This is a genomic window from Knoellia flava TL1 (assembly GCF_000768675.1).
GTDB lineage: Bacteria > Actinomycetota > Actinomycetes > Actinomycetales > Dermatophilaceae > Knoellia > Knoellia flava.
Genome location: NZ_AVPI01000005.1, coordinates 1 through 55,314, shown reverse-complemented (window position 1 = coordinate 55,314; position 55,314 = coordinate 1). Strand labels below are relative to the sequence as shown.

Annotated in this window: 56 protein-coding genes and 1 pseudogene (1 of these 57 only partly in view); 27 read left to right on the top strand and 30 right to left on the bottom strand. The window is 72.7% G+C overall.

Going from position 1 to position 55,314, the window contains the following annotated elements; all coding sequences use genetic code 11:
* Nucleotides 1-302 carry the final stretch of a MerR family transcriptional regulator gene (locus tag N798_RS03295; RefSeq protein ID WP_035946256.1) on the top strand. It extends 631 nt beyond the left edge of the window, so only the last 302 of its 933 coding nucleotides appear in the window; its start codon lies beyond the left edge, outside the window; its stop codon occupies nucleotides 300-302.
* A 153-nt stretch (nucleotides 303-455) separates the two neighbouring features.
* Here N798_RS03295 and N798_RS03290 read toward each other — a convergent pair whose 3' ends face one another.
* The 5 genes from N798_RS03290 to N798_RS18855 form a co-directional block, all read right to left on the bottom strand.
* Nucleotides 456-764, bottom strand: a complete 309-nt coding sequence (locus N798_RS03290; RefSeq protein ID WP_035946254.1) for a hypothetical protein — start codon at nucleotides 762-764, stop codon at nucleotides 456-458.
* A 119-nt stretch (nucleotides 765-883) separates the two neighbouring features.
* Complete coding sequence (locus N798_RS03285; protein ID WP_035946252.1) at nucleotides 884-1,252, bottom strand: tetratricopeptide repeat protein; 369 nt, start codon at nucleotides 1,250-1,252, stop codon at nucleotides 884-886.
* 93 nt (nucleotides 1,253-1,345) lie between these two features.
* Nucleotides 1,346-2,530: an acyl-CoA dehydrogenase family protein gene (locus tag N798_RS03280; RefSeq protein WP_035946251.1), complete on the bottom strand. Its 1,185-nt coding sequence runs from the start codon at nucleotides 2,528-2,530 to the stop codon at nucleotides 1,346-1,348.
* A 68-nt stretch (nucleotides 2,531-2,598) separates the two neighbouring features.
* Nucleotides 2,599-2,733: a hypothetical protein gene (locus tag N798_RS18860; RefSeq protein ID WP_268234560.1), complete on the bottom strand. Its 135-nt coding sequence runs from the start codon at nucleotides 2,731-2,733 to the stop codon at nucleotides 2,599-2,601.
* Between the two features lie 176 nt (nucleotides 2,734-2,909).
* Nucleotides 2,910-3,854: a cold-shock protein gene (locus N798_RS18855; protein ID WP_035946247.1), complete on the bottom strand. Its 945-nt coding sequence runs from the start codon at nucleotides 3,852-3,854 to the stop codon at nucleotides 2,910-2,912.
* A 120-nt stretch (nucleotides 3,855-3,974) separates the two neighbouring features.
* Here N798_RS18855 and N798_RS03265 point away from each other — a divergent pair, with 120 nt between their 5' ends.
* Nucleotides 3,975-5,687 carry an ABC-F family ATP-binding cassette domain-containing protein gene (locus tag N798_RS03265; protein WP_035946245.1) on the top strand — a complete coding sequence of 571 codons (1,713 nt, stop codon included), beginning with the start codon at nucleotides 3,975-3,977 and terminating at the stop codon, nucleotides 5,685-5,687.
* Here N798_RS03265 and N798_RS03260 read toward each other — a convergent pair.
* Complete coding sequence (locus N798_RS03260; RefSeq protein WP_035946243.1) at nucleotides 5,671-6,471, bottom strand: VOC family protein; 801 nt, start codon at nucleotides 6,469-6,471, stop codon at nucleotides 5,671-5,673. The two genes, N798_RS03265 and N798_RS03260, sit on opposite strands and share 17 nt — an antisense overlap.
* Before the next feature lie 110 nt (nucleotides 6,472-6,581).
* Nucleotides 6,582-7,790, bottom strand: a complete 1,209-nt coding sequence (locus N798_RS03255) for a S1 family peptidase (protein WP_035946241.1) — start codon at nucleotides 7,788-7,790, stop codon at nucleotides 6,582-6,584.
* Nucleotides 7,791-7,978: 188 nt separating this feature from the next.
* On the opposite strand from N798_RS03255, the gene N798_RS03250 reads away from it, so the two are divergent.
* Nucleotides 7,979-8,512, top strand: a complete 534-nt coding sequence (locus tag N798_RS03250) for a GNAT family N-acetyltransferase (protein WP_229708405.1) — start codon at nucleotides 7,979-7,981, stop codon at nucleotides 8,510-8,512.
* Between the two features lie 47 nt (nucleotides 8,513-8,559).
* Here the strand turns inward: N798_RS03250 and N798_RS03245 are convergent, their stop codons facing one another.
* Nucleotides 8,560-8,874 carry a GNAT family N-acetyltransferase gene (locus N798_RS03245; protein ID WP_035946292.1) on the bottom strand — a complete coding sequence of 105 codons (315 nt, stop codon included), beginning with the start codon at nucleotides 8,872-8,874 and terminating at the stop codon, nucleotides 8,560-8,562.
* A 111-nt stretch (nucleotides 8,875-8,985) separates the two neighbouring features.
* Between N798_RS03245 and N798_RS03240 the strand changes: the two genes are divergently transcribed.
* The 5 genes from N798_RS03240 to N798_RS03220 all read left to right on the top strand — a co-directional run bounded on the left by N798_RS03240 (nucleotide 8,986) and on the right by N798_RS03220 (nucleotide 13,720).
* Nucleotides 8,986-9,849, top strand: coding sequence for a pirin family protein (locus N798_RS03240; protein ID WP_084100052.1), 864 nt, complete (start codon nucleotides 8,986-8,988; stop codon nucleotides 9,847-9,849).
* Nucleotides 9,850-9,950: 101 nt separating this feature from the next.
* Nucleotides 9,951-10,262, top strand: coding sequence for a metal-sensitive transcriptional regulator (locus N798_RS03235; protein ID WP_035946238.1), 312 nt, complete (start codon nucleotides 9,951-9,953; stop codon nucleotides 10,260-10,262).
* A 64-nt stretch (nucleotides 10,263-10,326) separates the two neighbouring features.
* Nucleotides 10,327-10,530: a heavy-metal-associated domain-containing protein gene (locus N798_RS03230; RefSeq protein WP_035946237.1), complete on the top strand. Its 204-nt coding sequence runs from the start codon at nucleotides 10,327-10,329 to the stop codon at nucleotides 10,528-10,530.
* Nucleotides 10,527-11,471, top strand: coding sequence for a hypothetical protein (locus tag N798_RS03225; protein WP_035946236.1), 945 nt, complete (start codon nucleotides 10,527-10,529; stop codon nucleotides 11,469-11,471). Before N798_RS03230 ends, N798_RS03225 begins: the two co-directional genes overlap by 4 nt.
* Before the next feature lie 29 nt (nucleotides 11,472-11,500).
* A complete protein-coding gene (locus tag N798_RS03220; protein ID WP_052116868.1) occupies nucleotides 11,501-13,720 on the top strand; it encodes a heavy metal translocating P-type ATPase in 2,220 nt (739 codons plus the stop codon).
* A 117-nt stretch (nucleotides 13,721-13,837) separates the two neighbouring features.
* Here the strand turns inward: N798_RS03220 and N798_RS03215 are convergent, their stop codons facing one another.
* The gene (locus tag N798_RS03215; RefSeq protein ID WP_035946234.1) at nucleotides 13,838-14,290 is read right to left on the bottom strand and encodes an SRPBCC family protein; all 453 of its coding nucleotides are present in this window, start codon (nucleotides 14,288-14,290) and stop codon (nucleotides 13,838-13,840) included.
* A gap of 89 nt (nucleotides 14,291-14,379) precedes the next feature.
* Here N798_RS03215 and N798_RS03210 point away from each other — a divergent pair, with 89 nt between their 5' ends.
* From N798_RS03210 to N798_RS03200, 3 genes are all read left to right on the top strand, one after another.
* Complete coding sequence (locus N798_RS03210; protein WP_188450388.1) at nucleotides 14,380-14,754, top strand: GatB/YqeY domain-containing protein; 375 nt, start codon at nucleotides 14,380-14,382, stop codon at nucleotides 14,752-14,754.
* Nucleotides 14,755-14,874: 120 nt separating this feature from the next.
* Nucleotides 14,875-15,297, top strand: a complete 423-nt coding sequence (locus N798_RS03205) for a hypothetical protein (RefSeq protein ID WP_156971589.1) — start codon at nucleotides 14,875-14,877, stop codon at nucleotides 15,295-15,297.
* A 17-nt stretch (nucleotides 15,298-15,314) separates the two neighbouring features.
* Nucleotides 15,315-16,679, top strand: a complete 1,365-nt coding sequence (locus N798_RS03200) for a cryptochrome/photolyase family protein (RefSeq protein WP_035946231.1) — start codon at nucleotides 15,315-15,317, stop codon at nucleotides 16,677-16,679.
* A gap of 29 nt (nucleotides 16,680-16,708) precedes the next feature.
* Here N798_RS03200 and N798_RS03195 read toward each other — a convergent pair whose 3' ends face one another.
* The 5 genes from N798_RS03195 to N798_RS03175 all read right to left on the bottom strand — a co-directional run bounded on the left by N798_RS03195 (nucleotide 16,709) and on the right by N798_RS03175 (nucleotide 21,990).
* On the bottom strand, nucleotides 16,709-18,211 hold the full coding sequence (locus N798_RS03195; protein WP_229708407.1) for an MFS transporter: 1,503 nt from the start codon (nucleotides 18,209-18,211) through the stop codon (nucleotides 16,709-16,711).
* 123 nt (nucleotides 18,212-18,334) lie between these two features.
* On the bottom strand, nucleotides 18,335-20,308 hold the full coding sequence (locus N798_RS03190; RefSeq protein WP_052116859.1) for a penicillin-binding transpeptidase domain-containing protein: 1,974 nt from the start codon (nucleotides 20,306-20,308) through the stop codon (nucleotides 18,335-18,337).
* Between the two features lie 231 nt (nucleotides 20,309-20,539).
* Nucleotides 20,540-20,863, bottom strand: a complete 324-nt coding sequence (locus N798_RS03185; protein WP_035946230.1) for a TraR/DksA family transcriptional regulator — start codon at nucleotides 20,861-20,863, stop codon at nucleotides 20,540-20,542.
* Between the two features lie 47 nt (nucleotides 20,864-20,910).
* A complete protein-coding gene (locus N798_RS03180) occupies nucleotides 20,911-21,504 on the bottom strand; it encodes a DedA family protein (protein ID WP_084100046.1) in 594 nt (197 codons plus the stop codon).
* Nucleotides 21,505-21,561: 57 nt separating this feature from the next.
* Nucleotides 21,562-21,990 carry a VOC family protein gene (locus N798_RS03175; RefSeq protein ID WP_035946228.1) on the bottom strand — a complete coding sequence of 143 codons (429 nt, stop codon included), beginning with the start codon at nucleotides 21,988-21,990 and terminating at the stop codon, nucleotides 21,562-21,564.
* Between the two features lie 92 nt (nucleotides 21,991-22,082).
* On the opposite strand from N798_RS03175, the gene N798_RS03170 reads away from it, so the two are divergent.
* Together N798_RS03170 and N798_RS03165 are read left to right on the top strand one after the other, a co-directional pair.
* Nucleotides 22,083-23,000: a helix-turn-helix domain-containing protein gene (locus N798_RS03170; protein WP_052116857.1), complete on the top strand. Its 918-nt coding sequence runs from the start codon at nucleotides 22,083-22,085 to the stop codon at nucleotides 22,998-23,000.
* An 84-nt stretch (nucleotides 23,001-23,084) separates the two neighbouring features.
* Nucleotides 23,085-24,665 (top strand): S8 family peptidase, encoded by a 1,581-nt coding sequence (locus N798_RS03165; RefSeq protein ID WP_084100044.1) that lies wholly within the window; start codon nucleotides 23,085-23,087, stop codon nucleotides 24,663-24,665.
* An 89-nt stretch (nucleotides 24,666-24,754) separates the two neighbouring features.
* Here N798_RS03165 and N798_RS03160 read toward each other — a convergent pair whose 3' ends face one another.
* A complete protein-coding gene (locus N798_RS03160; protein WP_035946226.1) occupies nucleotides 24,755-25,732 on the bottom strand; it encodes a helix-turn-helix transcriptional regulator in 978 nt (325 codons plus the stop codon).
* A gap of 70 nt (nucleotides 25,733-25,802) precedes the next feature.
* Here N798_RS03160 and N798_RS03155 point away from each other — a divergent pair, with 70 nt between their 5' ends.
* The 3 genes from N798_RS03155 (at nucleotide 25,803) to N798_RS18845 (ending at nucleotide 27,932) form a co-directional block, all read left to right on the top strand.
* Nucleotides 25,803-26,375, top strand: coding sequence for a dienelactone hydrolase family protein (locus tag N798_RS03155; protein ID WP_035946225.1), 573 nt, complete (start codon nucleotides 25,803-25,805; stop codon nucleotides 26,373-26,375).
* Between the two features lie 80 nt (nucleotides 26,376-26,455).
* A complete protein-coding gene (locus tag N798_RS03150; protein WP_052116866.1) occupies nucleotides 26,456-27,352 on the top strand; it encodes a DinB family protein in 897 nt (298 codons plus the stop codon).
* Between the two features lie 241 nt (nucleotides 27,353-27,593).
* Nucleotides 27,594-27,932, top strand: coding sequence for a mycothiol transferase (locus N798_RS18845; RefSeq protein ID WP_268234561.1), 339 nt, complete (start codon nucleotides 27,594-27,596; stop codon nucleotides 27,930-27,932).
* A 155-nt stretch (nucleotides 27,933-28,087) separates the two neighbouring features.
* On the opposite strand, the gene N798_RS03140 is transcribed toward N798_RS18845, so the two are convergent.
* Entirely contained in the window at nucleotides 28,088-29,698 is a 1,611-nt protein-coding gene (locus N798_RS03140) for an HNH endonuclease signature motif containing protein (protein WP_229708408.1), read from the bottom strand.
* A 121-nt stretch (nucleotides 29,699-29,819) separates the two neighbouring features.
* Here N798_RS03140 and N798_RS03135 point away from each other — a divergent pair, with 121 nt between their 5' ends.
* Nucleotides 29,820-31,022 (top strand): DUF2207 family protein, encoded by a 1,203-nt coding sequence (locus N798_RS03135; RefSeq protein ID WP_035946222.1) that lies wholly within the window; start codon nucleotides 29,820-29,822, stop codon nucleotides 31,020-31,022.
* A gap of 25 nt (nucleotides 31,023-31,047) precedes the next feature.
* On the opposite strand, the gene N798_RS03130 is transcribed toward N798_RS03135, so the two are convergent.
* On the bottom strand, nucleotides 31,048-31,536 hold the full coding sequence (locus tag N798_RS03130; protein ID WP_035946221.1) for a VOC family protein: 489 nt from the start codon (nucleotides 31,534-31,536) through the stop codon (nucleotides 31,048-31,050).
* 585 nt (nucleotides 31,537-32,121) lie between these two features.
* On the opposite strand from N798_RS03130, the pseudogene N798_RS18955 reads away from it, so the two are divergent.
* The 4 genes and pseudogenes from N798_RS18955 to N798_RS03120 all read left to right on the top strand — a co-directional run.
* Nucleotides 32,122-32,505: pseudogene (locus N798_RS18955) on the top strand (putative immunity protein); the annotation flags it as partial.
* 117 nt (nucleotides 32,506-32,622) lie between these two features.
* A complete protein-coding gene (gene arr, locus N798_RS18950; RefSeq protein WP_229708463.1) occupies nucleotides 32,623-33,075 on the top strand; it encodes an NAD(+)--rifampin ADP-ribosyltransferase in 453 nt (150 codons plus the stop codon).
* A gap of 149 nt (nucleotides 33,076-33,224) precedes the next feature.
* On the top strand, nucleotides 33,225-33,368 hold the full coding sequence (locus N798_RS18005) for a hypothetical protein (protein WP_229708410.1): 144 nt from the start codon (nucleotides 33,225-33,227) through the stop codon (nucleotides 33,366-33,368).
* Between the two features lie 13 nt (nucleotides 33,369-33,381).
* On the top strand, nucleotides 33,382-33,828 hold the full coding sequence (locus N798_RS03120) for a nucleoside deaminase (RefSeq protein ID WP_308738188.1): 447 nt from the start codon (nucleotides 33,382-33,384) through the stop codon (nucleotides 33,826-33,828).
* 107 nt (nucleotides 33,829-33,935) lie between these two features.
* Here the strand turns inward: N798_RS03120 and N798_RS03115 are convergent, their stop codons facing one another.
* Nucleotides 33,936-35,153 carry an ATP-binding protein gene (locus tag N798_RS03115; RefSeq protein WP_035946219.1) on the bottom strand — a complete coding sequence of 406 codons (1,218 nt, stop codon included), beginning with the start codon at nucleotides 35,151-35,153 and terminating at the stop codon, nucleotides 33,936-33,938.
* Between the two features lie 82 nt (nucleotides 35,154-35,235).
* Complete coding sequence (locus tag N798_RS03110) at nucleotides 35,236-36,708, bottom strand: hypothetical protein (RefSeq protein ID WP_035946218.1); 1,473 nt, start codon at nucleotides 36,706-36,708, stop codon at nucleotides 35,236-35,238.
* 406 nt (nucleotides 36,709-37,114) lie between these two features.
* Between N798_RS03110 and N798_RS17185 the strand changes: the two genes are divergently transcribed.
* Entirely contained in the window at nucleotides 37,115-37,915 is an 801-nt protein-coding gene (locus tag N798_RS17185; RefSeq protein ID WP_156971587.1) for a hypothetical protein, read from the top strand.
* 24 nt (nucleotides 37,916-37,939) lie between these two features.
* Here N798_RS17185 and N798_RS03100 read toward each other — a convergent pair whose 3' ends face one another.
* The 6 genes from N798_RS03100 to N798_RS03075 all read right to left on the bottom strand — a co-directional run bounded on the left by N798_RS03100 (nucleotide 37,940) and on the right by N798_RS03075 (nucleotide 44,179).
* Complete coding sequence (locus tag N798_RS03100; protein WP_035946217.1) at nucleotides 37,940-38,278, bottom strand: rhodanese-like domain-containing protein; 339 nt, start codon at nucleotides 38,276-38,278, stop codon at nucleotides 37,940-37,942.
* A 152-nt stretch (nucleotides 38,279-38,430) separates the two neighbouring features.
* The gene (locus N798_RS03095; protein ID WP_035946216.1) at nucleotides 38,431-40,104 is read right to left on the bottom strand and encodes an alkaline phosphatase D family protein; all 1,674 of its coding nucleotides are present in this window, start codon (nucleotides 40,102-40,104) and stop codon (nucleotides 38,431-38,433) included.
* Nucleotides 40,105-40,213: 109 nt separating this feature from the next.
* Nucleotides 40,214-41,179: a DUF2510 domain-containing protein gene (locus N798_RS17675; protein ID WP_035946215.1), complete on the bottom strand. Its 966-nt coding sequence runs from the start codon at nucleotides 41,177-41,179 to the stop codon at nucleotides 40,214-40,216.
* Between the two features lie 168 nt (nucleotides 41,180-41,347).
* Nucleotides 41,348-42,208, bottom strand: a complete 861-nt coding sequence (locus tag N798_RS03085; RefSeq protein ID WP_035946214.1) for an Fpg/Nei family DNA glycosylase — start codon at nucleotides 42,206-42,208, stop codon at nucleotides 41,348-41,350.
* A gap of 4 nt (nucleotides 42,209-42,212) precedes the next feature.
* Nucleotides 42,213-43,331: an App1 family protein gene (locus tag N798_RS03080; protein ID WP_035946213.1), complete on the bottom strand. Its 1,119-nt coding sequence runs from the start codon at nucleotides 43,329-43,331 to the stop codon at nucleotides 42,213-42,215.
* 95 nt (nucleotides 43,332-43,426) lie between these two features.
* A complete protein-coding gene (locus N798_RS03075; protein ID WP_052116854.1) occupies nucleotides 43,427-44,179 on the bottom strand; it encodes a GAF and ANTAR domain-containing protein in 753 nt (250 codons plus the stop codon).
* 117 nt (nucleotides 44,180-44,296) lie between these two features.
* Between N798_RS03075 and N798_RS17175 the strand changes: the two genes are divergently transcribed.
* The gene (locus tag N798_RS17175) at nucleotides 44,297-45,460 is read left to right on the top strand and encodes a hypothetical protein (RefSeq protein WP_052116853.1); all 1,164 of its coding nucleotides are present in this window, start codon (nucleotides 44,297-44,299) and stop codon (nucleotides 45,458-45,460) included.
* Here N798_RS17175 and N798_RS03065 read toward each other — a convergent pair.
* Together N798_RS03065 and N798_RS03060 are read right to left on the bottom strand one after the other, a co-directional pair.
* A complete protein-coding gene (locus tag N798_RS03065) occupies nucleotides 45,434-46,237 on the bottom strand; it encodes a VOC family protein (protein WP_188450389.1) in 804 nt (267 codons plus the stop codon). The genes N798_RS17175 and N798_RS03065 overlap by 27 nt on opposite strands.
* 37 nt (nucleotides 46,238-46,274) lie before the next feature.
* Nucleotides 46,275-46,643 (bottom strand): DUF5655 domain-containing protein, encoded by a 369-nt coding sequence (locus tag N798_RS03060; RefSeq protein WP_035946212.1) that lies wholly within the window; start codon nucleotides 46,641-46,643, stop codon nucleotides 46,275-46,277.
* A 135-nt stretch (nucleotides 46,644-46,778) separates the two neighbouring features.
* Between N798_RS03060 and N798_RS03055 the strand changes: the two genes are divergently transcribed.
* From N798_RS03055 to N798_RS03040, 4 genes are all read left to right on the top strand, one after another.
* Nucleotides 46,779-48,812, top strand: coding sequence for a PhoX family protein (locus tag N798_RS03055; protein WP_035946210.1), 2,034 nt, complete (start codon nucleotides 46,779-46,781; stop codon nucleotides 48,810-48,812).
* 132 nt (nucleotides 48,813-48,944) lie between these two features.
* A complete protein-coding gene (locus N798_RS03050) occupies nucleotides 48,945-49,364 on the top strand; it encodes a VOC family protein (protein WP_035946208.1) in 420 nt (139 codons plus the stop codon).
* A 23-nt stretch (nucleotides 49,365-49,387) separates the two neighbouring features.
* Entirely contained in the window at nucleotides 49,388-50,935 is a 1,548-nt protein-coding gene (locus tag N798_RS03045; RefSeq protein ID WP_035946206.1) for an ATP-dependent DNA ligase, read from the top strand.
* 110 nt (nucleotides 50,936-51,045) lie between these two features.
* The gene (locus N798_RS03040; protein WP_229708412.1) at nucleotides 51,046-51,663 is read left to right on the top strand and encodes an alpha/beta hydrolase; all 618 of its coding nucleotides are present in this window, start codon (nucleotides 51,046-51,048) and stop codon (nucleotides 51,661-51,663) included.
* A 109-nt stretch (nucleotides 51,664-51,772) separates the two neighbouring features.
* Here the strand turns inward: N798_RS03040 and N798_RS03035 are convergent, their stop codons facing one another.
* The 3 genes from N798_RS03035 to N798_RS03025 form a co-directional block, all read right to left on the bottom strand.
* Nucleotides 51,773-52,717 (bottom strand): N-acetylglucosamine-6-phosphate deacetylase, encoded by a 945-nt coding sequence (locus N798_RS03035; protein WP_035946202.1) that lies wholly within the window; start codon nucleotides 52,715-52,717, stop codon nucleotides 51,773-51,775.
* Nucleotides 52,718-52,793: 76 nt separating this feature from the next.
* Nucleotides 52,794-53,054: a hypothetical protein gene (locus N798_RS03030; RefSeq protein ID WP_035946199.1), complete on the bottom strand. Its 261-nt coding sequence runs from the start codon at nucleotides 53,052-53,054 to the stop codon at nucleotides 52,794-52,796.
* 121 nt (nucleotides 53,055-53,175) lie between these two features.
* Nucleotides 53,176-55,314 (bottom strand): outer membrane protein assembly factor BamB family protein (locus N798_RS03025; protein WP_035946197.1); only part of this gene is annotated, 2,139 nt, incomplete at its 5' end.

The following is a 55,314-nucleotide window of genomic DNA, read 5'->3' as shown; positions in this document are numbered from 1 at the left end:
GAGCCCGGCGGGCCGGTCTGCGGACCGCCTACCTCGGCGCCGACCTGCCCGCCCAGGACTGGGTGACGGCGGTCGCCGGGCGCCATGCGGGTGCGGCGGTGCTGTCGGTCCCGCGCCAGGCCGACGTCGCCGGTGCGCAGGCGGTCATCGACCGGCTCCGGGTCGAGGCCCCCCAGGCCGTCGTCGCCGTCGGCGGACGCCACCAGGACGAGACCCGCGGGGCACTTCTCCTCGGCCACGACCTCGCGGACGGGGTCGAGGCGCTGCGCTCCTCGCTCGAGGGAATGCCCGTCTCGAGCTAGCGCGCCGCCGGGTAACGCAAGCCCTGGCCACGTCCCAGGCACGACAGCACCGCTCGTGAACCGAGGCGTGACGGCAGGACGCCGCCCCTCACCCGGCTGCTTGAGTGAGGGGCGGCGTCGGCAGCCCTGCGCGTGCGGGAAGGGGCGACCCGCTCAGCACCAGGGGTAGTCGAAGAGGCTGTTCGCTCCGGCGCGGTGGTCGGCGAGCACCACGCTGAGCGGCAGCGGGTCCGGCAGCGAGGCGACGTCGGTGCCCTTGCGCGGAGCGACGCCAACGCTCACCGCGGTCGCGATGGGCAGGCCACCTTCGGCGACGGCCGAGAAGAGGCCATTGTCCTTGAGGAAGTTCATGCCGGCGCGCTGGCAGTCGGTGTCCGGCTTGGCGCTGGCGGCGGGGGCGGTGGCGACGGTGACCGCGAGGGCGGCGGCTCCGGCGGCGGCAGTGGCGACGAGCTTCTTCATGACGTCCTCCTGTAGGGGATGTGGGCCCTGAGGGGGAGGGCCTCGGTGACCAGACAACTCCCCTGTGGAAGGTTTGTCAAGGGTTTGTACAAGGTTTACGACGAGCGGTCGCGGGGGCCTCAGTCCTCCGGGAGGTCGGGCCCGTCGATGTCGTAGCCGCCGAGCAGCTTGGCCATGGCGAGGTGGGGCCTGGCCTCCTCGTGGCGGCTCTGGCGCTGGAGCGTGCGGCCGAGGAGGAGCAGCGCGTAGTGGTCGTCGCGGTGGTCGACGAGCATGGCGCGCAGGATCTCCTCGGCCCGGGCGAGCTGGGCCGAGTGGTAGTAGGAACGCGCGAGGTAGAGCCGCAGCTCGGTCGTCCCGTGCAGCGGCGGCTCCAGGGCCGAGCGGTCGACGAGCTCGGCGAAGATGACCGCCGCCTCCTTGTACTCCCCCAGCTCGAACTTCTCGCGGGCGCGCTCGTAGTCGGTGGCGAAGGTGTTGTCGGTCATCGTTCCCTCCTCGATGCCTGCCGCTAGTGTCTTCTAGCAGCAGACCTAGACACTCCTATCCGGCCCGATCGAACTCTCGGTGGGCCGGCAGCCTCACCGGAACGCCGGGTGCCCCGTCAGGGCCTGGCCGATCACGAGCTGGTGGACCTCGGACGTGCCCTCGTAGGTGAGGACGGACTCGAGGTTGTTGGCGTGGCGCATCGGCGAGTACTCGAGCGCGATCCCGTTGGCGCCGAGGATCGTCCGGCACTCGCGGGCGATGGCGATCGCCTCGCGGCAGGAGTTGAGCTTGCCGAGGCTGACCTGCTCGGGGCGCAGGTTGCCCGCATCCTTGAGCGCCCCGAGGTGGAGCGCGAGCAGCATCCCCTTGCCGAGCTCGAGGGTCATGTCGGCGAGCTTGGTCTGGGTGATCTGGTAGCCCGCGAGCGGCTTGTCGAAGATCTCGCGCTCCTGCGCGTAGGCGATCGCCACCTCGAGGCAGTCGCGGGCGGCGCCCAGCGCGCCGAAGACGATGCCGAACCGCGCCTCCGAGAGGCACGACAGCGGCCCGGACAGACCACGCGCCTCGGGCAGCATCGCCGAGGCCGGAAGCCGAAGGCCCTCGAGGACGAGCTCGGAGGTGATCGACGCGCGCAGCGAGAGCTTGCCCTTGATCTCTGGTGCCGAGAAGCCCGGGGTGTCCGTCGGCACGACGAAGCCGCGAACGGTCGAGCCGTCGCTGTCGTCGGTGCGCGCCCAGACGACGGCGACGTCGGCGACCGACCCGTTGGTGATCCACATCTTGCTGCCATCGAGGACCCAGTCGTCACCGTCGCGCCTGGCCCGGGTCCGCATCCCGGCGGGGTTGGAACCGAAGTCGGGCTCGGTGAGGCCGAAGCACCCGATGGCCTGTCCCGCCGCCATCCGCGGGAGCCACTCGTGCTTCTGCTCCTCGCTCCCGAAGCGGTGGATCGCGAACATCGCGAGCGACCCCTGGACGCTCACGAGACTCCGGATGCCCGAGTCGACCGCCTCCAGCTCGGCACAGGCCAGCCCGTATGCCGTCGCGCTCGTCCCAGCGCAGCCGTAGCCCTCGAGGTGCATGCCGAGCAGGCCGAGCTCGCCGAACGTCGGAGCGATCTCCTTGACGGGCACGGAGCCGGCCTCGAACCAGCCGCCCACGTGCGGTCGGACCTCGGCGTCGAGGAAGGCGCGGACGGTGTCACGCATGTCGCGGTCGTCGGCCGAGATCAGCCCGTCGATCCCGAAGAGGTCCAGTGGGTGCTGAGCAGCGGCCATGACCGCCAACCTACCCGCGCGCGTCCACGGCGGTCGGGGTCGTCACCCACGGCGTTCGCCGCCGGTCGTCAGCCCCCGTCGCCCCCGAACCCGCCTCCCCCGGTGTAGTTCATCCCCCAGCTGGCGGGCGGCACCTTGTCACCGCCGGGCAGCGGCCCGTTGAAGCGGCGCCGACCGCAGTCGTCGCAGACTCGCACCTCCATGTGCTCCTCTGTCACGACGTGCCAGCGATGCCACCCGACCCTGCACCTGAGCCCCCTGCTCGTGTCCATGCCCCAGTGTCTCCCCACCAAGGCGTGTGGCGACAGACTTGGCGCCTGACTGGTCGCTCTTTTCCGGGACGCGCACCTTCAGGACGGCTCATGGCCGCACCGCCGGCTCAGACCCGTTCGACGCGGTCTGCCTGGGGTCCTCGATCACTCTGTCGGATCTGGTACCGGACCCGATCGCCGAACTGCAGCGCCTCACCGTTCCTGAGAACCGACGCGTGCACGAACAGGTCAGCGCCCCCCGCGTCCGGAGTGATGAAGCCGAAGCCTCGCTCCGCGTCGTACCGCGCGACTACTCCCTCGCCGCCGCGCACCGGGACGTCAGGGGTCCCCGCCCGTCCTGGCCGAACCCGGGCCGACGACGTCGAGGGTGCGCCCCGCGTTGCCGAGCCGCGCGCGAGGCGCACGTCGCGAGCCTGCGGGCCCTTCTCGCTCATGACGACGTCGTAGGACACGCGGTCACCCTCTCCCAGGTCGGGAACCCCGTCGGCCAGCTCCCGGACGTGGACGAAGACGTCGGCGCCGCCCGAGTCGGGCGCGATGAAGCCGAAGCCCTTGTCCGTGTCGTACCAGGACACCGTCCCGTCCGCCCCGTCGGATGTCGCACGCTGCTGAGCGGCCTCGGGTCCCAGGGGCAGAAGATGGTCCGCCTGCGGCCCCTTCTCCCCGTCGACGACGAGGAACGCCACCCGCTGCCCGTCCGAGAGGACACCGCCACCCACGATGGCCGAGCTGTGCACGAAGATCTCGGCTCCACCACCGTCGGGCGTGATGAAGCCGTACCCCTTGGCGGGTTCGTACCAGGAGACGGTGCCGAGCACGCCCAGCGGCGCATCGGCGGCCCGGTCGGCCGTGACCCGGACCCGGCGTGCCTGCGGGCCGCGGTCCCCCTCGCCGATCTCGAACTCGACCACCTGACCCTCGCGGAGCTGCTTCATCGCGTCGTCGCTGACGATCTCGGACGCATGGACGTAGAGGTCCTCTGCGTCCTGACCCAGGGCGATGAAGCCGAACCCCCGGTCGGTGTCGAACCATCGGACGGTTCCCTCGGGCACGGCTACTCCTTGTCGAGGCTGCGGTCGGTGTTCGTCTCATTGTCCCCGACGGTCAAGGCGGCCGGCGCCCTCGGAATCTCAGGTGACGGGACGGCATACGGGCTTGGACAATCGGGTCCCGTGGCACATCTCGAGGTCAACCAGGTCGGGTTCACGCTCCCCGACGGACGTCCGCTGCTCGACGCCGTCCAGTTCCGCGTCGGCGACGGGCAGCGCGTGGCGCTCATCGGGCCCAACGGCACCGGCAAGACGACGCTGACCCGGATCATCTCCGGCGACCTCGCGGCGCACGAGGGCGCCGTCACGCTCTCCGGCACGCTCGCCGTGATGAACCAGTTCGTCGGCAAGGTCCGCGACGAGTCCACCGTGCGCGACCTGCTCATCTCCGTTGCGCCAGAACGCATCCGCAAGGCTGCCCTCGCCGTCGACGCCGCCGAGCTGCGGATCATGGAGGTCGACGACGAGGCGGCGCAGATGGCCTACGCCCAGGCCCTCGCCGACTGGGGCGACGCCGGCGGCTACGAGTTCGAGACGACCGTGTGGGACACGGTGACGACACAGGCCCTGGGTATGCCGTTCGAGCGGGCGCAGTGGCGCGCCGTCACCTCCCTCTCGGGAGGCGAGCAGAAGCGGGTCGTCCTCGAGGCGCTGCTCAGCGGCCCGGCGGACCTCCTGCTGCTCGACGAGCCGGACAACTACCTCGACGTGCCGGCGAAGCGGTGGCTCGAGGAGCGGCTGCTCGCGAGCGACAAGACGGTGCTCTTCATCAGCCACGACCGCGAGCTGCTCTCGCGCGTCGCGACGGCCGTCGTCACGCTCGAGCCCGGCGCCAACGGTGCCACGGCGTGGACGCACCCGGGCTCGTTCGCGACGTGGCACCAGGCGCGGGTCGACCGCAACGACCGGCTCGAGGAGATGCGCCGCCGCTGGGACGAGGAGCACGCCAAGCTCAAGGCGCTCGTCGTCATGTACCGCCAGAAGGCTGCCTACAACTCCGACATGGCCTCGCGCCTCCAGGCAGCCGTGACGAAGCTCGACCGGTTCGAGAAGGCCGGGCCGCCCGAGAAGGTCGCGATCCCGCAGAACGTGCGGATGCGCCTCACCGGAGGTCGCACCGCCAAGCGTGCGGTGGTGTGCACGGGACTCGAGCTCCTCGCCCCGGACCCCGACTCCGGAGCCGACGACCTCATGCGGCCGTTCGACCTCGAGGTCTGGTTCGGCGAGCGCGTCGCCGTCCTCGGCTCCAACGGGTCGGGCAAGTCGCACTTCCTCCGGCTCCTCGCCGCGGGTGGCAGCGACCCTGACGTCGAGCACCAGCCGGTGGGCGACATCGCGCCGGAACCGGTGCGGCACAGCGGTTCTGCGCGTCTCGGGTCGCGGGTTCGTCCCGGATGGTTCGCCCAGACCCACGACTCGCCGGCGCTGCGTGGACGCACGCTCCTCGAGATCCTGCACCGCGGCGACGCGCACCGTGCGGGCCGCGGGCGCGAGGAGGCCAGCCGGGTCCTCGACCGCTACGAGCTGGCGCGGCAGGGCGAGCAGACCTTCGACTCGCTCTCGGGCGGGCAGCAGGCGCGCTTCCAGATCCTGCTGCTCGAGCTGTCGGGTGCGACGCTGCTGCTCCTCGACGAGCCGACCGACAACCTCGACCTGCACTCGGCCGAGGCCCTCGAGCAGGCGCTCACGGCCTTCGAGGGGACGGTGCTCGCGGTGACGCACGACCGCTGGTTTGCCCGTGGCTTCGACCGGTTCCTCGTCTTCGGCAGCGACGGACGCGTCGTCGAGACGCCGGAGCCGGTGTGGGACGAGGCCCGCGTCAGCCGGGTTCGCTGAGGTCGGCGCCGCCACTCGGCGTCATGAGGGAGAACTCCTCGCCGTCGGGCCCGGCGACCGTGGCGATCCGGCCGGACTCGGTGTCGACGGGATCGTTCGGCGCGGACCCGCCTGCGTCCAGCACCCGCTGCACGGCAGCGTCGACGTCGTCGACGGCGAAGGTCACGCACCACCGCGGACCGGCGACGTCACCGTCGACCTGGTCGCCAACCCCTCCCGCGGGCCACGCAGCACCCGCTGGTGTGAACGTCGCGTAGCCGATCCCCGGCACCGACAGGTCCTCGAACGACAGCCCGAACACGCTTCGGTAGAACGTCTTCGCCGCACGCAGGTCGGGAGTGACGAGGTCGACCCACGACACGGCCCCGTGCTCGTCGTGGATGCCGAAACCGTTGTGCTCCAACGCCTCCCAACCGCCGAACGCCGCGCCGCCCGGGTCGACCCAGAGCCCCACCCGACCGAACGCGGCGATGTCCATCGGCTCCATGACGACCTGCGCCCCCGCTGCCGAGGCACGCTCCGCGGTCACCTCGACGTCGTCGGTGGCGAGGTAGGTCGTCCACACCTTCGGCCAGTCCTCGACGCCCTCGAGCGGGGGCGACATGCCAGCGACGCGGCGTCCCGCGACGAGCGCGTTCCGGTAGTGCCCGTAGTCGGGGCCGCTGTCCTCGAACGCCCACCCCAGCACCGCCGCATAGAAGGCCTGGCTGCGCTCCAGGTCGCCCACCGTGATCTCCACCCAGCAGGGTGAGCCGGCCGGCCACCGTCCGTCGTGCGTCGCCATGGCCCGACCGTATCTGCCCCCGAGCACGCGTGCCGTGCGGTCCGGAAGGGGTCGGACCACACGGCATACGCGGGCTTGCGTCTCGCGCGCCCCGCGAAGGGCGCGCGGGGTCAGGCGGTCTTGAGGGTGAGGCCGTAGACGGAGAGGATCTCGCCGATCGGCTGGAAGTAGGCGATGTTGGGCTGGCCGACCTTCTGGCCGCAGACGCCGTTGGAGCCGTAGCCGGCGCCGCCGCTCGTCACGCCCTGGGCGAGGTTGCCCGCCATCCACGAGCCGCCGGAGTCGCCACCCTCGGTGCAGGTGTTGGACTTCGTCAGGCCGCTCACGGTCGAGTAGGTGCCGTCGCCGTTGTTGTAGTTGACGGTGACGTTCTTGGTCTGGACCGAGCCACAGGTCCAGCCGGTCGTGCGGCCCGACTTGCAGATCGCGGTGCCGACGGCGGCGTTGCTCGAGCCCGTGACGGAGCGCGCGCTCGTGCCGTTCCACAGGTCGACGGCGCCGATGCCGGTCCAGCTCGAGGTGAGGCTCGAGTAGGCGTAGTCGTTGCCCGGGAAGGACCAGCCGCGGGTCGTGCCGAGGGTCGTGCCGTTGCGCGTGAAGGTCTGGTTCCCCTCGGCGCAGTGGCCGGCGGTGATGAAGACCGGGGTGCCGGACTTCGTCGCGTTGAAGCCCAGCGAGCAGACGTAGCCGCTGAACTCGATCTGCTGCCCGCCATAGACGTTGGCCTGCGTCGACACCGTCGCGTCGGTGCCCTGGATCGTCACCGACGGGTCGCTCGTGCGCGCCCGCGCGGCGGCGACGTCGGCGGTGGGCACGGTGACGACGACCTTGTTGGTCACCGGGTCGACGGAGCTGTCGATGACCGTGGCGCCGAGCGCCTTGACCGCCCTCGCCTGCGACGCGCCGAGCTCCGCCTTGTCCTCGGTGACGACGCGGGCGGTCGCGCCCGCCTTCTGCACGCGGGCAGCGGCGTCGGCGTCGGTGACGTTGACGACGAGCACGCCGCCGGTCTGGTCGATGAACGAGCCCACGGCTCGCGCGCCGAGCGACCGTTCGAGAGCCTCGGCCTTGCGACTCTTGTCCTCCTGGGACGCGATCCGCTCACGAGCGGTCTCGATGCTCAGGTCGTGCTCCTTGGCGAGCCACCGGGCCGACATCTCGGCGACGGACGCGCCCGAGTCGGTGGCGAGAGGGCCGGTGCTCGGCTCCGGACCGCCCGCCGCGGAGGTGGCGGCGGACGCGGGCGCGACGCAGAGGGCGGTGGCTGCCGCCGCGGCCGAGAGGCCCCCGGCGAGGACGGTGAGACGTCTGCGAGACATGCGTGGATCTCCTGTCGTGGGACGCCGGACGGTGTTTCCGCCGACCCTTTCGACGCTAGGAAGCCGCGCCCACGCGCCCGGTCAGATCCCGCCCCGCATTGCCCCAGCGCTTGGTCAAGACGACGCAAAGACGGTCAAGACCTCGTGCCCGGCGTGCCGGATCGGCCATCACGCGGACAATGGCGGGCGTGACCGACGTGACCATCCGGGACGCGACCCCGGCCGATGCCGCGCCCTGCGCCGCGATCTATGCCCACTACGTCGAGCACACGACCGTGACGTTCGAGGACGTCCCACCCGGCGTCGACGAGGTCACCGCCCGGATCGCGGCGGCCCAGGAGCGCCACGCATGGCTCGTGGCGGAGCGTGACGGGGTGGTCGTCGGCTACGCCTACGGCGCGCCGTTCAAGGCCCGCGCGGCCTACCGGTGGTCGTGCGAGGTGAGCGTCTACGTCGCCGACACGGCCCGCGGGTCCGGCGTCGGCAGGACCCTGTATGCCGTCCTGCTCGCTCGGCTTGAGGCGCTCGGCCTGCGCATGGCGTGCGGAGGCGTCACCCTGCCCAACGACGCGAGCGTGGCCCTGCACCGAGCGCTCGGCTTCGAGCCGGTCGGCACCTACCGCCGGATCGGGTGGAAGGACGGGGCGTGGCGGGACGTCGCGTGGTTCCAGAAGCCGCTCGGCGACGACGGCCCGCCGGACGGCCCTCGCGCCGCCGGGTGACCGCGAGCCCTTGCAGGCCGGCGAAGGCCGGAGCGGGTGGGCCCGTGTCAGTCGGTCGCGGTGCTCGGCCGGACGCCGTAGACGAGCGGCACGTAGTCGCGGTGCCGCTCGATCCAGCCCTTGATGAAGGGACACAGCGGCAACACCTTGCGGGTGCCGGCCTCGCGCACGTCGTCGAGGGCGAAGCGGGCGAGCGCGGAGCCGACGCCCTTGCCCTCGAACGCCGGGTCCACCTCGGTGTGCGTGAAGACGACGAGCTCGTCGGTGAGCTGGTACTCCGCGAAGCCCGCCAGCTCGCCCCCGAGGCGAGCCTCGTAGCGCTTCTCCGACTCGTTGTTCGTCACGACGACGTCATCAGCCATGCTGGTCATGACACCACACCACCCGGCGAGGAGCCCGCAGTGTCCGACACCAGCACGTCCCAGGTCCAGGTCCTCGCGCCGCGTGAGGTGCCCCTCGGCGGCCCTCGCGCCATGACCGTCCGCCGCACGCTCCCCCACCGTGACCGGTCCTTCATCGGCGCGTGGTGCTTCGTCGACCACTACGGCCCCGATGCCGTCGACGCCACCGGTGGCATGGACGTCCCGCCGCACCCGCACACCGGCCTGCAGACGGTGAGCTGGCTCTTCGAGGGCGAGGTCGAGCACCGCGACAGCGACGGCGTCCACGCGATGGTCCGCCCGGGCGAGGTCAACCTCATGACGAGCGGACACGGCATCGCCCACTCGGAGGTGTCGACGCCGGCGACGAGCACGCTCCACGGCGTGCAGCTCTGGGTCGTCCTGCCCGAGGCCGACCGCGACCTCGGGCGCGAGTTCCAGCACCACGCAGCGCCCGTCGTCCCGCTCGCCGACGGGGTCGAGGGCCGGATCTTCGTCGGCTCGCTCTCCGGCCAGACCTCGCCGATCCGCACCCGTACTCCGCTCCTCGGCGCAGAGGTGACCCTCGCGGCAGGCACGACGTGGACGGTCCCGGTCGAGACGGCATACGAGCACGGGGTCCTCGTCGACACGGGCAGGGTGACGTTCGACGGGACGACGCTGGAGCGCGGCGACCTCGGCGTCGTCGACGCCGGGCCGGCCGAGCTCACCCTCGAGGCGCTCGAGCCGAGCCGCGTGGTCCTGCTCGGCGGCACGCCCTACGACGAGTCGATCGTCATGTGGTGGAACTTCATCGGTCGCGACCACGACGAGATCGTCGCCTTCCGCGACGCGTGGCAGGCGCGCGCCGAGCGCTTCGGCGAGGTCGACGGGTATGCCGGCCGGCTCACCTGGCTGCCCGCGCCCGAGCTCCCGGGCGGCCGCCTGCGCAGCCGCACCCGGCACGGTCGCGGCTAAACCCTTGCGTCCGCAGCTCTGGTGGCCAGGTCGTCAGGTTGCCGGACGCTGCCCAACCGGGGGTGTGTGACAGATACCCAAGGGGGGTATAGTATCGAGCCATGACCGAGCACGTGGACCACCACCAGCACGCCTACATCGAGTCCGGCCACAAGGAGGACTACCTCAAGCGCCTCCGCCGGATCGAGGGTCAGGCGCGCGGCCTCCAGCGGATGGTCGAGGAGGAGAAGTACTGCATCGACATCCTCACGCAGGTCTCCGCGATGACGAAGGCGCTCCAGTCGGTCGCCCTCGGCCTGCTCGACCAGCACATGAGCCACTGCGTCGCCGACGCCGCGCGCAAGGGCGGCCCCGAGGCCGACGCCAAGCTCAAGGAGGCGAGCGACGCGATCGCCCGTCTCGTCAAGTCGTGACACGGAGTCCCGACCCCACCCCCTCCACGCGGCCACTGCCGCAGCCCCCGAGAAGGAGCACCCCATGAGCACCCAGACCTTCACCGTCACCGGCATGACCTGCGGCCACTGCGTCGCCTCCGTCACCGAGGAGGTGAGCGAGCTCGAGGGCGTGCAGAACGTCGACGTCGACCTCGCCACCGGGTCCGTCACCATCGAGAGCACCACGCCGCTCGAGGACGACGCCGTGCGCGCCGCCGTCGAGGAAGCCGGCTACCAGCTGGCATGAGCACGCCCGTGCGGGTCGTCGGGTTCGTCGTCGCCCTCGTGGCCGTGCTCGCCGTCAGCCTCACCGCCGGTCGGCTCGTCGGTCCCGTGGGTCCGGTCGGGGGCGCGGCTCCCGCCGAGGCGGCCGGTGGTCACGGCGCCGACGGGTCGGAGGGCCACGGCACCGACACTGGCTCCGCCGGCCACGAGGCGGAGCTCCCCGGCGGCCTCCAGGTGTCGCAGGACGGTTACTCGCTGCGCATCGACCCCGACCAGGTCGCCGCCGGTCCGCGCACCGACCTCCGCTTCCTCATCGAGGGCCCCGACGGCAAGCCGGTCACCTCCTACGACGTCGAGCACGAGAAGGAGCTGCACCTCATCGTCGTGCGTCGGGACTTCTCCGGGTTCCAGCACGTCCACCCGAACCGCGCCGCCGACGGCACGTGGAGCGTGCCGCTCGAGCTGACCCCCGGTGCATGGCGGGTCCTCGCCGACTTCGCCCCTCGCGGTCACGAGGCGATGACCCTCGGCGCCGACGTGTTCGTCCCCGGCAGCTACGTCGCCGCCCTGTCCCCCCGCGAGGACATCCGCACGTCCACGGTCGACGGCTACACCGTGACCCTCGCCGGGAACCTCGCACCGGGCACCGACTCCGACCTCACCCTCTCCGTGAGCCGCGAGGGCCGACCGGTCACCGACCTCGACCCCTACCTCGGCGCCTACGGCCACCTCGTCGCGCTGCGCACCGGCGACCTCGCCTACCTGCACGTCCACCCCGAGGGCAGCCCGGGCGACGGCTCGTCGACGCCCGGACCCGAGATCGGCTTCGGGGCGGCCGTGCCCACGAGCGGCACGTACCGCCTCTTCCTCGACTTCAAGCACGCCGGCGTCGTCCGCACGGCGGCCTTCACGGTGACCGCGGGCGAGCCCCTCGAACCCTGGAAGGAGGACCCGCTCCAGTGACGAACAGCGTCGACCTCGACATCACCGGCATGACCTGCGCCTCGTGCGCCAACCGCATCGAGCGCAAGCTCAACAAGCTCGACGGGGTCACGGCCACGGTCAACTACGCGACCGAGAAGGCGCGCGTCGAGTTCCCCGAGACCGTCTCACCCGAGCAGCTGCTCGAGACCGTCTCACAGGCCGGGTATGCCGCCAGCCTGCCTCCCGCTCCCGAGTCGCCGTCCGCCGTGGCAGGAGACGAGAGCGACGCGGACCCGACCCGACCCCTGCGGGACCGGCTCCTCGTGTCGACCGTCCTCTCGGTCCCGGTCGTGGCGCTGGCGATGGTGCCGGCCTGGCAGTTCACCTACTGGCAGTGGCTCTCGCTCGTCCTCGCCGCACCCGTCGTCGTCTGGGGCGGCTGGCCGTTCCACCGCGCGGCCTGGGTCAACCTGCGCCACGGCGCCACGACGATGGACACGCTCGTGTCGGTCGGCACGCTCGCGGCCTTCGGCTGGTCGCTCTACGCCCTCTTCCTCGGGACCGCCGGCACGACCGGGATGACCCACCCCTTCGAGCTCACCATCGAGAGGACCGACGGGAGCGGCAACATCTATCTCGAGGCCGCCGCCGGGGTGACCACCTTCCTCCTCGCCGGTCGCTACGCCGAGGCGCGGGCCAAGCGTCGCTCCGGCGCCGCCCTGCGCGCCCTCCTCCAGATGGGCGCCAAGGACGTCGCCGTGCTGCGCGACGGCCCCGATGGTCAGCGGACCGAGCACCGCATCCCCGTGGCCGACCTCGCCGTCGGCGACGAGTTCGTCGTGAGGCCCGGCGAGAAGGTCGCCACCGACGGCGTCGTGACGTCGGGCTCGTCGGCGATCGACGCATCCATGCTCACCGGCGAGTCGGTCCCCGTCGAGGTCGGGGTCGACGACGCCGTCGTCGGCGCCACCGTCAACTCGGGAGGGCGCATCGTCGTGCGCGCCACCCGGGTGGGCGGCGACACCCAGCTCGCGCAGATGGCCCGGCTCGTCGAGGACGCCCAGAACGGCAAGGCCGAGGTCCAGCGCCTCGCGGACCGGATCTCGGGGATCTTCGTCCCTGTCGTCATCGCGCTGGCCGTCGCCACGCTCGGCTACTGGCTCGGCAGCGGAGGCGGCTGGACGGCCGCCCTCACCGCGGCGATCTCGGTCCTCATCATCGCCTGCCCCTGCGCGCTCGGGCTCGCGACGCCGACCGCGCTCATGGTCGGCACGGGCCGCGGGGCGCAGCTCGGCATCCTCATCAAGGGCCCCGAGGTGCTCGAGTCCACCAGGCGCGTCGACACGGTCGTGCTCGACAAGACGGGCACCGTCACGACCGGTCGGATGTCGCTGCGCGAGGTCGTCCCCACTCCGGGCGAGGACGCCGACGAGGTGCTCCGGATCGCCACCCTCCTCGAGGACGGCTCGGACCACCCAGTCGCACGCGCCATCGTCGCCGCCGGCCGTGACGCCGGCATCGCCGCCGCCCCGGTCGAGGACTTCGCGAGCGTGGACGGACTCGGCGTGCAGGGCGTCGTCGAGGGCCGTGCCGTCGTCGTCGGGCGTCCCCGGCTGCTCGCCGACTGGTCCCTCGACCTCGGCCCCGAGCTCGAGGAGGCCCTCCGCGGGGCACTGGCCACCGGTGCGACGCCGGTCGCGATCGGCTGGGACGGCCGGGCGCGTGGCGTCCTCACCGTCGCCGACACCGTCAAGCCCACGTCGGCCCAGGCGATCTCACGGTTGCGCGAACTCGGCCTCACGCCGTGGCTGCTCACCGGTGACAACGCCGAGGCGGCACGGGCCGTGGCGGCCGAGGTGGGCATCGACGCCGACCACGTCGTCGCCGACGTCCTGCCTGCCGACAAGGTCGACGTCGTCCGCCGACTCCAGGACGAGGGCGCCGTCGTCGCCATGGTGGGTGACGGCGTCAACGACGCCGCCGCCCTCGCGACCGCCGACCTCGGCCTCGCGATGGGCACCGGCACCGACGTCGCCATCGAGGCGAGCGACCTCACGCTCGTCCGCGGGGACCTGCGCGTCGCCCCCGACGCCATCCGGCTCGCCCGGCGCACGCTGTCGACGATCAAGAGCAACCTCTTCTGGGCGTTCGGCTACAACGTCGCGGCGATCCCGCTCGCCGCAGCCGGGCTGCTCAACCCCATGCTCGCCGGCGGCGCCATGGCACTGTCGTCGGTGTTCGTCGTGACGAACAGCCTGCGGCTCAGGGGATTCCGCGCCGAGACCTGACCACACGGCATACCCGAGAGCCTTGGTCGTGGCGGGGGAATCCCGGTTGTGCCCGGTTGCAGCCGGGCACGACCGAGATTTCCGCGTCACCATCGGCCGGTTGCGACGCCGACCGCGTCAGGCGAGGGACTCGGCAAGGGTGGCGAGGCGGTCGAGCGACGCGCGGAGCTGCGGCTCCCCCGTCGCGCGGGCACGCGGCACACGCCGCTCGTCGGCGAGCTCGGTCCAGTCGTAGGTGTGCGTCACGCGGGAGGTGCGATCGTCGATCGGCTCGACCTCCCACCGCCACTCGTGACCGGCCGGCGGCCCACCGGCGTCGCCGGTGCGCCAGGCGATGCGTCGGCCCTCCTCGAAGTCGGTGACGAGGTTGTCGCGGTGGTTGCCCTTGGTCGTGCGCATCGCGAAGACCTCTCCGGCGGCGCTGATGCGGTCGCCGGCGATGACCTCGACGAGGTTGTCGTTGCCGTCCCACTCGGGCTGGCGGCGCGGGTCGGCGATGAGCTCGAAGACGGTGGCGGCGGGGGCGGCGATGTCCCTCGTGGCGCTGACGACGCGGTTCTCGGTCTCCATCGGGCCATCGAACCACGCCCCCTCCGTGTGGCGCCTGCGCCGAATGATCCCGGTGGCCGGGCCCACGACGCCCTGACACGATGAGCGCCATGAGCTCCGCCCTGCGAACGGCCCTGCGCTCCGCCCTCACCACCGCGATCCGGTCGCGTGACCGGGTCGCCGCGTCCGCCCTGCGCTCGGGACTCGCCGCGCTGGACAACGCCGGGGCCGTTCCCACCACGGAGGACGTGCCGCTCGATGGGGACTCCCCGATCGCCGGCGCGGCCGTCGGGCTCGGCGCGACGGAGGCCGCGCGGCGTGAGCTCACCGCAACGGACGAGCACGCCCTCGTCCGCGCCGAGGTCAGCGAGCGGCGCGAGGCCGCTGCCGAGGTCGAGGCGGCAGGGCGACCGGACCGCGCGGCGGACCTGCACCACGAGGCCGACGTCCTCGAGTCCGTGCTCGTCGAGGCCGGCGGCGCCTGACCGACCGTCGCGGCGATTCCGCGATTCCGCGATTTCGTGGGGTTTCCGACACCACCGCCGGCAGGCACGCTCGTGGAGCACCGGCCGCCGGGGCCGGTCTCGACCACGGGGAGAACCTTCATGCGCACTCGATTGCTCGGCGCCGCCGCCGCTGCCGCCCTCACCGCGGGGGTCGGCATCGCCTCTGCCGCGCCGGCCCAGGCGGCCGGCTTCTACACGATCAAGTCCGCCACCGTCGGCAAGTACCTCTCGACGAGCTCGTTCACCCACTTCGGTCTGGACTTCAAGCCCCAACCGGGGGTCACCTACCGCTACTGCGTGGTCGGTCGCGGGACCGGCACGGCCAACCTCCAGCCCACGGCGTTCGCGACGACCGCGACCTTCAGCAACAGCTCGCTGCTCGTCACGCGCTGCACGAAGTCCTGGCGGACCCCGAGCAACTACGGCTCGTGGATGGGCCCGGCCGCCAACAAGCTCAGCGGCAGCGTCTACATCTCCCGCGCCTATGTGCAGCGCTACACGACCAGCTCGGTGCCGGTCTGAGGTGACACGATCGGGGCATGACCTCGATCCTCTGGCTGCGCCGTGACCTGCGACGGAGCGACCACCCCGCCCTGCTCGCGGCCCGCGACGCCGCCGACGGCGACCTCGTCGTCGCGTTCGTCGTCGACCCCGCCCTCTGGGAGTCCGGCGGACCGGTCCGCAAGGCGTGGCTCGCCGCGACGCTCGAGGCCACCAACGAGGACTACGACGACGCCCTGACGCTGCTCTGGGGCGACCCGGTGACGGTCGTCCCCGAGCTCGCCGCGCGGGTCGGGGCGTCGTCGGTCCACGTCACCCGTGAGACGACGCCCTTCGGCCACCGCCGCGACACGGCCGTTGCCGACGCGCTCTCGGCCGCCGGTGTCGAGTGGGTCGAGACCGGCACCCCGTATGCCGTCGGGCCCGGTCTCGTGACCAACGGCAGCGGCGCTGCCTACAAGGTCTTCACCCCCTTCGCCAAGGCCTGGCGCTCCCACGGCTGGCCCGAGCCGGCCCCGCGGCCGAGCAGCCTGCCCCTGAGGAAGGCGCGCAACGACTCGAAGGCGACCGAGGCGCTGCGCGAGGCTCTCGCCGCACCCGACCTTCCCGAGATGCCGGGAGCGGGCGAGAAGGCCGCAGCCGCGCGCTGGCGCGGGTTCATCGACGACGCGCTGCCGGCATACAGGACCGACCGGGACCGGCCGGGCACCGACGGGACGTCGCGGATGTCGCCCTACCTCAAGCTGGGAGTGGTGCACCCGCGCACGCTGCTCGCCGACCTCGCGAGCCGGCGCGGGGCGGGCAAGGAGACCTATGTCGACGAGCTCGCGTGGCGTGAGTTCTATGCGGATGTGCTGTGGCACAACCCGTCCAGCGCGTGGAAGGACCTGCGCGACGCGCTCGGCGGCATGGCCTACGACGACGAGTCCGACGCCGTGGACGCGTGGCGCGAGGGGCGGACCGGCTACCCGATCGTCGACGCGGGGATGCGCCAGCTGCTCGCCGAGGGATGGATGCACAACCGGGTCCGGATGATCACGGCGAGCTTCCTCACCAAGGACCTGCACGTGTGGTGGCCGGTCGGGGCGCGGCACTTCCTCGACCACCTCGTCGACGGCGACATCGCCTCCAACAACCACGGGTGGCAGTGGGTGGCGGGGACGGGGACCGACGCCTCGCCCTACTTCCGGGTCTTCAACCCGGTGACGCAGGGCGAGAAGTTCGACCCCGACGGCGACTACGTGCGTCGGTGGGTGCCCGAGCTCGCTCACCTCAAGGGCAAGGCGGCACACCAGCCGTGGGAGCACGACGACGGCTACGAGCAGGGCTACCCCGAGCGCATCGTCGACCACGCCGAGGAGCGGCGCGAGGCGCTGCGGCGGCTCGAGGCGACGAAGGGCTAGTCGGCTCCTGCGCCCGAGGGCACACTCCGCTAGGCGGGTTCGGCGGCAGCCTTCGACCCCGACGTGGTGAGCGGGTCCTTGGCGGCGGCGTAGGCGTCACCGAGCTGCCGGTAGGGGCGCGAGGCGAAGGCGACGAGGACGGCCACGAGCATGATGAGGCTGGCGAGGACGAAGACGAGGGCGATGCCCCGGGCGTCACCGTCGCCGAGGAGCCAGCCGAACCGGTCGCGTCCGGCGTCGGTCTCCATGTAGGGGATGAGCCAGAACTGCGCGATCGGGCCGATGAGGAAGGCCGACACCGGGCTCGCCGCGGCCTCGACGCTCTGCGCGAAGCCGAAGACCCGCCCCTGGACGCGGAACGGGATGACCCGCTGGAGGATCGTCTGCTCGGCAGCCTCGGCGACGGGGATGATGCACATGAAGACGAGGATGCCGAGGGCATAGACCCACGAGGCCTCACGGATCGTGAAGAGCATCCCGAGCACCGCGACGCCGACGTTGGCGAGCAGGAGCGTGCGCAGCGGGCGCGGGCCGAGGCCGAACCTCGCGACGAGCCCGCCGCCGATCATGAAGCCGATGCTCGTGATGCCGAGGACGACGCCCCACGACTCGACCGAGAAGAGGGTGAGGCCGTAGGGGTCCATGAGCGCCATGAAGACGCCGCCGACGAGGTTGTTGAAGGTCGTGAAGACGATGAGGGCGACGAGCCCGGGCACGGTGCGGATCGCCGCGAGCGCACCCTTGACGTCCATGACGGGTGTGCGCTGCCCCTCCTCGGGCTCCGGTCGCCGCTCGGGGACCGGGACCGTGAGCAGGTGCGCGAGCGCCGCCGCCGTGAGCGCGATCGAGATGGCGAGGGTCCAGCCCATGCCGAGCAGGCCGATCGACAGGCCGCTGAAGACGCTCGTCACCATGAAGGCGAGCCCCTGGACGGTGCCGACGAGACCGTTGGCCTTGTCGCGGTCGTCCGAGGGCACGAGGAGCGTGACGGTGGTCGAGAGGGCGATGTTGCGCATGCTCTCGACGACCCCGCCGATGAGGATGACGGCGACGAAGACCCAGAAGACCGGGCCGTTCCAGTCGACGAGCCGCTGCGTCTCGAAGGCGAGGTAGAGCCCGCCGGCGACGGCGAACATCGCCAGCGGGATGAGTCCCGACGCGATCATCACGTGCTTCTTGAGGTGCCGGTCGACGACGGTGCCGAAGACCATGCCGAAGGCGGCGACGAGCAGCATGTAGGAGCCGCCGATGATTGACGACGCAAGGACCGACTTCGTCTCGAGGTAGGCCCAGAACGTCAGCGCGAACCAGAGGTAGCTCGTCGTGACGTTGGCGACGAGGGCGTTGGCGAGCAGCAGCCGGAACGCGCGCACCGTCTCGGGACCGCGCTCGACGCCGGGCAGGAGGTGCGCCTCGGCCTGGGGCGCACCGGGCAGGTCGGGTGCGTCCGCCTCGGGCTCGCTGCCGCCCGACGGCTCCGCCGCGTCGGTGCCACCGCGGGGCATGCCGCCGTCGTCGGGCAGGTCGGTCATGCGCCCACGCTAGAGGTCCGCCCCGACACCGTCACCCGACTTTGGCGCGCCGAACCCGGCCGCGGGCACCGGCCCGGCCACACGGCATACGGGAGGTGTTGCGGCGGCTACGTCGGGACGTCGTCAGGCGACAGCGCGCAGGAACGCCTCGAGCAGTGGGCCGGCCGTCGTCGCGCCGCCCTCACCCTCGGCCACGAGGACCGCCACGGCGAGGTCGCCCTGGATCCCGATCATCCACGCGTGCTCCTTGAGGGCACCGGCCTCGCCGAACTCGGCGGTGCCGGACTTCGCGAGCACGGGAGCGCCGGGCACGTCGGCGAGGAACCGGCCGCTGCCGGACTCGACGACGCCACGCATGAGCGTGCGCAGCTGCTCGGCCTCGGCCGCCGTCACCGGCGCGGCCGGTGCCTTGGGGGCTGTCGTCGCCGCCGGGCTGCCGGACCCCGACGCCGACGTGGACGGGGACGCCCCGCCCTCGTCACCCGAACCACCCGCCCCGGTCTCGACGAGCACGGGCGCCACCGGCTTGCCGGCCGCGATGGAGGCGGCGACGGTTGCCATGCCGAGCGGAGAGGCGAGCACCTTGGACTGGCCGATCATCGAGGCGGCCTCGTCGGTGCCGGGCTCGGGCTCGGGCACCGACCCGAGGAAGGCCGGGAGGCCGAGCGCCGGCTCGGCGGTGAGCCCGAGGCCGGCGGCGGCGGTGGGCAGGTCGGCCGGCTCGAGCTCCTCGCCGAGCCCGATGAAGGCGGTGTTGCACGAGTTCGCGAAGGCGGTGGCGAAGGGAACCGCGCCCAGGGCCGAGGTCGGGAAGCCGTCGACGTTCTTGAAGGTCCGCCCGTCGACCGTGGTCGTCGGTGGGCACTGCACCGTGGTCGTGGGCGTCACCCCGGAGCGAAGGAGGGCGAGCGTCGACACGGCCTTGAAGGTCGACCCCGGCGCGTAGCGGCCCTGCGTCGCGGTCGAGACGCCCTTGCTGCCCGGGCCGCTCGCGGCTGCGAGGACATGACCTGTCGAGGGGCGGATGGCGACGACGGCGGACGCGGGCCCGACCTTGGCGAGCACCTGCTCGGCCGCGTTCTGGGTGGCGATGTCGAGGGTGAGGGTGACCGGCGAGCCGGCCTCGGGCTCGGTCGAGAAGAGCGTGCGCCTCTCGGCGCCGCCGGAGGTGACGACGCTGAAGCCGGGAGTTCCGGAGAGCTGGCGGTCGTAGGCCGCCTGCACGCCGCCGATGCCGACGCGGTCACCGGCGACGATGCGGCCCTCCGACTTCTCGACGATCTCGGCGGTCGCATCGCCGACGACCCCGAGGATCGGACGGGCGAACGTCGACGTCGGGGCGAGGGGGATCCTTGCGGCCACGAGGAACGTGCCGGGGGCGTCGACCTCACGCGCCGCCTGCTCCTCCGAGCTGCCGACCCGGGCGGTGAGCGCCTCGACGAACGCCTGCGGGCCGGCCTTCTGCACCGAGGCGGCGAAGGTGTCGACGTCGACGCCGACGGCCTGGGCGAGCACCCGCGCCGACGTCACCGCCTCGGCGGGGGTGGCCTTGGTCTTGTCGACCCCGATGCGCACGACGTCGCGTGCCTCGACGATCGGCGCGCCACCGGCGCCGAGCACCTGGGCGCGCTCGGGCTGGGTGCGGGTCGTGCGAAGCGTCTCGCCCTCGGCGAGGTCCGGGGCGACGACGGCGGGGTCCCACACACCGGCCCACTCCCCGTCGGCCTTGGCGAGCTCCAGGGGCGTCTCGTAGGTCCACGTCTCGTCGGCGCCCGGCAGGGTCCACGTGTGGGCGAGCGTCGCCCGCGCGGAGCCGTCCTCGGGGTCGGTGACCGAGCGGACGTTCACCTCGTGGGTGGCCCCGCGCATCCCACGGACGATCGGCTCGAGCTCGGGCGTGCCACCCTCGCCGTCCCGCATCGCGCCCGAGTCGCCGAACCCACCGCGCGACAGGCCCTCGGCCACGAGCTCGGCGGCGGCGCGAGCTGCGCTGCCCTCACGGTCGCGCCACCAGACGATCCCACCGGCCGCGGCCGCGACGAGCGCGAGCACCACGACAACGATCCCGACCTTGACTCCCCACCCACGCGAGCGCACTGCACAACCCCTCGTCGATCCGAACACGGTCCCGCCGCGGCCCGGATGCCGGTCACGGCGACCCCGTCACTCTGTCATCAGGTCCTGCGAGCGGTCGCGCCGAGACCCGCCACCGGCGCCGATCTCCACCAGTTCTTCACCTCGACCACCGACAACCCTCAGGCGGCAGCGCCATCCACACCACCCGTATGCCGTCAGCCACGGGCGTGGCGGTGGCTGGCACCGGAGCACTCAGCTGTCGGCGACGCAGCGAACCGCCCAGGGTCGCGCCTCGAGGCGCTCGTCCCCGATCGGCCGGCCGCAGACCTCGCACGTGCCATAGGTGCCGTCGTCGATCCGCGCCAGCGCCGTCCTCACCTGGGCGAGGGTGGCGAGCAGCCGCTCCTGCACCGAGACCGAGGTCAGCCGGTCGACCGCGATCGACGTGCCCTCGCCGATGCGCTTGCCGAAGGAGATCGAGCCGGACTCGCCGAGCGGCCGGGTCACGGTGGCGAGCTCGTCGAGCAGCGACTGCTCCTTGGCACGCAGCACATCGGCTGCCGTGGAGGTGTCCATCGACCGACTTTAGGCGGGATTGCGCCGGGCGGCCGCGGACGACGACGTCAGGCGGGTGCGAACCGCCGGGAGACCCGCTCGACGACGAAGGCGACGACGAGCGCCAGCCCCGCCCCGAGCGCCCCTGCGAGCAGCGCGTTGTCCTCGACCCACCGCCCCGCGAGGATGCCGAGGCCCACCGACCACGCCGACCACAGACCGGTTGCGAGGACGGCATACGAGGCGAAGCGAGGGTGTGAGTAGCCGGTCGCGCCGGCCATGAGGTTGACCGCCGCCCGCCCGACGGGGATCCACCGTCCGACGACGACGATGAGGGCGCCCCGCGTGTCGAACCCTCGTCGCGCCCAGTCCATCGCCCGCGTGCCGCGGTCGGTGCGCCGGACGAGCCGGTCGACGCCGGTCCGGTCGCCGAGGAGGTAGGCGAGGTTGTCACCGACCCACGCTCCGGCCCACGCGACGAGCAGCAGCGGCAGCCAGTGCGGAGCGCCGGTCGAGGCACCGATGGCGGCCAGCGCGACGAGCACGCCCTCGCTCGGCAGCGGCGGGACGATGCCGTCGACGGCGAAGTAGACGAAGAGCGCGGGCAGGAGCCAGCCGGCACTCGCGTGCGTCTCGAGGAACGCGTTGACCGAGTCCAGCATCAGGTCAGTCTGACGGCACGGGCCACCCCGGCGGTCTGGCGGGGGGCGTCCGCTGGCTCAGAACCCCCCGTGAGTGCCGACGAAGAGGCAGAACGTGTGGCCGGCCGGGTCGGCCAGGACGTAGAGCGGCTCCTCCTCGTCGTCGCTGCGGTCGAGCCGCAGCTCAGCGCCCAGCCGCAATGCCTCGTCCTTGTGTCGCTCGAGCTCCTCGACGGACTCGACGAGGTAGTCGATGTGCAGCTGCTGCGGCACGTCGTGGTCGGGCCACGTCGTGGCGCGGTGCTCGGGCTCCTCCTGGATGGCGAGCTGCCGGGTGCCGTCGGGCTGCGTGAGGACGAGCCAGTCGGCGTCGTCGGGGCTGCCGTCGGTCGGCGGCTCGTCACCGGCGCGGTAGACGAGCCCGAGCAGCTGGCGATAGAACTCGGCGAGCTCTCGCGGACGCTTCGTGTCGAGGACGGTGTGCACGTATGCCGGATGCTTGCCCATGCCCCCACCTCACCCTCGATGGCCCGCAGAGGCAAGAGGGCCGGGGCCTCCTCGACGAGCGCGCCGACCGCGGAGATGGTTGAGTGGTTCGGATGTCCGACCCGGCCGGAACCTTCGCGGACACGCTGCGGCGCGCCATCGAGCAGCGTGGGCTCAGCCTCGACCGGATCCAGGCGCGCCTCGACGAGCGCGGGGCAGCGGTGAGCGTCGCCACCCTGAGCTACTGGAAGTCCGGCCGCAGCGAGCCGGGTCGGCGCTCCTCGCTCACCACGCTCGCCCACCTCGAGGAGGTCCTCGAGCTCCGGCGCGGAGAGCTCGTCGGGGTGCTCCCGCGCGCTCGTGAGCGCAGCCGGCGGACCCGGGTCCCCGGGCTCGACACCCTGTGGGAGCAGGACTGCGCCACCGCGGTCCTTGCCCTGCTCGACACCCAGTGGGACACCGAGCTCGACCGGGTCATGCTGCACGACCGCTTGCTCGTGGGCGCCGACCGGCGGACGACGAGCCTCACCGTCCGCCAGGCGATGCGCGCCCGCTGCGACGGGCCGGACCGGCGCGTGCTCCTGCACCAGCAGGACGACCCGACCGTGCCCCTGCCCCGCCTCACGGTCGTCCGCGGCGCTCGCCTCGGCCGGCTCGAGGTCGCGCCCGAGGGCGGCGTCGTCGGCGCCGAGCTGCACTTCTGCCAGCCGCTGCGGCGCGGTGAGACCGTCATCGTCGAGTACGAGCTCGACTGGGGCGGCGTCGGCCCCTACGAGGTCGAGTACACCCGCAGGCTGCGCACCCCGTTGCGAGAGCTCCTGCTCGAGGTGGAGTTCCACCGCGACGCGCGCCCCGAGTCCGTGACGGCGTTCACGCACGAGCGGGAGGCACTCGTCGGTCTCGACCTCGAGCACCGGGCGACGGTGGTGCACGCCGACAACACCCCCGGCACGACCGGGCTGCGCTGGTCCTGGCCGGACGAGGCGCCCGTGTCCACCGGCTCGGCACAGCCGTCGCTCGGCCCGAGTTAACTGTTAACCCCCTCGCAACCCTTCCTGCGACCATCGACCGGCTGTCAGGGTCGTCGCGTCCACCCCATCGGAAGGATTGACGAGATGCACCAGACAACGACACGACTCGGGCTCGCCCTCGCCGCAACGCTTTTCGGCAGCGCCATGGCCGTCCCGAACGCCACGGGCGCAACCTCGCCCGGCCCGGAGCAACGCAGTGCGGCCCGCGCCGCAGCCGTGCCGGACGACCAGCCGGCCCCGGTTCGGGGCACGGCGTCCGACGGCCGCTACATCGTCGTCCTCGAGAAGGACTCGAGCCGGGCCAGCATGCGCAGCGCAGAGGCGCAGGCCCGCAACGACGGGGCGACCGTCACCCACCGCTACGGCGCCGCGCTCGACGGCTTCGCCGCGAAGCTCAGCGCGAAGGCGCTCGAGGGCCTGCGCCACAACCCGAACGTCGCCTTCATCGAGGCCGACCAGCCGGTCCGCGCCAGCGAGACCCAGTCCCCCGCGACGTGGGGCATCGACCGCATCGACCAGCGCACCCTCCCGCTGAGCAACTCGTACACCTTCACCCAGTCTGGTGCGGGCGTCACGGCATACATCATCGACACCGGCATCCGGAACGCTCACGCGGAGTTCAGCGGCCGTGCGACGTCGGGCTACAGCGCGATCTCCGACGGTCGGGGCACGGACGACTGCAACGGCCACGGCACCCACGTCGCCGGCACCGTCGGTGGCGAGACCTACGGCGTGGCGCAGGACGTGCGGCTCGTCGCTGTCCGCGTCCTCGACTGCCAGGGCAGCGGCTCGAACGCAGGCGTCATCGCCGGCGTCGACTGGGTGACCCAGAACCACACCGCCGGCGCCCCGGCGGTCGCCAACATGAGCCTCGGCGGCGGCGTGTCCAGCGCGCTCGACACGGCCGTGAGCAACTCCATCGCCGACGGCGTGACCTACGCGCTGGCGGCCGGCAACGACTCCGGCGCGAACGCCTGCAACGGCTCGCCAGGTCGCGTCGCGGCCGGCCTCACGATCGGCAGCACCACCAACACCGACGCCCGCTCGAGCTTCAGCAACATCGGCTCCTGCCTCGACCTCTTCGCGCCGGGCTCCAACATCACGTCCGCCTGGCACACCGGCAACACCGCGACCAACACCATCAGCGGCACGTCGATGGCGACGCCGCACGTGGCGGGTGCTGCTGCGCTCCTGCTGCAGGCGACCCCGAGCGCCTCGCCCGCGACCATCGCGAGCACGCTCATCGCGAACTCGACGACCGGCCGGGTCACCAACCCCGGCACCGGCTCGCCGAACCGCCTCCTCTTCACCGGCACGGGCACCACCAACCCCGACCCCGACCCCCAGCCGACGACCTGCTCGACGATGCCCGAGAAGGAGACCGGGTCGCTCACCTCGGGCGGCACGGCCTACCACCCGGGTGCCAACGACGAGTACTACGCGACGTCCGGCACGCACGTCGGCTGCATCAGCGGGCCCACCGGCGCCGACTTCGACCTCTACCTCGAGAAGTGGAACGGCTCGAGCTGGGTCGTCGTCGCCAGCGGACTCGGTGCCACCTCCGAGGAGCGGGTGAGCTACACCGGCACCTCCGGCTACTACTCGTGGCGGGTCAGGGCCTACTCGGGCTCCGGCTCCTACACCTTCGGGCTCGACCGCCCCTGACGGGCACACGGACGGGCAGCCGGAAGGGCACCCGGACGGCGGCTGCCCGAGGCCTGACCCGGCTCGCCGGCTGACGACCTTCGACTTCCTCAGCCGGAGGCGGCGATCATCCGCTCCCCCAGGGCACGCACCGCCGCACGGACCTCGTCTCCCCGCTCGACGCGAAAGGCGCCGGGCAGGGAGGCGAGGTCCGCGGCATACGAGGTGGGGTTGCTCGTGCTGCCGACGAGGCGGCACGTCGTCTCGGTCACCGGGTCGACGCGGCCCATCGTCGTGGGGATGCACCGCTCGACGAGGTCGGCGGGTGCGTCGACGGCGACCTCGACGGGGTGGTCCCAGCCCTCGCCGAGGTGGCGCACGAGGGCGTCGACGGGGTCGAGGTCCGGTGGCGGGGTGAAGGTCCCGTCGAGGAGGACCACCCGGCTCACGCGGTCGATCCGGTAGGCGCGGGTGGCGTCCGACGTGAGCGAGTGGCAGAGGAGGTACCACCGGCTGTGCCGCACGACCACCGCCCACGGCTGCACGTCGAGGACGAGCTCGCGCCCGGTCTCGGTGCGGTAGTCGACGCGGACCTCGCGCCCGTCCGCGCAGGCCCGGACGAGGGTCGCCGTCGGGCCCGGGGCCGGCCGCGCGTCGGCGCGGTCGGGGACGGGCGCGGCGACGCGGCGCACCGTGTCGGCCTGTGCCGCAACGGATTCGGGCAGCGTGCGCAGGATCTTGGCGATGCCGCTGCCCACGGGGTCGTCGGTGTCGTCGGGGTCGTGGTGCCCGTCGAGGACGGCCATGACGAGGCCGAGAGCCTCGGCCGAGGTGAAGACGACCGGAGACGGCCGCAGTCCGCGCCCCGGCCGGTAGCCACCCGCTGGACCGCTCACCGACGAGATGGGTATGCCGGCCTCGCGCAGCGTCGCGACGTAGCGCCGGGCAGCCCGGGGCGTGACCCCGAGGCGGTCGCCCAGCCGGTCGGCGGTGATGCCCGGCTGGCCCTGGATGAGCTCGAGTGCCCGCAGTGCACGAGCGGTCGGGCTCGCGTCGACGAGGTCGGCGTCGAAGGTCGTGGACGGCATACGGCGAAGTTTTTCGCATCCGCGTCCGTTGCGGAAGCCTTCCGTCCGCAATCCGTCCTACGTTGGCGCCATGACCGACATCGTTCTCTTCCACCACATCCAGGGCCTCACCCCCGGCGTCGTCGCCTTCGCCGACGCGCTGCGCGGGGTCGGCCACACCGTCCACACGCCCGACCTCTTCGAGGGGCGGACCTTCGGGTCGATCGACGAGGGCGCGGAGTACTGCGGCAGCGTGGGCTTCGGTGAGGTGCGGGCGCGCGGGGTGCGCTCCGTCGCCGATCTCCCGACCGCGGTCGTGTATGCCGGTTTCTCCCTCGGCGTCATGCCGGCCCAGCAGCTGCTCGAGACCCGGCCGGGGGCGCTGGGCGGGCTGTTCTACCACGGGTTCGCGGACCCGGCGGAGTTCGGGACGTGGCCCTCGGGGGTGCCGGTGCAGATCCACGCGATGGACAAGGACCCGTTCTTCGTCGACGAGGGCGACATCGACGTGGCGCGGCCGTTCGTCGGGTCCACGCCCGGCGCCCAGATGTTCCTCTACCCGGGCGACGGCCACCTCTTCGCCGACAGCTCGCTCGACGGCTACGACGAGGGCGCGACCCGGCTCGTGCTGGAGCGGTCGATCGAGTTCCTGAGGACGCTGTGAACACAGGGGACCCTGCTTCCGCCGACGTCCCGGCAGTCTCGGGGGTCGGCTCGGAAGCGGGCCCGGTCGGTGTGGACGGCGTGCGCGAGTTCCGCGACGAGCAGCTGCTCGGCGCGGTCCTCGACCACGTCGACCTCAGCGGGTCGTCGTGGAACCGCGTCGACCTCACCGGCTCGACGATGCGGTCGGTCGACCTCAGCAAGGTCGACCTGCGCAACGTCGCGCTCGAGCAGGTCCGGGTTCGCGGGGCCTACCTCACCGGCGTCGAGATCTGGGGCGAGGTCGAGGGGCTCACCGTCAACGGCGTCGACGTCGGACCGCTCGTCGAGGCCGAGCTCGACCGTCTCCACCCAGAGCGCGCGGCGCTTCACCCGGTCGACCCCGACGGCTACCGCGCCGCGTGGGAGACCCTGGACGGCCTGTGGGTCGGGACGGTCGAGCGTGCCCGCCGGCTGGCCGAGTCCGACCCCGAGCTCCTGCACGAGAGCGTCGAGGGCGAGTGGTCCTTCGTCCAGACGCTGCGGCACCTGCCCTTCGCGACGAGCTCGTGGCTGAGCCGCGCCATCCTGGGCGACCCCTCGCCGTGGCACCCGCTCGAGCTGCCGTGGGACGAGATGCGGCCGACACCCGGAGTGCCGCAGGACCGCGCCGCCCGGCCGACGCTCGACGAGGTCCTCGAGCTGCGGCGCGACCGGTTCGAGAGGGTCCGGGCGTACCTCGCCGACCTCACCGACGAGCGGCTCGCCGCGATGACGGACCCGGTCGACGGAGTCGGCTGGCCGCCGGCCGGTGAGAGCTTCCCCGTTCGGGAGTGCCTCGACACGCTCCTCAACGAGGAGTGGTGGCACCGCCAGTTCGCCGAACGCGACCTCGCGGTCCTCGAGTCGCGCGTCGCGGCGGGCGCTGGCGCGACGACCGCCGAGGACGGGGGCGGCCGGCATACGGGCGCGTCTCCCGGTGGCGAGGAGAGGTCATGACCGACCCGGTTCCGGGCAGCGAGGAGACACCGTGGGAGCCGCCGCTGAGCGGGAGCGAGGCCGAGCACGTGCTCGGGGCGCTCGACCGGCTGCGGTGGACCTTCCGGTGGAAAGCGGACGGGCTCGACGCCGCCGGGCTCGCGGCCACGCTCGGCCCGTCGACGCTCTCGCTCGGCGCGCTGCTCAAGCACCTCGCCGTCCAGGAAGACTTGCGTTCTTCGTCAAGCTCGCGGGGAGGGAGATGCCGCCGGACTGGGACGACAACCGGTGGGACGAGGACGAGAACTGGGACCTCACGCTCACGCCAGATGACACGGTCGAGTCGCTCTACCGGCGCTACGACGCTGCGGTCGAACGCTCGCGCGCCACGCTCGACCGGCTCGTCGCGCAGGGCGGGCTCGACCAGCCGATCGCCCGCACGGGTCCCGACGGAGAGCAGGTGAGCCTGCGACGGCTCGTGCTTGACCACGCCGAGGAGTACGGCCGCCACACCGGGCATGCCGACCTGCTGCGCGAAGCGGTCGACGGTCGCGTCGGCGAGGACCCGCCGCCGGGTTGGCGCCCGCAGTCGGGCACCTGAGCGACGCTGGCGCGTAGGCGGCCTTGGGTGCGGCGGGCGGCGGTGCGGCAGCGCGACGGTCCTACAGGGACGGACTCAGAAGGGGATGACGTCGGGGCGGGGTGCCGGTGGTGGTGGCGGTTCGTAGGCGCGTTGCGGCCAGACCCAGTCCGGGTCTAACGGTGTCGTGCTGGGCTCGTGTGCGTCGAAGGTGAGGTGCCGGCTGGGGCCTGGTCGGTGGCGCCGGTGTCGGGCCTCTCGGGTGTGGTGGTCGGCGAGGAGCTCGGCGAGGTCCTCGTCGAGGAGGCTGAGGTCGATGTGCCGTCGCGGCACGGACGAACCCTGATGCGTGCCGAAGTGCTCGGACGCCGCCGTGTGTGCAGGGGTGGTGGCTGCGAGGTGGAGGTGGTCGACCGGGTGGTGTTGGAGGTGCGGCCGGTGGGGTCGGTCCAGGTGATGGTGGCGTCGGGGTGCAGGCGCAGGGTCCAGCCGTCGCGTTGCTTGATGCGGTGGTGGCGTCGGCACAAGCAGATGAGGTTGGTGGTGGAGGTGGGTCCGGTCGGCCAGGGTCTGACGTGGTCGAGGTCGCACTGGCGGGCTGGGGTGGAGCATCCGGGGAACCGGCAGGACCCGTCCCGAAGCCGGACGAACCTGACCATGGCTGCGGGGATGCGGTAGGTCGTGCACGCTGGGGCGCCGCTGTCGTCGGTCAAGGCGATGGGGGCGGTGCGGGTGAGGTCGCGGCCGGGGGCCAGTCCGGCGGGGACATGCCCGCCGACCAGTGCCCCGGTCCCGCGGTCACACACCAGCCCCGAACGTGCATGAGGACGAATCCGTCCGTCCGCCGGGCCATTGGCCGGGCCGACCGCGTCCGCCGGGACGAAGGCCGTGCCCGGGGCTCCGAACCCGCCGACCTCCACCCAGTCCTCGTTGGCTGCGCGTGGGCGAGCAGCCGGGTTCCCGCGGAGACCCGCCGCCTGCTCGGGTTGGGCGTCTGCGGTGTCGGCGGCGCGGGTGGTGTGGACGACGACCCTGACGTCGCTGTGCTCGAGGATGAGCCGCATCATCGCGTCGGAGCGGGCCTGGGCGAGGGAGTCGGCGACGCCTTCGCGCACGAGCCGGCGGGCGAGCTCGGTGACCGCTGCCCATGCGGGCCGGGACTGCTCGACGAGGACGTCGCCGCGCCAGGTGTCGACGCCGTGCTCGCCGGTGACGCGGGTCAGGGCCCGGCGTGCCCGGACCCGGTCGGCCTCGGCGGCGACGCTCCCGGGGAAGAACCGGGCCACGGTGCGCGCGGCGAGCCGTCGCAGCGGGCCGACGGTGACCCCGGCCCAGTGTGGCGCCAACGCGTCGACCACCGCGGCGGCGTCGCCGGCGTCGAGGAACTCGGTCTCGTCGGTGACGACGGCCGCCCGGCGCAGGTCGAGCACCCCCGCGGCCATCGCGTCGACCAGCGCCGGCGTGCGGGTCAGCTGACGCACCGCGTCCTCGACGCGGGTCGTGGCGACGTGCACCGACACCCCCAGACGCGACGCCGCGAGCTCGGGCGCGTCGAGCCGCTGATGCCCCAGCCCGCGGTGGACCTCGACGGTCGTGCCGTCCTCCTGCCGCACCGGCTCGGTCGCCGACAGGTGCGCCAGCGCCACCGCCTGCCGCGCGTGGGCGGCGTCGATCTCACGCTGGGCGTCCTCGACGACATCGAGGAGCTCCTCGGAGGTGAGGGAGGCAGCGGCCGCGAGCAGGCCGGCATACCGGTCCTGCCCGCTCACCGCGCTACTCGTCGTCATGCGTCCATCATACTCGAACACGCGTTCGATATGGAGAGTTGTCCACAACGAATTTCCCTGCGGCACAGGTCAACTCACCGACCGCCGTCTCAGAGCGCCAGACGTCAACTACCGTGGCGGCGTGCTCGCTGACCTCACCGTCCTCGAGGTCCTCGGCGGCCTCATCCCGCTCCTCGTCGCAGTCCTCACGCTCGCCCACTTCCGCTGGCATCGCCGCGACGAGGTCTACACCCAGGTGACGCCGGGCGAGGTCCCTGCCCTGGGCTCCGGCGACGCGACGGCACGCGTCCGGCCCGGCGTCGAATGGGCCGGCTCGGTCGCACCGAGGTTCCACGCCCCCGACGCATCGACGCCGGCTCTCTCAGGTGCAGTCGTCGACGGAGTCGTCCACGGGCGCGACCTCACCGCCACCCTCGTCGACCTCGCCCTGCGCGGCGTCGTCGACCTGCGGCAGGAGGGTGACGACTGGCGCGTCACCCGCACCGACACGGCCGTGGAGCTCGCGGCGCACGAGCGCGCCATGCTCTCCGCTGTCCTCGGTGGGGCCTCCTCGGTCCGGCTCGGCGAGCTGCGCCGCGCCGAGGTCGCGCAGCGCTGGCGCGAGGCCGAGATCGCGGTCTATCGCGCCGTCGTCGACCGCGGCTGGTACGCGAAGCACCCACGCTCCCGCAACGGGTGGCTCGCCGCACTCGGCCTCCTGCTCGTCCTCGGCGCGGTTGTCGCCGGGATCGCGTCGGGCGTCGCCGACGACCACTGGCGCTGGGTGCCCCTCGGCGCCGGACTCGGCCTGGGTGGGGCCCTTCTCATGCGGCTCGGCCGCGGCCGCACACCGCGCACCGCCGCGGGTTCGGCTGCGCGGATCCAGGCCCTCGGCTACGAGAAGTACCTCGCCACCGCCGAGGCCAACCAGCTGCGCCGCGAGGAGCTCGCCGGTGAGGTGCGCTCGATGCTTCCGTATGCCGTCGCCTTCGGCGTCGCACCGCACGTCGCCTCCGTCCTCGGTGAGGCCCTGCGGGCGGCACGGTTGGCCGAGGGCGCCGAGAACGCACTGGCCCTGGCCGTCGACGCCGCGCTCGACCCCGGTGTCTTCCACCTCGTCTCGGGTCTCGTCGACCTCGGCGGCGCGTTCGACCTGGCGGACGTCTCCGGCCTCGGGGACGTCTCGGACCTCGGGGACGTCTCGCCGGACGACGCCTTCTCGACACTCGTGGAGGGGTTCGAGGGACTGGGGTCGGCGCTGTCGTCGTTCGCCGGCAGCATCGGCGACCTCGTGCCCGACGGGGACGTGCTCGACGGGTGCGACGTCGGGTGCATCGACTTCTGACGGCTGTCGTGCGGAGCGCCGACGATCAGCCCTCGGACGTCTCCCCCGCCTCGTCGAGCCGCTGCGCCAACGCGACGATGATGCCGTCGGGACCGCGCACGTAGGTCATCCGCCAGACGTCCTCCCACTCGCCGATCCCGCCGACGAGCCCGTAGCCCGCGTCAGCGAGCCGGTCGACGACGGCGTGGAGGTCGTCGACCTGGAAGGCGATGTTGCGCAGCCCGACCTCGGTCGACATGTTGTGCGGGGATCCCGGCTCGTGGTCCGGGTGGACGAAGCTCGACAGCTCGAGCTTGGTGCGGCCACCGTCTCGGCCCGCCGCACCGCCCTCGGGGAGGAAGAGTGTCGCGATCTCGGAGCGCGACCCGGGGATGCCGATGACGACGTCCACGAACTCGCCCTCCATGAACATGCGCCCCTCGAGCTCGAACCCGAGGCTGACGAAGAAGTCGAGCGCGACGTCGAGGTCCGACACGGTGAGGCCGACATGGTCGAAGTGCGTGATGCGTGCCATCGACCCAGTCTGGACCCGGACCGCGAGCGCCGGCGGGTGATCACGTGGGCTGAGGGCGGGCGCGCAGGCGGGCGCGCGAAGATCCGCGCAGTCGGCGGCTAGAACCTCTCGACCCACTGCGCCCGCCACTCCGGCGGCTCGAAGGGCTCGCTCCAATAGGCCGTCTCCTTGCGGATTCGCCCGTCATCGAGCTCGAAGACGAAGACCGTCTCGTAGACGGGTCCGCCGTAGTCGAGTGAGGCCTCGGCGACGACGAGGTCGCCGGAGCTCGTGAGCCGGCGCGGGTGATCGTCGGCAGCTGCGGGAACGCGCCATAGATCGCCCGACGGTTCTCCGCGCCCCTCACGCGCTCGCGCGACTGCGGCCAGTCCATCGTCGCGTCGTCGTGGAAGAGCTCGTCCATCACCTCGACCTTCCGGTCGTTGATGCAGGCGATGAGCCGCTCGATGACTGCCTCGTTGGGGTTTGCCATGTGCACCTCGCGTGGGACTCGGCCCCGGACTCGAGGATAGGACCGGTGCCGCTGCGCCGGAGGCGGTTTCGCCCGAGTCACGCCCGCGCGCGGGAGGTGCGAGACTCGATGGGATGCGAACCGCGTCCGCGGACTTCGAGCTCACCACCGAGGAGCTCCGGACCGTCGTCGCGTATGCCGTCGCGTGCGCCGAGCCGGCCCTCTTCCTCTTCGAGCGCGATCGCCCCGACGACCCGCGTCCCTCCGCCGCGCTCGACACGGCCCGGCTCTTCGTCGACGGCGCTCCACGGTCGAGGCTCCAGCGCACAGCCGCCACAGCAGCCCACCGCGCCGCGAAGGAGACGCGAGACGAGGCCGCGGGGCACGCGGCGACGGCTGCGGGCGACGCGTGCGCCGCGGCATACCTCCATCCCCTGGCGAAGGCCACGCAGGTGCGCCACATCCTCGGCGCGGCCGCGCACGCGGCCCGGGCAGGCGAGGTCGCACGCGGCGACGACGCGGTGGTCGGCGAGTACCTCCTCGTCGCGTCGCAGAAGCGGGCCACACCCGAGCTCGTCGAGATCCTCTCGCGCTACCCCCGGGCACCGGAGGGACGCGGCCGCGTGGCCGTCCTCATGCGACGGCTCGACAGCCTGCTGCGCGACCCACCGCCGACGCCGAGGACCGTCGACGACCCCGGCCCGTTCTTCCACGGCACCCGGGCGGACCTGCGTCCCGGCGACCTGCTCACGCCCGGCTGGGGCACGAACTACGGCTCGGGCAAGGCCTCGCGCAACATCTACCTCACGGCGTCACAGGACGGCGCCCCGCTCGCCGCGGCCCTGGCACTCGGCGACGGTCCGCCGCGGGTCTACCGGGTCGAGCCGGTCGGGACGATCGAGGACGACCCCAACGTCACCGACAAGCGCTTCCCCGGCAACCCGACCCGCTCCTACCGCACCAAGGAGCCGCTTCGCGTCGTCGAGGAGGTCACCGGCCTGACCTTCCCGCCGGACGAGACCGTGCGGCACATGCGGGCGCGGATGGCCGAGCTGCGCGAGCTCGGCGTCGAGGCGATGGACGACTGACCGGCGTGGCATCCTTCGTCGGCGCTACCTCAGCCTGGGGTTGGGAGAGCTCGCCGCCGTCGCAGTGTTCGTCGCAGTTGCCCTGGTGTCCCTTGAGCCGCGGCTGGAGGGCACCGAGTCCCGCGCTGTGGTCGGTGTTGCTGCCGCTGGTGACGTTCCTCGTCCCGTTCATCGCCACGCTCATCGCGTGGGCGCTGCTGTCCGAGGTGCCTCCGCCCCTGACCTTCGTCGGCGGCGTGCTCGCCATCGTCGGCGTCCTGCTCACTCGCCGCCGCCCGCGGGCCCGGCTCTGACACGATCTCCCACATGGCCCTCGATGCAACGGACCTCAGCCACCTGCGCCGCTGCGTCGAGCTCGCCCGCGAGGCCCTCGACGACGGGGACGAGCCGTTCGGCTCGGTGCTCGTCGACGGCGAGGGGCGGGTGCTGCGCGAGGACCGCAACCGCACCAAGGACGGCGACCAGACGCGCCACCCGGAGTTCGAGCTCGCGCGGTGGGCCGCGACCCACACCGACCCGGCGGACCGGTCCGGCTGCACGGTCTACACCTCGGGCGAGCACTGCGCGATGTGCTCGGCCGCCCACGCCTGGTCGGTCTCGGACGCATCGCGTATGCCGTCTCCACCGACCAACTCGTCGGCTGGCTCCGCGAGTGGCGCGTCGGGCCGTCGCCCGTCCTCCCCCTGTCGGTCGAGCAGGTCGCTCCCGGTGTGCGGGTCGACGGCCCGGCACCCGAGCTCGAGGCCGAGGTGAGGGCACTCCACGCCCGGCTGCACGGCATACACGAGCCTGACGGCAACGCCTGACCTGCCCGGCACGCACAGTGCCGGGCAGGGGCCGAGCAGAGGCCGTGCCTGTGCTCAGGCGGTCTGCTCCCGGAGGTAGCGGCCGAAGTGCGGCACGGTGAACGCGATCCGCCCGCGCTCGCCCGAGTAGATGAGGCCCTTCTTGAGCAGGGCGTCGCGCGCGGGCGAGAGCGACTGAGGCCTGCGGCCGAGGTGCGAGGCGACGTCCGCTGTCGGCACCGACTCGATGTCGTCGAGCTCCTCGACCCCGCCCTCGGCGATCGCGACCGCGACGTCGGCCATCGCCCGGAGGTACTCGCGCTCACCCGGCGTCGCCCGCTCGAAGCGCGACCCGAAGAAGCCGACGGCGAGCTCGGCCTCGGCCTCCGGGGCCGCCACCCGCACGTCATCGGCCGTCACCGGCGACTGCGGCGCCCGGTCCCACGCAGCCTTGCCATAGGCCTGGATGAAGTAGGGATAGCCGCCCGTCGCGGCATACATCGCGTCGAGGGCTGCGGATTCGTAGGCCGCTCCCTCCTCCTCCGCCGGCACGACGAGCGCCGCGTCGGCCGCCGCGCGCGGGAGCCGGTCGATGCGTGAGTAGCGAAACAGCCTCTCGGAGTATGACTTCGACGCCGACAGGACCGCCGGCAGGTGCGGCAGGCCGGCACCGACGACAATGACCGGCAGGCCCGACTGCGAGATCTCGTGGCAGGCGGCGCAGAGCGCCGAGACGTCGTCAGGGCCGAGGTCCTGCATCTCGTCGATGAAGACCGCGATCCCGCGACCGGTGTCGGAGGCGAGCCCGCCGACGTCGGTGAGCAGCTCGACGAGGTCGATCTCGATGTCGCCCGAGTCGGCGCGTCCGGACGCCGCGGGTGCGTCGATCCCGGGGTTCCACTTCTCGCGCAGCTTGGTCCCCGAGGGCGCGTCGCGCTGGGCGAAGGCCTTGATGACGCCGAGGACGTGCTGCACCTCCTCGTCGCTGGGGTGTCCGAGCTCGCGGACCGCCTGGTGCAGGGCCGACGACAGCGGCCGCCGCAGTGACTGGTCGGGTCGTGCCTCGAGCTTGCCCGTGCCCCACTTGGCGCGAACAGCCGCCGACCGCAGCGCGTTGAGCAGCACCGTCTTGCCCACGCCGCGGAGCCCGGTGAGCACGATCGAGCGCTCTGGCCGCCCCCGGCGCACGCGCTCGAGCACGACCTCGAAGGCGTCGAGCTGCTCGTCGCGACCGGCGAGCTCGGGCGGGCGCTGGCCCGCGCCCGGGGCGTAGGGGTTACGGATCGGGTCCACGATGGCACCGTATCCGCATGTCTAGGGCGGACGGCATACATCCGAATAACGCCGTATGCCGTGTCGCACCGGCCTGCGCTGCTCAGCCGTCCGCGCCGCTCAGGCGGTCGAGGACGTCACGCCGCATCTCACGCATCATGTCGTCGTCGACGCGCACGACCGGACTCAACGTCGGCCAGAACGTCCCGTCGATGCGGAGGTGGACCGCGCCTCCCTCCCGAAGGTCTCCGCGCACGCCGCAGCGCCCCCTCGTGGGCGGGTGACCCGGCTCGTCGAGCAGGACCATCCAGTGAGGAGTGCGGCCGAGGAGGAGCAACGCGTACCACTCGTCGCCGATGTCCCGAATGAGGCGGTAGTCCCACTCGGACGTCACCGGACCGACAGCGGCTCGACGTACGGCGAGCAAGGTCGTGAGTGCGCGCCAGACCGCCCAGGCGAGGGCTGCCACCGCACCCGCGCCCAACCCGGCCCGGAGCGCGCCCGGAAGACCGTCGACGAGCCACGCCGCCCCCGCCAGGACCGCCACCGGCCACCAGCGGGCGCTCCCCAACGCCATGAGGAGAGGGGCGTGCGCCGGTTGCACCGGGGCCGTGCCCGTGCCGGACGACTGCCACCCCTCACGGACGGCCAGCGCATCGAGGAGCTCGGGGAGGTCGGCGTCCCGCGCCACGTCGACGGGAGGGGCGACGGTGACCTCCGCGGCAGCGATCGGTGCGAGGCGCACGGCCGGTCGCCGCAGCCGGGTCGCTGCGGCGACGAGAACGACGGTTCCGGCAAGCAGGGTCGCGCCACCGGTCAGGAGCGTCAGCCCCTCGTAGGTGCCCTCCTGGTCGAGGGCCGCACCCTCGAGCGGACTCGCCAGGGCCTTGATCCGGACCGTGTCGCCGACGGCGGGATAGGGCTCGTAGCAGTCGATCTCGGCGTAGTTCGGCTCGGCGTCAGGCCCGCCGGCCGCTGGCCATCGGACGGCGCAGTCGGTGTAGCCGTCCTCGGGGTGGTCGACGAGGCGAACGACGGTCGCCTCGACGTCGTCACCCATCGCCCAGAGGGTCTGGAAGCCCGTGAACGCCAGGAGAGCGAGCACGACGATCACGAGGGGGGTCGTCGGGACCGCCGCGCGGATCCTCTGCCAGCGCCCGGCCGGTCTGGGGTGACCCTCGAGCTGGGCGTCGAGGGCGGGGCTCCACTCGTCCACTGCTCCGACGAGGTGGCGTCCACCCGCTGCGTCGACGAACCCCCGCTGCTCCGCGAACTCGAACAGCTCGTCGTTGACGCCGATGCGCCGCTGGCCGGTGCTGCGGAACGCGGACCGGGACACCCGCAGGTGGGTGCCCGGTCCGACGACGACGACGTCGTCACCGTCGACGAACGCGCGGCCCCGGTGCTGGCCCTCGCCGGACCCCACGAGGACGGGCACGAGAACCGGCCGGCCGGCTCGCGCCCGGGCGACGCCACGCGCGGCCGAGCGCTCCCCATTGGCGGCCAGGGCCACCCCGACCACGGCGCCGAGCGCGAGCATGCCGAGGAGCAGGAAGACGATGTCGAGCGGAATCACGCACGCACCCTAGGGAGCACCTCCACCGTTCGCGGACAGGTCCGCCGCTGCGATGCCAACTCGTGACCGTCTCCCTGCGACGTGCCGCGGGTGGGGTGCCGCGCCCCCAGGCACGCGGCACCCCACCCTGCAGCCCCGAGCATCCGGGCAGCGCTGCGAAACCACTGCGAAACCGCTGCGGACGGTGCCGCCCACGGGAGCCGTGTGATTCCCGGTCAGGGCCTGTGCCCGGGAACCGCGCGGCGCACGAGCACGTCGAAGGCGCATGGGACGACCGCGAACAGGTGTGAGGACACGGGCGCCGTCACCGGGAGTGACGGGCGCGCTCGCTGCCGTCGCCGTCCTCGCCCTCGTCACCGCGTGCGGGTCATCGACGGCCGGCTCGAAGGGCGGAGCACCCCCGCACGTGGCATCACCTCCCGCGTCGTCGACGACCGGCGCCGTCGTCGACCCGGCCGGTGAGCTGGTCGCCCACGGACTCCTCATGCAGGACTCCCCCGCGAGCCCGGTCGAGCTGTGCCTCGGGGGCGTCGCGGAGTCCTACCCACCCCAGTGCGGAGGCCCTCGGATCGTCGGCGACGTCGACTGGGAGCCGCTCCGGCCGCAGCGGGCGAGCGGCGTGACCTGGACCGAGGGCGAGGTGTGGGTCGTCGGCCGCTATGCACCCGGCGGCGACAGCGGCAGCGTCACGCTGACCCGCCCGATCGCGCTCACCCCGCCCGAGGGCGTGACCGTCCCGTCGCCCGAGCCGCTCGCCTTCCCGCAGCTGTGCGACGACCCGTATGCCGGCGGCGGCCGTCGCGGTGCCGGCTCACCCGAGCAGCTCGCGCTCGTGAGTGAGCGGATGGCGGCGCTCGACGGGTACGTCGGCTCGTGGGTGTCGGACGGGTCGTCGCTGTTCAACGTGCTCGTCACCGGCGACGCCGTCGCGGCCCGCGACGAGCTGCGGTCGGTGTGGCCGGGAGGGCTGTGCGTCGAGCAGCGTGACCTGGCCACCGAGGCCGACGTGCGCGCCGCACAGGAGGCCCTGTCGGCAGAGGTGCCAGGCCTGCTCGGCAGCGCCGGCGACTCCGTGCAGGGTCGGCTCGACGTGCACGTCATGGTCCTCGACGCCGCGACGCGCGAGCGCATCCTCGACACGGTCCGCCCGTGGCTGCGCGAGCGGGACGTGCGGATGACGAGCGCTTTCGCGCCGCTTCCCGGCTGAGCTCCGCAGAGAGGTCCGGGGAGGTCAGGGGACCTGCGGCTCGCTGCCGTCGGCAGTCACCATCGGCTTGCCCGCCGCATGCCACCCGCGCATGCCACCCTCGAGGTTTGCGACCTCGTAGCCCTGCTGCTCGAGCCATGGCAGCGTTCGCGCCACCCGGCCGCCACTGCGGCAGGTGACGACGACGGTCTCGTCGCGCTCGAGGAAGGGGGCGAGCTCGTCGACGCGGGCGGGCAGCTCACTCATCGGGATGTGCACGGCGCCCGGGGCGTGCCCCCGGTCCCACTCGTCCTGCTCGCGGATGTCGAGGACGACGGCGTCGTCGGCGAGGTCGGTCGGCTGCACCTGGGGGAACTGGCTCATGACCTCGACGCTACGCGATGAGGCGCACCCGCTTACGTCCGGCAACCTGACGGCATACCCACCACAGTGCCGGACACAAGGGAGCAGTGCCCGCTTGCGTCCGGCAACCTGACGGCATACCCACCACAGTGCCGGACGCAAGAAGGGTGAGCTCAGCCGGCGTGGGTCTCGGCCGCGATGGTGTCGGCGATCTTCTGCGCGTCCGTGCGGCTGGATCGCAGCTCGCGCTGCGGCGCCGCCTGCTCCTGCTGAAGGCCGCGCACGCCGTCCTCGATGACGAATGTCGCGCGGGTGAACGCCTCCGCGCCCGGCGTCGTCACGAACGGCACGCACCGGAAACGTGCGGTCAGCTCGGTCGGCGTGATCGTCGTCGAGACGTAGCCGCGCAGGTTGGTCCAGAAGCGGAGGTTGGGGTTCCACGCAGCCCAGGGGTGGGTGCCATCGGCCTCGTCGTAGCCGTTGCCGCCGGACGTGATCGAGGACGTGACGAGCTCGGAGCCGACCGGCTTCGTGCTGCCGACCGCGTCGTAGTCGAGGTAGAGGTCGCCGGCCCAGTGGGCGTGGACGTCGCCGGTGAGCACGACCGGGTTGCGCACGCCGGCGTCGACCCAGCCCTGGGTGACCCGCTGCCGTGACGGGCGGTAGCCGTCCCATGAGTCCATGGAGACTGTCGTCGCAGCGCTCGGGTCGTTGTCGCGACGGCCGAAGAAGACCTGCTGGCCGAGGATGTCCCACCGCTGCCGCGAGTCGCGGAACCCGTCGAGCAGCCACCGCTCCTGGTCGAGCCCGGGCAGCGAACGCGACGGGTCGTCGGCGGCGGGGCAGTCCTTGTAGCCGTCGTTGCACGCCTGGTCGCTGCGGTACTGGCGCGTGTCGAGCATGTGCAGCGTCGCGAGGTCGCCCCACGTGCTGCGGCGGTAGAGGTCGAGGTCGGGTCCGGCGGGCACCGACCGCCGTCGCAGCGGCATGTTCTCGTAGTAGGCGCGGTAGGCCGCGGCCCGCCGGTCGAGGAAGCCCGGACGCTCCACCGCACGGTCGGCGATGTCGTCGGCGTAGTTGTTGTCGACCTCGTGGTCGTCCCACACGACGAGCCACGGTGCGGCGGCGTGCGCGGCCTGGAGGTCGACGTCGGTCTTGTACTGCGCGTGCCGCTGCCGGTAGCCAGCGAGCGTCGTCGTCTCCGGTCCCGCGTGCGTGCGGCCGACGCCGGGGCCCGCCCCTTCGTACTGGTAGTCGCCGAGGTGGAGGACGACGTCGGGCCGCTCCGCGGCCAGGGCGGCGTATGCCGTGAAGAGACCCGCGGGGTAGTTCGAGCACGACGCGAAGGCCATGTGCAGCGACGACGGCGAGGAGCCCGGCGCCGGCGTCGTGAGTGCGCGCCCCGAACGCGACAGGTGCGGGCCGAGGCGGAAGCGGTAGAAGTACTCGCGGCCCGGCTGGAGCCCGGCGACCTCGACGTGCACCGAGTGCGCCCACGCGGGGTCGGCCGCGGTCGACCCGGCCCGGACGACGTCCTCGAACCGCTCGTCGGTCGCGACCTGCCAGTTGACGCGGAAGGTCGAGGACGGCATACCTCCGCGACCGTCGGCGGCGAGCGGTTCGACGGCGAGGCGGGTCCAGATGACGAAGCCGTCGGGCTCCGGGTCGCCGCTCGCGACACCGAGGGTGAACGGGTCGGAGCGCGGGATCACGGCGGCTGCCGTGGGACGGGCGTCGGCACGCGGAGCGGCCCCGGCGGCCGTCGCGCCCGTGACGAGAGCGGCCGAGCCGACGGCGAGGCCGGTGCGGAGGGCGGTGCGGCGGCTGGTCTGCGTTGGGTTCCCCATGGCCGCAACCCTTGCGGCACAGCACGACCGGCGGACGGCGCGCAGGAGTCCGCGGGGTGAACCGTGCGTCAGCAGCCGGTCAGGAAGGAAGATCCGAGGAGATGAGCCGTCAGTCAGCAGAGCCGATGACCTTGATGATGTTTACCTCGAAGACGGGGACGGTGAGTGTGGCGCCCATGGTCGTCTCGTAGGACTCGACGCCCGAGACGACCACGTGCATCTTCACGATGTCGCCGTTCACGACCTCGCTCAAGTTGGCTGCGCCGGCATCGACCATCGAGTTTTCGCCGCCGGTCCAGAAACCGTAGGACCGGATGTCCTTATGCGCGACGTCAGCCCGGAAACGCTCACCCCCGGTGATGGAGTCGAATTGGGTGACCTCGGCATAGAGGACGTACTTCTGCCCGACATACGACTCCGGGTTGCGCACGACCTTGGCGAGAGCTCGCTTGTCGATGGCCTTGTAGGTCTTGGGGTTGACAAGGGCGGCTCGAGCCTTCGCCTGGGCGGCCGCCACAGCGGCGGCCGCCTTGGCCTCTGCGGCCTTCTTCTTGGCGGTATCGCACTCCGCACCCAGGTACGTCTGAACGTGAATGGTGGCGAACTTGGGTTCTTCGTGAGTGGCGAGCCCACCCATGAGTGCTTGAGTTTCGGCTGGCGTCGGCGCGCACACATTCTTCGGCTGGGGCGCCGAAGCGAGAACGGAGAGCGCGGAGGATGCACTGATGGCGGTCGGAGTCGGTGCGGGTGCCGGTGCGCTGGTCTTCGCCTTGGCCGTGGGCTTGGTGCTGCTCGTGGAGCTCGATGATGCCTCGGCCTTATCCGGAGAATCCTTCCCAGCAACAGCTCCGATGAGTCCGATGAAGAGAACTGCCGCAGCGCCGCCCGCCAGCGCGGCCTTCGCCTTCAGAGACAAACCCTCTTTGACGGGACGGCCAGCCGCCTCCGGCACGTGAGTGGCTCGCGTCAGTACGGCCGGCGGCTCTTCGTAGTGGTCGGTCCAGGCCTGTCCATTCCAGTACCTGCGACGGCTGTCTCCCTCGACTGGATACCAGCCGGGCGCGGCGTTGGTCATGGTGCTCCCCTCGGTTCCGCGGTCCTGCCGGTGGTTTCAGCCAAGGTTCCGCACTGTGGTCCGGGCCAGACTGGGTCGATGCGACCGCGCTCGCAGGCACTCTGAGAAACCCGGGAACTTCGCAACCGCAACGCCAAATCTCCTCGCGCAGCTGCGAGCCAGCCTCGGCTACTTGAGGAACTTGCTCGTGCGGCGGTCGGCGAGCGGCTTGCCACCGGTCTGGCAGGTCGCGCAGTACTGCAGGGACGAGTCCGCGAACGACACCTCGCGCACGGTGTCGCCGCACTCGGGGCACACCTCGCCCGTCCTTCCGTGCACCCTCATCCCGGCGCGCTTGGCGTCCTTGAGCTCGGCCGCCGGCTTGCCCGACGCCGCGAGGACCGCAGCCGACAGCGTCTCGCGCAACGCGGCATACAGTCGTTCGGTCTGGTCGTCGTCGAGCTTGGACGCGATGGCGAAGGGCGAGAGCTTGGCGACGTGGAGGATCTCGTCGGAGTAGGCGTTGCCGACGCCGGCGAGGATGTGCTGGTCGCGCAGGACGCCCTTGACCTGGGCGTTGCGGCTGCCGAGGATCGCGCGGAAGTCGCTGAGCGAGAACGACTCCGCGAGGGGATCGGGGCCGAGCGCCGCGATGCCGGGCACCTCCTCCGGCGAGGAGACGATGTATGCCGCGAGCGACTTCTTCGTTCCGGCCTCGGTGAGGTCGAAGCCGGACCCGTCGGAGAGCCGGACCCGCAGGGCGATCGGCGACTTGCCCGGCCGCAGCCGGGTCGCGGAGAGCGCGTCGGACCAGCGCAGCCAGCCGGCACGGGCGAGGTGGAAGACGAGGTGCGTCCCACCGCAGTCGAGGTCGAGGAACTTGCCATGCCGCGACACGGAGTCGACCGGCGCGCCGACGAGCGCCTCCGGCGGCGGGTTGAACGTCTTGAGCACGGAGATCGACCCCAGCTCGACGCCGGTCACGGCCAGGTCGGCCGTGCGCGACGCGAGGAAGTCGACGAGGGCCTGGACCTCGGGCAGCTCGGGCATGGCTTCACACTCCCCACATGTCGGAGGCCTCGAGCGCTCGCGCCCCGGCCTCGGGATCGACGACGTCGCCGTCGACGATGGGTGCGACGAGCCGCGACAGCGCATAGCCGTCGGGGGCCCGCACGACGGGCGCCGCGAGGTCCTCGGTGGGTGCCGGCGCGAGGTCGTCGTTGGCGACCGGGATGCCGTGCGAGAGAACCTGTTCGCCCACGCTCAGCTGGCGGATCGCGATGGCGCGCACCGACTCAGGGCGCCGCGCGGCGAACTCGGTGTAGATCTTGGGGTCGTTCTGGCCGTCGTCACCGACGAGCAGCCACTGCACGTGCGGCAGCTCGCGAGCGAGGCGTGCGAGGGCGGACCGCTTGTGGTCCTGGCCCGACCGGAACCAGCCGGTGTGCGTCGGGCCCCAGTCGGTGAGCAGCATCGGGCCCGGTGGGTAGCCGTTGCGCCGGAGGAAGCGGGTCAGCGAGGGGGCGGTGTTCCACGCCCCGGTCGAGAGGTAGATGACGGGCATGCCCGGGTGGGAGGCCATGAGCTCCCGATAGAACGTCGCCATGCCGGGCACGGGGCTTCGGGTGCCCTCGGCCTTGACGAACGTGTTCCACGCGGCGATGACGGGCCGGGGCAGCGAGGTCGAGAGGACCGTGTCGTCGATGTCGCTGACGAGCCCGAACGTCTGGCGGGTGCCGATGATGAGCACCGAGGCGGTGCGCGGGCGCGCGAGCGGCGACTCGATCTCGACCTGGTGCCAGCCCGGCCCGAGCCCGTGACCGTGGACGACGATGTCGACGAGGCCCGAGCGGTCGGTGCGGCCGTCGATGACCCGGTCGCCGATCCGGATCGTCACGGGCACGTCGATGGCCGGTGAGGTGACGAACGCCCGCCAGCCACGCGTCTCCTCGTCGGCCGACCTCAGCGACTGCACGCTGCCGGCGGCATCACCGGAGACCGGGCGCATCGGGTCGCGCGACATGAGCACGCGCGCGAGGACCCGGACGAAGCCGAAGCTGCCGTAGCCGGTGTGCGGCACGATCTTGGTCCCCCAGCCGCGCCCGCGCAGGGTGTCGCTCTTGCGCCGGTTCCACGCATCCTCCATGAGCGCGGCGAGGTGCGGGCGAGCCATGCACCGACTCTAGTGCGCGGTCGGACACCGGCGGTGGCGACGGTCCTGATGCCGCAGCTCCTCGGCCGCCCAGCGTGGTGACCAGCGGCGGCGGCTCAGCCCGTGCTCTCCCCCTCGCCGCGGCTGCGGACCCCCGCGACGACCTGCTCCGAGAGCGTCTTGACCCGGACGTTGCGCGTCTGGGACGTCGCGCGCAGCCAGTCGAATGCCTCGTGCTCGTCGATGCCACGCAGGGCCATGAGGACGCCCTTGGCCTGCTCGATGACCGCCCGGCTGGCCATCGCCTGCTCGAGCTGACCCGCCAGCCTCCGGGCGCCGTCGAGCTCGGTGACCGCGACGATCGCGTCGGCGGCGCGGGCGGCCGCCACCCGCGCGACCGAGGCCTCGAAGTCGTCGAACGCGTGAGGGGTCTGGCTGTAGAGGTTGAGCGCGCCGACGCACTCCGCACCACTGAGCAGCGGCAGCGCCATGAGCGACTGGATCCCGTCGCGCCGCACGGCCTCGGCGAAGTGCGGCCAGCGCAGCGTCGCGTCGCCCCGGTCGCCGCCGGCACCGATCGTCGCGACGACCTCCGTCCGCTCGCGCGCCGCCTCGAGGCAGGGCCCCTCGTCGAGCTGGTACTGCACGGCGTCGACCTCGAGCGTCGTCACGGTCGTGTAGGCCGCGGTGCTCGGACGACCGTCGACGAGCATGGTCACGCCGACCTCGTCGCAGCCCGTGACGTGGCGGCGGACCGCGTGGACGACCCGCGTGAGGTAGTCGTGCAGCTCGTCCACCGACGAGAGCACGCCGGAGACCTCGGCGAGCAGGTCCTCGTGCGGGTGCGTGCCCGTGCGCGTGTCGGTCATGGTTCCTCCATCCGTGCGTTCCCGGGTCAGTATGACCCGGCGTGCGCCCTTGCCGACAGGGTCCGGACGATCGCCCGAGCGCCTCCGTGCCCCGACTGCACCTGCGAGGATGCGGGCGTGAGCGACGACCTCGTCATCGACGCCTTCGGCGTCCGGTGGGCGCTGCGCCTCGACGGCGCCGACCCCGACGTGGCCACGCGCCTCACCGAGCTGTGGCAGGGCGCCCGCAGCCGCGGCCCCGACGTCCGCACCGTCGACCCCGACGGCTCCTCCGACATCGAGATCTTCCACGTCGGAGACGTCCCACGCGGCTCGGCAGGCCACCGCCTCTCCGGGAGCGAGCCTCCCGCGACGATCCCGTATGCCGTCTCGCGCGCCCTCACGCTCGCCTCTATCGGCCGCCGTCGTGGCTCGGCCCTCATGCTCCACGCCGCAGGGCTCAGCCTCGGTCCACGCGCGGTGGCCCTCGTCGGCCCGTCAGGGACGGGCAAGTCGACCGCGTCGCGCGAGCTCGGCCGCCACTTCGGCTACCTCTCCGACGAGACCGTCGTCCTCGAGGACGACCGCCGGGTCTCGCCCTACCGCAAGCCCATCTCGGTCGTCACAACGAACGGATCCCCCTGGGACAAGGCCGAGTTCAGCCCGGCCGAGCTCGGTCTGCGCGAGGCCGACACGGCATACCTCGAGGCGCTCGTGATCCTGGAACGCGACCCGGCACGCGAGGTCCCGGAGCTCACCACCCTCCCGCTCATCGACGCGCTCGTCGCTGTCATCCCCGAGAGCTCGTCGCTGCCGATGGTCGAGCGCCCGCTCCAGCGCCTCGCCGAGGCCGCGAGCCGCTCGGGCGGGCCGTATGTGCTGCGCTACAGCGAGATCGGCGACTGCGTCGACCTCGTCGCCGACCTCCTCGCCCCCGACGGCGCATGGACGAGCGCGGCACCACGAGCACCGTGGAGCACGACACCACCGCCCGACCCGGCCCCCGCGGCGGACGTCGCGGCCGACGGCGTCGACGACCTCGTCGGCGAGCGGCTCGTGCGCCGGCCCTGGCGCGACGTCGTGCACGGCGAGGACGGCACCCTGCTGCTCATCGGCGACCGGCCCGTCCGGCTCGGCCCCGTCGGCGAGGCCATCTGGCACCGCGCGGAGCAGCCGCTCACGAGGACCGAGGCAGTCGAGGCGGTCATCGACGCGCTCGGCCCCCACCCCGACGCCACGGCGATCGTTGCCGAGGGCGTGGCCGCACTCCTCGACTCAGGCGTCCTGAGGCCCGTCCGCTGAGTCGTCCGAGGAGTCCTCGGAGCTCGCCGTGTCCTCCGGTCGAGCGTCCTCCGATCGAGCGGGCAGGAGGCACAGCTCGTTGCCCGACGGGTCGGCCATCACCTGCCAGGGCAGCTCGCCCCAGTCGTGCTCGAAGTGCGCCCCGCCGAGGTCGACGACGCGCTGGGCCGTCGCAGCCGCGTCGTCGCCCGGCTCGAGCCGGATGTCGAGGTGCACGCGGTTCTTGCGGCCGGGCTCCTTGGGTCGCGGCTCGGGACACAGCTCGAGCAGCGGGCCGCGACCGCTGGCGTGGCGCAGCGCCCCGGGCATCGCACTGTCGACCGGCACCCAGCCGGAGAGCTCGGACCAGAAGGCGAGGTCACGCTCGACGTCGGCGCTGTCGAGTGGCAGCGACGACAGCGGCCCCGACACGGCATACTCCGGCCGCGCTTCCATGACGCAGAACGGGTTGCCCTCCGGGTCGGCGAGGACCACCCACGGCACGTCGCGCTGGCCGATGTCGAGGTGCGTCGCGCCGAGGGAGAGGGCGCGCTCGACGACGGCGGCCTGCTCCTGCACCTCCCCGCCGTAGACCTCGAGGTGCAGCCGCGGGCTCGGGCGCGGCGGCTCGTCCACGAGCTCGAAGCAGAGGTCGAGCGGGGGCCCGTCGGGCACGGTGAGCCGGGTCTCGTAGGAGGCGGTCTCGTCGGTGAGGGTTGCGCACCCGAGCAGCGACTCCCAGAAGCGGCCGAGGCGCCGCGGGTCGCGGGCGTCGACGACGACGTTCTCGAGGTACATGCCTCCTGACTACCACCGGCGGCCAGCCCACGGCGTTCTATCCCGCGGCGTCGTATGCCGTCAGCAACCAGTCGCGCACGTCGTCGTCGACCTCCTCGGGCCGGCTGAGCTCGAGGTGGTGCATCCACCGACCGGGGCTCGGCTGCACGACCTCCTTCCACCGCGGTGAGGTGTCGCGCGTGGCGAGTCCGATCGACAGCACGGCGGGCACCTCGCTGCGCACGTACTGCGCTGGCCGCCACAGCCATGCGAACGCCACCCGCCGCCGGAACGCCACCTGGCTCCGCGTCACCCGGACGGTGTGCGGACCGAGCTCGTCGACCGCGGCGACCACCGCTGCGGCGACGGCCGCGCCCTCGGGGTGGCCGTCGAAGAAGTCGCCGACCGGGTCCGGATCCGGTGTCACCTCCCCAGCCTCCCACCCGTCGACGACCCGTCACCCGACGTTCACCACGACGACGGCGGGAGGGCCCCCGGCGTCCCTAGCGTCGGCACGGCTGCCCCTCGCGGCCGCTCCCGCGCCCCTGACGAAGGATCCGACGTGACGACTCCCGACCGCCTGCTCCCGCTGTTCACCCGTTCGCACGGGGGTGGCCGCAGCTCGATGACGTGCCAGTACCGCTGCGGCAACGCCTGTGACCAGGACGTGCCCAACACCTCCGACAACGCCTACTTCGGCGACCTCGTCGCCGCCGGCGTCTCGCGCCGGGCCGCGTTGCGCGCCGGGAGCGCGGGCGCCGCGCTCGTCGGCCTCACGGCGTGGAGTATGCCGTCCGCGGCCGCTGCGCCCTCGTCGCCTGCCACCGGGGCTGGGGCCGGTGCGGCAGGCGCCGGTCGTGCCGGCAGCAGCGCCCTCGGCTTCACCGGCATCGCGCCGACCCCGGCGAACGTCGACGCCGTCAAGGTGCCCGAGGGCTTCGCCTGGGCGCCGGTCATCTCGTGGGGCGACCCGCTCTTCGCCGGCACGCCGGCCTTCGACTTCGACAACCAGACGCCCGCCGCGCAGCGCGAGCAGGCGGGCTACAACTGCGACTACGTCCAGTTCATGCAGGGCGGGCCGGGCGACAACGGCGCCCACAAGGGCCTCCTCGCCTTCAACAACGAGTACACCAACGACGAGCTGATGTTCCGCGGCGTCGGCTCCTCGGCCGACCTCACCGACGAGCAGCTCGAGATCGTCCAGGCCGCCCACGGCATCACCGTCACCGAGGTGGCCCGCCGCAACGCGAACAGCCCGTGGCGCTGGGTCCAGGGCGGCGCGCGCAACCGGCGCATCCACACCGACACCCCGTTCGCCGTCGACGGGCCGGCCGCCGGGTCGGTCCACCTCCGCACGTCCGACGACCCGCGCGGCGAGCGCATCCTCGGCACGCTCAACAACTGCGCCGGTGGCGAGACGCCGTGGGGCACCTACCTCTCGGGCGAGGAGAACTTCAACCAGTACTTCAACGCCACCGGCGCCCCGGACCCGCAGGGCAGGCTCAAGCGCTACGGCATCACGTCCGGTGGGCGCGGCTGGGAGCGCATCCAGGACCGCTTCTCGGTGACGAAGGAGCCCAACGAGGTCAACCGCTTCGGCTGGATCGTCGAGGTCGACCCGCAGGACCCGACGTCGACGCCGGTCAAGCACACGGCGCTCGGGCGCTTCAAGCACGAGGGCGCGACGGTGACGCTGACCGCGGACGGCCGCGTCGCGGCATACATGGGTGACGACGAGCGGTTCGACTACATCTACAAGTTCCTCTCGAAGGGGACCTACCGCGAGGGCGACAAGCGGCACAACATGGGCCTGCTCTCCGAGGGCGACCTCTACGTCGCGCGCCTCGACGGTGACGGCGCCGCCGACGGCGAGTACGACGGCACCGGCGCGTGGATCCCTCTCGTCGTCGACGGCGTCTCGAAGGTCCCCGGCTACAGCGTCGAGGAGGTGCTGATCTGGACTCGCCTCGCCGCCGACAGAGTCGGCCCGACGAAGATGGACCGCCCCGAGGACGTCCAGCCCAACCCGGTCAACGGCCGGATCTACGCCGCGATGACGAACAACAGCGCGCGCACGCCGGCGCAGATCGACGAGGCGAACCCCCGCGCGAGCAACAAGCACGGCCACGTCACGGAGTTCACCGAGGCCGGGGGCGACCACGGCGCGCTGACCTTCACGTGGAAGATCGTGCTCGTCGCGGGCAACCCGAGCGACCCCCAGACCTACTTCAACGGCTACGACAAGAGCGAGGTCAGCCCGATCAGCTGCCCCGACAACCTCGCCTTCGACGCCGCAGGCAACCTGTGGATCTCCACCGACGGGATGCCGGGGACGCTCAACCACTGCGACGCGCTCTACGTCATGCCGCTCGAGGGTGCGGAGAAGGGGAGGCTGCAGCAGTTCCTCTCGGTGCCGGTCGGTGCCGAGACGTGCGGCCCGGTCATCCTCGGCCCGGACTCGGTCCTCGTCGCCGTGCAGCACCCGGGCGAGGTCGGCAACGCGAGCCCCGACAACGTCGTCTCGCAGTTCCCCTACCGCGGCGACGGCCAGCCCCGTCCGTCGGTGATCCACGCCTACCGCCGCCACGGCCGCTGACCGCCCCGACCCACCCCCGACTTCTTGCCCCGTTGCGACAGGCGAGCGCCAGCGAGCGTGTCGCAACGGGGCAAGAAGTCGGCAACGCAATACCGGTGACGCGTGTCGGCGCGCGGGTCTAGCGTCAGAAGCATGGCAACGACACTCAACCCCTACATCCAGTTCAAGGACAACGCGCGCGAGGCGCTCGAGTTCTACCAGGGCGTGTTCGGCGGCGACCTCAACATCTCGACCTTCGGTGACTTCGGCGACCCGGGCGAGGCCGACCCCAACGGCGTCATGCACGGCCAGCTCGAGGCCGGTGGCATGACCCTCATGGCCTCCGACACCCCGCCCGGCATGCCACGCATGGAGGGCTCCTCGATCGCGATCAGCCTCTCCGGCGACGACGCCGACGAGCTGCGCGGCTGGTGGGACAAGCTGTCGGACGGCGGCCAGGTCCAGGTGCCACTCGAGAAGCAGATGTGGGGCGACGAGTTCGGCATGTGCGCCGACCGCTTCGGCATCGGCTGGATGGTCAACATCGCCGGCGAGCAGTCCGCCACCGAGTGAGCACCCCTCCCCCCAGCGGAGGTATGCCGTTCGCCCGCCTCGTCGAGACCGCCTCGGCGCTCGCGGCGACCCGGTCGCGCACGGCCAAGACCGAGCTCCTCGGTGCGCTCCTGCGCGACCTCGCGCCCGACGAGGCCGAGGCCGCCGTCGGGCTGCTCCTCGGCCGGCTGCGCCAGGGCTCCATCGGGCTCGGCTACCGCACCGTGGCCGCCGCGCGGAAGGCGGCAGCGCCCGCGACCGAGTCCTCACTCACCGTCGGTGACGTCGATGCCGTCCTCGACGAGATCGCCGGGCTCGGCGGCGCCGGGTCAGTCGGCGCCCGCAACGACACTCTCACCGGGCTCTTCGAGCGCGCGACCGCCGACGAGCAGGAGCACCTCGCCCGGGCGATGACCGGCGAGATGCGCACCGGTGCGCTCGAGGGCGTCCTCACCGACGGGCTCGCCAAGGCCGTCGACCTGCCCCTGGCGGACGTGCGGCGCGCGGTCATGCTCAGCGGGTCGCTCGCCGGGACGGTGCGCCTCGCGCTCACCGACCCCGAGGCCGTCGCCGACGTCGGGCTCGCCGTCCTCACCCCCGTGCAGCCGATGCTCGCCTCGACCGCGTCCGATGTCGCCGCCGCGCTCGAGGTCACCGGCGAGGCGTCGGTCGAGCACAAGCTCGACGGCGCGCGGATCCAGGTGCACCGCAGCGGCGACGAGGTCAGGGTCCACACCCGCTCGCTCGCCGACATCACGTCGCGCGTGCCCGAGATCGTCGACGTCGCGCTGTCGTTGCCCGTCGAGTCGGTCATCCTCGACGGCGAGACGCTCATGCTCGACGACGACGGCGCCCCGCGCCCGTTCCAGGACACGATGAGCCGCTTCGGCACCGACGAGAGCGGCGCCGGCGAGGTCCTGGCGCGTGTGCTCGCCCCACGGTTCTTCGACGTCCTCCACCTCGACGGCGACGACCTCATCGACCGGCCGCTGCGCGAGAGGCTCGACGTCCTCGAACGGATCGCGCCGGCATACCGGATCGAGGGTGAGGTGACGACCGACCCGGCCGTCGCCGACCGCGTCTCGCGTGACGCGCTCGCGGCGGGGCACGAGGGGGTCATGGTCAAGGCCGTCGACTCGACCTACGCGGCCGGGCGGCGCGGCAAGCACTGGGTCAAGGTCAAGCCGGTGCACACCTACGACCTCGTCGTCCTCGGGGTCGAGCGCGGGTCCGGGCGCCGCAAGGGCTGGCTGTCGAACCTCCACCTCGGCGCTCGCGACCCGGAGGGCGAGTTCGGTCCGGCCGGCGGGTTCGTCATGGTGGGCAAGACCTTCAAGGGGCTCACCGACGAGCTGCTGCGGTGGCAGACCGAGACCTTCCCGGAGTTCGGCGTCGACGATGACGGCTGGGCGCTCATGATGCGGCCCGAGGTCGTCGTGGAGATCGCCATCGACGGCGTGCAGCGGAGCTCTCGCTACCCCGGTGGCGTGGCGCTGCGGTTCGCCCGGGTCAAGCGCTACCGGGTCGGCGACGACGCCAAGCCCGCCGCGGAGGCCGACACCATTTCATCGCTCCGCGCGTTGTTGCGGTGAGGAGGGCGGCCCTCACGCCGCCCGCGCCCACCTCGACCTGATCACGGGCCCCAACCCATCCCCGACCCCAGCGACTCCGAAGAGACCTCGTGCCGACCCCGACACCCCATTTGACCCGATTCGACGCCCCGGGAGCGCCCGGTGCCGTCATCCTCATGCTCCACGGCGGCAAGCCCCGCTCTCGCGACCTCGTCGGCAACCGCAGTGCCTCGTGGCAGCGGTCCGCGTGGATGGCGCGCTCCATCCAGGACCGGGCGCACGACGCCGGGACCAGCGTGTGGCTGCTCCGCTACGCCCAGCGCGGCTGGAACGGCGGGAGCGACCGCACCGACGACGCCCGCTGGGCCCTCGACGCGATCCGAGAGGCCCACGGCGACGTGCCCGTCGTCCTCCTCGGGCACTCGATGGGCGCACGAGTCGCCGTGCGCGTCGCGGACGACCCGTCGGTCGTCGGCGTCGTCGGCCTCGCCCCGTGGTGGTCCTTCGAGGACCCGGTCGACCGCCTCGCCGGACGCTCGCTCGTCGCCGCCCACGGTCGCCGCGACAGGATCACGTCGTTCGTCCACACCCGCCGCTTCGTCGAACGGGCACGGCTCGTCGCCGCCTCCGCCGAGCTCATCGACATGGGGATGCTCGGGCACTACATGCTCGGCCGCGCCGACCGCTGGAACGACGTCGCCATCGACTCCTCGCTCCGCCTCCTCGCCCCCGCCCTGCGCGGAGACTGATTGCCCCAGCACCACCAGATCCGTGTCGAAACGGGCGTGATCCGGTGGTCATGGGGCAAGAAGACGCACGCCCGGGACGGGACGGTCGAGCGGGCTGCGCGCTGGACGTTCAGGGGGAGAGGACGGACGCCGGGGTGGTCGTCGCGGCGGTGAGGACGTCGGCCTCGGGCACACCGGCCACCTCGACCGCCCACCGCACGCAGTCGGCCAGCGTCGACGTCGACCCGGCGATCGAGCCGCGGCCCGAACCGCCGTCAGCGAGTCGCGCCACCCCGCCCGCGACCTCGACGTCGAGCGTGCCGATCGTGTAGGCGCCGTCGCCCAGCCCCGTCGCCGCCATGGCGTCGGAGACGAGCGCGACCCGTTCGGGCCCGACGGTCTCGAAGACCATCCGCACGACCTCGGGCGCGACATGCACCCCGTCGGCGATGAGCTCGACGATGCAGTCACCCCGCGCCGCCGAGGCGAGCGCCGCCGCGACCGGACCGCCGGAGCGGTGGTGGAAGGCCGGCATACCGTTGAAGAGGTGGGTGACGAGCGGAGGGCGACCACACGCGTCCGCGATCTCCACGAGGGTTCGCGAGACCACGTCGGCCGACGCGTCGGTGTGACCGACCGCCGGGAGTATGCCGTGTCGCGCGAGTGCCGCGACCAGCTCACCCGAGCCGGGGCGCTCGGGCGCGAAGGTCCACTGGACCAGGGCGTCCGGGGCCCCCGCCTCGGCACAGGTGGCGACGAGCGACTCGACGAGGGAGAGGTCGGGGTTGGTGAGGACCGACGGGTCGTGGGCGCCGCGGCGCTCCTCGGAGAGGAACGGCCCCTCGAGGTGGATGCCGGCGAGCTCGCCCGAGGCGACGAGTGACGCGAGCGTGGCCACCTGGCCGACGAGGGTGTCCGGCGTGCCCGAGACGAGCGAGCCGACGAGGCGTCCGACCCCGGCCGCGCGGTGGTGGGCCGCGGCCTCGCGTGAGCCGCCGGTGTCCCGCCCGAACTCGTGCCCGAGGGCCCCGTGGCAGTGCAGGTCGACGAGCGGGTGGACGGCGGAGTCGGTCACGCCTCCACCCTAGGGCGGGACCGGTGTGCCCGAGGCGGCTCCACGGGTCCCGCCCCGGACATCTGGCCGCTCGGGCTCACTCGCCCTTGCAGCCGTCCCAGTGGGCGAGCAGGTCGCTGACGACCTGGCCCCACGGGTCCTCGCTCCACGGCTTGATCTCGGCGATGCGCAGGGCGATGGCCCGCGGGTCGCCGGTGGCCTGGGGCACGAAGACCTGACCGACACACGACGCGTGGTCGGAGGGACCGTTCGGCGCCGCCGACGCGGGCGAGGCCAGGGCGACGGCACCGGCGACGGCGAGGGCTGCGGCTGCGGTGCGGACGATGGTGGTGCGCATGTCGTGCTCCTTCTGCTCGTGGGCCGGTCACCGACGTGACCTGTGGGTCCCACCCGGGCTCCCCCGGTGGCACGACGCTCCCGGACACCGGTCGCGGACCGCTCACGGTCGGGTCACGGAGTCACGCGCACGTGGGACGCCGCTCCCTGCCGGGGTGGATGACGCTCCACTCGTCCGCGCTGAGCTCGCGCGAGACGAGGGCGCACGCGCGGTCCCGCCACACCGACGGGCTCAGCGGCAGCGTGCGGAGCCGGCCCGGGGCGTTCTCCGTCGGTCCTTCGAGCCAGGCCTCGACCGCACCGTCGCCCGCGGCCAGGAAGCCCCACGCGTTCTCCTTGGTCAGGGCCAGCCCGACGGGCTCCCACGTGCCGACGTCCCACAGTCGCAGGTCGCCGTCGGACCCCAGGCTGGCGAGCGTGTCCCCGACGACCACGAGGTCGACGACGAAGCCCGCTGCCGCCTCCCGTGGCGGGGCCAGCGGTTCCAGCGACGCTCCGTCGACGAAGCTCAGGCGCCCGTCGAGCCCCGCGACGACGAGGTCGTCACCCGCCCACGCGATGGCAGTCCCGTCACCGGCAGTCGCGGACGCGCTGCCGAGGGCCCGCCGCGCCACCACCCGGCGGGTCTCGGTGTCGACGACGACCACCTCACCGCTACGCAGCACACCGGCCCTGCGTCCGTCCGGCCCGAGCGCGACCGTCCGTCCCCGGCCCGACAGCGGGAGGTCGGGCAGGTCGAGCACCGGACCGACGACGCGTCCCGAGACGAGGTCGACCACCGCGACACCGCCCGCCCCGTTGACGACGGCCTGCCGTCCGTCGGGTGTCACGACGGCGGAGATCGCGTCCCACGGGAGGGTGACGTCGTGACGGAGAGTGCCGTCGTCCGTCTCCCAGACCACGAGGGCGCCGGAGCGCAGGTCGTCGCCTGCGGTCGCCGAGAAGCCCATGACCGAACCCACGGCGAGGTCACCGCCCGGGCTCATCGCCATCGACGAGACCTGACATCGGCACCCGGCCGGGAGGTCGAGCGCACGTGCCTTCCCCGAGCGTGCGTCGAGCAGCACCGCGGTGTTCTCGGTCACCGACGCGAACAGGGTCCCCGCACCGGTCGTCCCCGACGCGTCGGCCTGCCCGTTGTGCGGCCCTCGCTCGAGCGGGCTGCTGGCGAGGAGGCCCCGTCTCCCGGACAGGTCCCAGGCCGAGAGCAGCCCGTCGCGGCCGGGCGCCCACACGACGTCGCGGGCGGCACCGGCCACCATGACGGCCATGACCTGACCGGAGTGCGCCCCGGACAGCTCGCGCAGCAGGCGCCCGCCACGGTCCCGCTGCTGCACCGCCTGGCCTGCCGCGAGCACGAGGGTGCGGCTGTCGGCCGCCCAGTCCACCGGTCCGTCGAAGGACTCGACGGTCATCTCCTCCCCCACGGGCTGCATCGTCCGGGCGTCGCGCAGCCGGACGCGGACCATGCCCACCTGCGAGCGGTCGGCGGTGACGACGAGCGAGCCGTCGGGTGAGACCGAGAAGATCGCGAAGCCGGGAGTCGTCGCCGATCCCGGCCGGTCGGGGTCGAGGACGACGCCGACGTCCGGCTCGGCCTCATAGCTGATCCGTCCGTCGGGCCAGGCCTCGAGCTGTCCCGACGGGGACGATGCGAGCGGGCTCGCCTGCAGCGGCCGTCCCGCGGCAGAGACGGTGACGACGTGGGTCGAGGTGAGCAGGACCGCGCGCCCGCGAGCGTCCCAGACCGCCTCACCGGGCAGCGCGTCCCCCTCACTGCCCACGAGAGGTGCGAGGTCGGAGGCGTCCACGGTCCACACGTCATCGCCCGTGCGCTCGTCCCAGAGCTGGACCCGAGACCCACCCCTGTCGTCGGCCGACGAGACGAGGAAGCCCCGGGCCCCGCCGTCGACACTCCAGACGTGACCGTCCTCGGGGACGCCGCGGGTCCACCGCTCCTCACCCGTGACGGCGTCCAGGGCGACGACGCGGGGGTCGTACTCCGCCACGACGACGAGCCGCCCGTCGGCGCTGGCGTCACCGCGCAGGAAGGGCGTCTCCGCGCGTCGGAGCGACATGAGGTCAGGGGTGCGGGACAGGAGCGTGAGCAGGGCGCCGTGGGTCTGCGGGCCCGGCTCGGTGCGCACCGCCTCGACGGCCTGGAGCAGCGCGAGGTCGAGGGCGGTCTCGTTGAGGGACGCCGCCGCGAGCCGCCGCGCGTCGGCGGCCACGGCGGCAGCGGCCTGACGGTCCCGGGCGCT

Bases quoted from the DNA above. Each gene is read 5' to 3' on its own strand.
- N798_RS03185 (WP_035946230.1), bottom strand. From the start codon at position 20,863: ATGGACACCTCCACGGCAGCCGATGTGCTGCGTGCCAAGGAGCAGTCG.
- N798_RS03170 (WP_052116857.1), top strand. From the start codon at position 22,083: ATGTCCGACCCGGCCGGAACCTTCGCGGACACGCTGCGGCGCGCCATC.
- N798_RS03130 (WP_035946221.1), bottom strand. From the start codon at position 31,536: ATGGCACGCATCACGCACTTCGACCATGTCGGCCTCACCGTGTCGGAC.
- N798_RS03290 (WP_035946254.1), bottom strand. From the start codon at position 764: ATGAAGAAGCTCGTCGCCACTGCCGCCGCCGGAGCCGCCGCCCTCGCG.
- N798_RS03160 (WP_035946226.1), bottom strand. From the start codon at position 25,732: ATGCCGTCCACGACCTTCGACGCCGACCTCGTCGACGCGAGCCCGACC.
- N798_RS03065 (WP_188450389.1), bottom strand. From the start codon at position 46,237: ATGTACCTCGAGAACGTCGTCGTCGACGCCCGCGACCCGCGGCGCCTC.
- N798_RS03280 (WP_035946251.1), bottom strand. From the start codon at position 2,530: ATGGCCGCTGCTCAGCACCCACTGGACCTCTTCGGGATCGACGGGCTG.
- N798_RS03210 (WP_188450388.1), top strand. From the start codon at position 14,380: ATGAGCTCCGCCCTGCGAACGGCCCTGCGCTCCGCCCTCACCACCGCG.
- N798_RS03080 (WP_035946213.1), bottom strand. From the start codon at position 43,331: ATGGCTCGCCCGCACCTCGCCGCGCTCATGGAGGATGCGTGGAACCGG.
- N798_RS03120 (WP_308738188.1), top strand. From the start codon at position 33,382: ATGGCCCTCGATGCAACGGACCTCAGCCACCTGCGCCGCTGCGTCGAG.
- N798_RS03165 (WP_084100044.1), top strand. From the start codon at position 23,085: ATGCACCAGACAACGACACGACTCGGGCTCGCCCTCGCCGCAACGCTT.
- N798_RS03215 (WP_035946234.1), bottom strand. From the start codon at position 14,290: ATGGAGACCGAGAACCGCGTCGTCAGCGCCACGAGGGACATCGCCGCC.
- N798_RS03240 (WP_084100052.1), top strand. From the start codon at position 8,986: ATGACCGTCCGCCGCACGCTCCCCCACCGTGACCGGTCCTTCATCGGC.
- N798_RS18845 (WP_268234561.1), top strand. From the start codon at position 27,594: ATGCCGCCGGACTGGGACGACAACCGGTGGGACGAGGACGAGAACTGG.
- N798_RS03140 (WP_229708408.1), bottom strand. From the start codon at position 29,698: ATGACGACGAGTAGCGCGGTGAGCGGGCAGGACCGGTATGCCGGCCTG.
- N798_RS03245 (WP_035946292.1), bottom strand. From the start codon at position 8,874: ATGGCTGATGACGTCGTCGTGACGAACAACGAGTCGGAGAAGCGCTAC.
- N798_RS03050 (WP_035946208.1), top strand. From the start codon at position 48,945: ATGGCAACGACACTCAACCCCTACATCCAGTTCAAGGACAACGCGCGC.
- N798_RS18860 (WP_268234560.1), bottom strand. From the start codon at position 2,733: ATGGAGGTGCGAGTCTGCGACGACTGCGGTCGGCGCCGCTTCAACGGG.
- N798_RS03155 (WP_035946225.1), top strand. From the start codon at position 25,803: ATGACCGACATCGTTCTCTTCCACCACATCCAGGGCCTCACCCCCGGC.
- N798_RS03225 (WP_035946236.1), top strand. From the start codon at position 10,527: ATGAGCACGCCCGTGCGGGTCGTCGGGTTCGTCGTCGCCCTCGTGGCC.
- N798_RS03220 (WP_052116868.1), top strand. From the start codon at position 11,501: ATGACCTGCGCCTCGTGCGCCAACCGCATCGAGCGCAAGCTCAACAAG.
- N798_RS03100 (WP_035946217.1), bottom strand. From the start codon at position 38,278: ATGAGCCAGTTCCCCCAGGTGCAGCCGACCGACCTCGCCGACGACGCC.
- N798_RS03255 (WP_035946241.1), bottom strand. From the start codon at position 7,790: ATGTCTCGCAGACGTCTCACCGTCCTCGCCGGGGGCCTCTCGGCCGCG.
- N798_RS03235 (WP_035946238.1), top strand. From the start codon at position 9,951: ATGACCGAGCACGTGGACCACCACCAGCACGCCTACATCGAGTCCGGC.
- N798_RS03205 (WP_156971589.1), top strand. From the start codon at position 14,875: ATGCGCACTCGATTGCTCGGCGCCGCCGCCGCTGCCGCCCTCACCGCG.
- arr (WP_229708463.1), top strand. From the start codon at position 32,623: ATGCGACGGCTCGACAGCCTGCTGCGCGACCCACCGCCGACGCCGAGG.
- N798_RS03095 (WP_035946216.1), bottom strand. From the start codon at position 40,104: ATGGGGAACCCAACGCAGACCAGCCGCCGCACCGCCCTCCGCACCGGC.
- N798_RS03195 (WP_229708407.1), bottom strand. From the start codon at position 18,211: ATGACCGACCTGCCCGACGACGGCGGCATGCCCCGCGGTGGCACCGAC.
- N798_RS03030 (WP_035946199.1), bottom strand. From the start codon at position 53,054: ATGCGCACCACCATCGTCCGCACCGCAGCCGCAGCCCTCGCCGTCGCC.
- N798_RS17675 (WP_035946215.1), bottom strand. From the start codon at position 41,179: ATGACCAACGCCGCGCCCGGCTGGTATCCAGTCGAGGGAGACAGCCGT.
- N798_RS03175 (WP_035946228.1), bottom strand. From the start codon at position 21,990: ATGGGCAAGCATCCGGCATACGTGCACACCGTCCTCGACACGAAGCGT.
- N798_RS03045 (WP_035946206.1), top strand. From the start codon at position 49,388: ATGCCGTTCGCCCGCCTCGTCGAGACCGCCTCGGCGCTCGCGGCGACC.
- N798_RS03260 (WP_035946243.1), bottom strand. From the start codon at position 6,471: ATGGCGACGCACGACGGACGGTGGCCGGCCGGCTCACCCTGCTGGGTG.
- N798_RS03085 (WP_035946214.1), bottom strand. From the start codon at position 42,208: ATGCCCGAGCTGCCCGAGGTCCAGGCCCTCGTCGACTTCCTCGCGTCG.
- N798_RS03285 (WP_035946252.1), bottom strand. From the start codon at position 1,252: ATGACCGACAACACCTTCGCCACCGACTACGAGCGCGCCCGCGAGAAG.
- N798_RS03075 (WP_052116854.1), bottom strand. From the start codon at position 44,179: ATGACCGACACGCGCACGGGCACGCACCCGCACGAGGACCTGCTCGCC.
- N798_RS03230 (WP_035946237.1), top strand. From the start codon at position 10,327: ATGAGCACCCAGACCTTCACCGTCACCGGCATGACCTGCGGCCACTGC.
- N798_RS03180 (WP_084100046.1), bottom strand. From the start codon at position 21,504: ATGCTGGACTCGGTCAACGCGTTCCTCGAGACGCACGCGAGTGCCGGC.
- N798_RS03200 (WP_035946231.1), top strand. From the start codon at position 15,315: ATGACCTCGATCCTCTGGCTGCGCCGTGACCTGCGACGGAGCGACCAC.